This is a genomic window from Rubrivirga sp. SAORIC476, assembly GCF_002283555.1.
GTDB lineage: Bacteria > Bacteroidota > Rhodothermia > Rhodothermales > Rubricoccaceae > Rubrivirga.
Window position 1 is genome coordinate 3931 of record NZ_MVOI01000012.1, and the last position, 57671, is coordinate 61601.

The 57671-nt window shown below is 70.1% G+C and carries 49 protein-coding genes (1 of these 49 running past the window's edge); 16 read left to right on the forward strand and 33 right to left on the reverse strand.

Translation table 11 applies throughout. From position 1 onward, the window contains the following. The 12 genes from B1759_RS20320 to B1759_RS17195 all read right to left on the reverse strand — a co-directional run. A partial coding sequence (locus B1759_RS20320; protein ID WP_233134440.1) for a hypothetical protein occupies positions 1–368 on the reverse strand: 368 nt, incomplete at its 3' end. A gap of 287 nt (positions 369–655) precedes the next feature. Then, a complete protein-coding gene (locus tag B1759_RS17145) occupies positions 656–3469 on the reverse strand; it encodes a GH116 family glycosyl hydrolase (protein ID WP_095516311.1) in 2814 nt (937 codons plus the stop codon). Positions 3470–3674: 205 nt separating this feature from the next. Further along, positions 3675–4289 (reverse strand): superoxide dismutase, encoded by a 615-nt coding sequence (locus B1759_RS17150; RefSeq protein WP_095516312.1) that lies wholly within the window; start codon positions 4287–4289, stop codon positions 3675–3677. Positions 4290–4366: 77 nt separating this feature from the next. Beyond that, the gene (locus B1759_RS17155) at positions 4367–4948 is read right to left on the reverse strand and encodes a hypothetical protein (RefSeq protein ID WP_095516313.1); all 582 of its coding nucleotides are present in this window, start codon (positions 4946–4948) and stop codon (positions 4367–4369) included. 64 nt (positions 4949–5012) lie between these two features. Beyond that, entirely contained in the window at positions 5013–5480 is a 468-nt protein-coding gene (locus tag B1759_RS17160) for a DUF2059 domain-containing protein (RefSeq protein ID WP_095516314.1), read from the reverse strand. Further along, positions 5480–6961 carry an NADH-quinone oxidoreductase subunit N gene (locus B1759_RS17165; RefSeq protein ID WP_095516315.1) on the reverse strand — a complete coding sequence of 494 codons (1482 nt, stop codon included), beginning with the start codon at positions 6959–6961 and terminating at the stop codon, positions 5480–5482. Before B1759_RS17165 ends, B1759_RS17160 begins: the two co-directional genes overlap by 1 nt. 70 nt (positions 6962–7031) lie before the next feature. Continuing rightward, positions 7032–7325, reverse strand: a complete 294-nt coding sequence (locus tag B1759_RS17170; protein WP_095516316.1) for a 4a-hydroxytetrahydrobiopterin dehydratase — start codon at positions 7323–7325, stop codon at positions 7032–7034. Then, positions 7325–9145, reverse strand: a complete 1821-nt coding sequence (locus B1759_RS20070) for a sodium:proton antiporter (RefSeq protein ID WP_198948986.1) — start codon at positions 9143–9145, stop codon at positions 7325–7327. The genes B1759_RS17170 and B1759_RS20070 overlap by 1 nt, the downstream gene beginning before the upstream one ends. 33 nt (positions 9146–9178) lie before the next feature. Further along, entirely contained in the window at positions 9179–10789 is a 1611-nt protein-coding gene (locus B1759_RS17180) for a NuoM family protein (protein ID WP_095516317.1), read from the reverse strand. Positions 10790–10877: 88 nt separating this feature from the next. After that, positions 10878–13037 (reverse strand): NADH-quinone oxidoreductase subunit L, encoded by a 2160-nt coding sequence (locus B1759_RS17185; protein ID WP_095516318.1) that lies wholly within the window; start codon positions 13035–13037, stop codon positions 10878–10880. 83 nt (positions 13038–13120) lie between these two features. Continuing rightward, positions 13121–13420 (reverse strand): NADH-quinone oxidoreductase subunit NuoK, encoded by a 300-nt coding sequence (gene nuoK / locus B1759_RS17190; RefSeq protein ID WP_095516319.1) that lies wholly within the window; start codon positions 13418–13420, stop codon positions 13121–13123. A gap of 71 nt (positions 13421–13491) precedes the next feature. Continuing rightward, positions 13492–13998, reverse strand: a complete 507-nt coding sequence (locus B1759_RS17195; protein WP_198948988.1) for an NADH-quinone oxidoreductase subunit J — start codon at positions 13996–13998, stop codon at positions 13492–13494. 192 nt (positions 13999–14190) lie between these two features. On the opposite strand from B1759_RS17195, the gene B1759_RS17200 reads away from it, so the two are divergent. After that, positions 14191–15288 (forward strand): lysylphosphatidylglycerol synthase transmembrane domain-containing protein, encoded by a 1098-nt coding sequence (locus B1759_RS17200; protein ID WP_158225328.1) that lies wholly within the window; start codon positions 14191–14193, stop codon positions 15286–15288. Next, positions 15285–16340 carry a DUF72 domain-containing protein gene (locus tag B1759_RS17205; protein ID WP_095516321.1) on the forward strand — a complete coding sequence of 352 codons (1056 nt, stop codon included), beginning with the start codon at positions 15285–15287 and terminating at the stop codon, positions 16338–16340. Before B1759_RS17200 ends, B1759_RS17205 begins: the two co-directional genes overlap by 4 nt. Before the next feature lie 60 nt (positions 16341–16400). Here B1759_RS17205 and B1759_RS17210 read toward each other — a convergent pair whose 3' ends face one another. Beyond that, positions 16401–17663, reverse strand: a complete 1263-nt coding sequence (locus tag B1759_RS17210; RefSeq protein ID WP_158225329.1) for a GAF domain-containing sensor histidine kinase — start codon at positions 17661–17663, stop codon at positions 16401–16403. A 387-nt stretch (positions 17664–18050) separates the two neighbouring features. Here B1759_RS17210 and B1759_RS17215 point away from each other — a divergent pair, with 387 nt between their 5' ends. Then, complete coding sequence (locus tag B1759_RS17215; protein WP_198948990.1) at positions 18051–18419, forward strand: DUF1801 domain-containing protein; 369 nt, start codon at positions 18051–18053, stop codon at positions 18417–18419. A gap of 86 nt (positions 18420–18505) precedes the next feature. Continuing rightward, positions 18506–19435 carry an FKBP-type peptidyl-prolyl cis-trans isomerase gene (locus B1759_RS17220; protein ID WP_095516324.1) on the forward strand — a complete coding sequence of 310 codons (930 nt, stop codon included), beginning with the start codon at positions 18506–18508 and terminating at the stop codon, positions 19433–19435. 163 nt (positions 19436–19598) lie between these two features. On the opposite strand, the gene B1759_RS17225 is transcribed toward B1759_RS17220, so the two are convergent. The 3 genes from B1759_RS17225 to B1759_RS17235 form a co-directional block, all read right to left on the reverse strand. Beyond that, entirely contained in the window at positions 19599–21770 is a 2172-nt protein-coding gene (locus B1759_RS17225) for an ATP-dependent DNA helicase RecQ (protein ID WP_095516325.1), read from the reverse strand. Positions 21771–21900: 130 nt separating this feature from the next. Continuing rightward, positions 21901–22479, reverse strand: a complete 579-nt coding sequence (locus B1759_RS17230) for a hypothetical protein (RefSeq protein ID WP_095516326.1) — start codon at positions 22477–22479, stop codon at positions 21901–21903. A gap of 52 nt (positions 22480–22531) precedes the next feature. After that, positions 22532–22993 carry a hypothetical protein gene (locus B1759_RS17235; RefSeq protein ID WP_095516327.1) on the reverse strand — a complete coding sequence of 154 codons (462 nt, stop codon included), beginning with the start codon at positions 22991–22993 and terminating at the stop codon, positions 22532–22534. A 113-nt stretch (positions 22994–23106) separates the two neighbouring features. Between B1759_RS17235 and hisB the strand changes: the two genes are divergently transcribed. Beyond that, entirely contained in the window at positions 23107–23709 is a 603-nt protein-coding gene (gene hisB, locus B1759_RS17240; RefSeq protein WP_095516328.1) for an imidazoleglycerol-phosphate dehydratase HisB, read from the forward strand. A gap of 37 nt (positions 23710–23746) precedes the next feature. Here hisB and B1759_RS17245 read toward each other — a convergent pair whose 3' ends face one another. Together B1759_RS17245 and mazG are read right to left on the reverse strand one after the other, a co-directional pair. Continuing rightward, the gene (locus tag B1759_RS17245) at positions 23747–26455 is read right to left on the reverse strand and encodes a T9SS type A sorting domain-containing protein (protein ID WP_158225330.1); all 2709 of its coding nucleotides are present in this window, start codon (positions 26453–26455) and stop codon (positions 23747–23749) included. 470 nt (positions 26456–26925) lie between these two features. Further along, positions 26926–27762 carry a nucleoside triphosphate pyrophosphohydrolase gene (mazG, locus tag B1759_RS17250; RefSeq protein WP_198948992.1) on the reverse strand — a complete coding sequence of 279 codons (837 nt, stop codon included), beginning with the start codon at positions 27760–27762 and terminating at the stop codon, positions 26926–26928. A 169-nt stretch (positions 27763–27931) separates the two neighbouring features. Here mazG and B1759_RS17255 point away from each other — a divergent pair, with 169 nt between their 5' ends. The 7 genes from B1759_RS17255 to purF all read left to right on the forward strand — a co-directional run bounded on the left by B1759_RS17255 (position 27932) and on the right by purF (position 34972). Beyond that, positions 27932–28426 carry a single-stranded DNA-binding protein gene (locus B1759_RS17255; RefSeq protein WP_095516330.1) on the forward strand — a complete coding sequence of 165 codons (495 nt, stop codon included), beginning with the start codon at positions 27932–27934 and terminating at the stop codon, positions 28424–28426. Between the two features lie 281 nt (positions 28427–28707). Continuing rightward, a complete protein-coding gene (locus B1759_RS17260; RefSeq protein WP_198948994.1) occupies positions 28708–30027 on the forward strand; it encodes a hemolysin family protein in 1320 nt (439 codons plus the stop codon). Further along, entirely contained in the window at positions 30024–30881 is an 858-nt protein-coding gene (locus tag B1759_RS17265) for a penicillin-binding transpeptidase domain-containing protein (protein WP_095516331.1), read from the forward strand. The genes B1759_RS17260 and B1759_RS17265 overlap by 4 nt, the downstream gene beginning before the upstream one ends. Positions 30882–30913: 32 nt before the next feature. After that, positions 30914–32500: a sodium-dependent transporter gene (locus B1759_RS17270; protein ID WP_158225331.1), complete on the forward strand. Its 1587-nt coding sequence runs from the start codon at positions 30914–30916 to the stop codon at positions 32498–32500. Between the two features lie 3 nt (positions 32501–32503). Beyond that, positions 32504–32926, forward strand: coding sequence for a hypothetical protein (locus B1759_RS17275; protein ID WP_095516333.1), 423 nt, complete (start codon positions 32504–32506; stop codon positions 32924–32926). Then, a complete protein-coding gene (locus B1759_RS17280) occupies positions 32923–33336 on the forward strand; it encodes a hypothetical protein (RefSeq protein WP_095516334.1) in 414 nt (137 codons plus the stop codon). Before B1759_RS17275 ends, B1759_RS17280 begins: the two co-directional genes overlap by 4 nt. A 121-nt stretch (positions 33337–33457) precedes the next feature. Continuing rightward, on the forward strand, positions 33458–34972 hold the full coding sequence (gene purF, locus B1759_RS17285) for an amidophosphoribosyltransferase (protein WP_095516335.1): 1515 nt from the start codon (positions 33458–33460) through the stop codon (positions 34970–34972). A gap of 42 nt (positions 34973–35014) precedes the next feature. On the opposite strand, the gene B1759_RS17290 is transcribed toward purF, so the two are convergent. After that, the gene (locus B1759_RS17290) at positions 35015–35434 is read right to left on the reverse strand and encodes a hypothetical protein (protein WP_095516336.1); all 420 of its coding nucleotides are present in this window, start codon (positions 35432–35434) and stop codon (positions 35015–35017) included. A gap of 228 nt (positions 35435–35662) precedes the next feature. Here B1759_RS17290 and B1759_RS17295 point away from each other — a divergent pair, with 228 nt between their 5' ends. Continuing rightward, positions 35663–36214 carry a dihydrofolate reductase family protein gene (locus B1759_RS17295; RefSeq protein ID WP_095516337.1) on the forward strand — a complete coding sequence of 184 codons (552 nt, stop codon included), beginning with the start codon at positions 35663–35665 and terminating at the stop codon, positions 36212–36214. Positions 36215–36332: 118 nt separating this feature from the next. Beyond that, on the forward strand, positions 36333–38546 hold the full coding sequence (locus B1759_RS17300; RefSeq protein ID WP_095516338.1) for a carbohydrate binding family 9 domain-containing protein: 2214 nt from the start codon (positions 36333–36335) through the stop codon (positions 38544–38546). On the opposite strand, the gene B1759_RS17305 is transcribed toward B1759_RS17300, so the two are convergent. After that, a complete protein-coding gene (locus B1759_RS17305) occupies positions 38518–39627 on the reverse strand; it encodes a glycosyltransferase family protein (RefSeq protein ID WP_095516339.1) in 1110 nt (369 codons plus the stop codon). The two genes, B1759_RS17300 and B1759_RS17305, sit on opposite strands and share 29 nt — an antisense overlap. Before the next feature lie 335 nt (positions 39628–39962). Continuing rightward, positions 39963–40748, reverse strand: coding sequence for an HAD family hydrolase (locus B1759_RS17310; RefSeq protein WP_095516340.1), 786 nt, complete (start codon positions 40746–40748; stop codon positions 39963–39965). Between the two features lie 339 nt (positions 40749–41087). Between B1759_RS17310 and B1759_RS19870 the strand changes: the two genes are divergently transcribed. Next, positions 41088–41264, forward strand: a complete 177-nt coding sequence (locus B1759_RS19870; protein WP_158225332.1) for a hypothetical protein — start codon at positions 41088–41090, stop codon at positions 41262–41264. Between the two features lie 76 nt (positions 41265–41340). Here the strand turns inward: B1759_RS19870 and B1759_RS17315 are convergent, their stop codons facing one another. The 9 genes from B1759_RS17315 to B1759_RS17355 all read right to left on the reverse strand — a co-directional run bounded on the left by B1759_RS17315 (position 41341) and on the right by B1759_RS17355 (position 50881). After that, the gene (locus B1759_RS17315) at positions 41341–41928 is read right to left on the reverse strand and encodes an MFS transporter (RefSeq protein WP_095516341.1); all 588 of its coding nucleotides are present in this window, start codon (positions 41926–41928) and stop codon (positions 41341–41343) included. A 50-nt stretch (positions 41929–41978) separates the two neighbouring features. Further along, on the reverse strand, positions 41979–43358 hold the full coding sequence (mgtE, locus tag B1759_RS17320) for a magnesium transporter (protein WP_158225333.1): 1380 nt from the start codon (positions 43356–43358) through the stop codon (positions 41979–41981). Then, positions 43355–44182 (reverse strand): 16S rRNA (adenine(1518)-N(6)/adenine(1519)-N(6))-dimethyltransferase RsmA, encoded by an 828-nt coding sequence (gene rsmA / locus B1759_RS17325; RefSeq protein ID WP_095516343.1) that lies wholly within the window; start codon positions 44180–44182, stop codon positions 43355–43357. Before rsmA ends, mgtE begins: the two co-directional genes overlap by 4 nt. A 92-nt stretch (positions 44183–44274) precedes the next feature. Next, complete coding sequence (locus tag B1759_RS17330; RefSeq protein WP_095516344.1) at positions 44275–46872, reverse strand: hypothetical protein; 2598 nt, start codon at positions 46870–46872, stop codon at positions 44275–44277. A gap of 8 nt (positions 46873–46880) precedes the next feature. Beyond that, on the reverse strand, positions 46881–47426 hold the full coding sequence (locus tag B1759_RS17335; RefSeq protein WP_095516345.1) for a hypothetical protein: 546 nt from the start codon (positions 47424–47426) through the stop codon (positions 46881–46883). A gap of 37 nt (positions 47427–47463) precedes the next feature. Then, the gene (locus tag B1759_RS17340) at positions 47464–48243 is read right to left on the reverse strand and encodes a 1-acyl-sn-glycerol-3-phosphate acyltransferase (RefSeq protein ID WP_095516346.1); all 780 of its coding nucleotides are present in this window, start codon (positions 48241–48243) and stop codon (positions 47464–47466) included. Positions 48244–48252: 9 nt separating this feature from the next. Beyond that, positions 48253–49059, reverse strand: coding sequence for a sugar phosphate isomerase/epimerase (locus tag B1759_RS17345; RefSeq protein ID WP_095516347.1), 807 nt, complete (start codon positions 49057–49059; stop codon positions 48253–48255). Further along, positions 49056–49709 carry a hypothetical protein gene (locus B1759_RS17350; protein WP_095516348.1) on the reverse strand — a complete coding sequence of 218 codons (654 nt, stop codon included), beginning with the start codon at positions 49707–49709 and terminating at the stop codon, positions 49056–49058. The genes B1759_RS17345 and B1759_RS17350 overlap by 4 nt, the downstream gene beginning before the upstream one ends. A 65-nt stretch (positions 49710–49774) precedes the next feature. Continuing rightward, positions 49775–50881, reverse strand: coding sequence for a hypothetical protein (locus B1759_RS17355; RefSeq protein ID WP_095516349.1), 1107 nt, complete (start codon positions 50879–50881; stop codon positions 49775–49777). Positions 50882–51067: 186 nt separating this feature from the next. Here B1759_RS17355 and B1759_RS17360 point away from each other — a divergent pair, with 186 nt between their 5' ends. Beyond that, on the forward strand, positions 51068–52837 hold the full coding sequence (locus B1759_RS17360) for a dynamin family protein (protein WP_095516350.1): 1770 nt from the start codon (positions 51068–51070) through the stop codon (positions 52835–52837). A gap of 50 nt (positions 52838–52887) precedes the next feature. Here the strand turns inward: B1759_RS17360 and B1759_RS17365 are convergent, their stop codons facing one another. The 3 genes from B1759_RS17365 to leuS form a co-directional block, all read right to left on the reverse strand. Next, on the reverse strand, positions 52888–54210 hold the full coding sequence (locus B1759_RS17365; protein WP_095516351.1) for a sodium:proton antiporter: 1323 nt from the start codon (positions 54208–54210) through the stop codon (positions 52888–52890). A gap of 85 nt (positions 54211–54295) precedes the next feature. Next, positions 54296–54946, reverse strand: a complete 651-nt coding sequence (locus B1759_RS17370) for an HD domain-containing protein (RefSeq protein ID WP_198948996.1) — start codon at positions 54944–54946, stop codon at positions 54296–54298. Beyond that, positions 54943–57671 carry the 3' portion of a leucine--tRNA ligase gene (gene leuS / locus B1759_RS17375; protein WP_095516352.1) on the reverse strand. Its footprint extends 88 nt past the window's final position, so only the last 2729 of its 2817 coding nucleotides appear in the window; its start codon lies off the right edge, out of view — the gene reads right to left on this strand; its stop codon occupies positions 54943–54945. Before leuS ends, B1759_RS17370 begins: the two co-directional genes overlap by 4 nt.

Sequence of the window (57671 nt, forward strand, 5' to 3'; positions counted from 1 at the left end):
ATAGAGTGACGTGTACCCGAATGTAGTGACTCCCCAGCCGCTGCGACCTTGACCATCCGGTCACCCAGCCCCAGACGACGCGCATCCCCCGCACGCATGCGCCAGACCTTCACCTGCGCGTCCCACCGTCCGCCTGCCCCCTTCACCCGACGCGCCACCTCCGCCTCCCCCCACGCCACCCGCACCCCGACCACTGTGTCCGCCCGAGGCGACCACGGCCCGGCATCCACCACCAGCTCCACGGTCGTCAGGCGTCGCTGGCGAGCGTCATCGAAGCGATAGCGGACGCACACCAGTTGCTCCCCGTAGCGATCGACATACTGGCGAGTGCCCCGCTGGCCGGGCCGAAGGGTCTGCATCACGTGCATGGCAGCAGAGCGTAGAGCGCACCAACATACGGAGCCGCTCTCCCCATCGGAGACACCGACCACCCACCCCGGCAACCTCCCCGACCGCGCACCAGACTCCGTCGGCGACGAGCGCCGCCGCGCCCCCATCACCTGCGGACCGTCCCTGCCCGCCCCCTACCTCGCCCGCCTCGGCACCGAGGCGGTCCAGCAGCGCCTCAGACCTAACCGGACGCCGACTTCGACCCCGTAGACCTCGACTTCGACCTCGTAGACCTCGGTTTCGACCATCCCTACGGACACCCTCCCTACCCCGCCTCCGCAGGCGCGGCGGCCACGTGAGCCAGCATCCGGTGCAGCAGGTCCGTCCGCGAGCACACCGAGGGGGCCACGACCACGATGCGCGCGCCGGTCTCCTCGTTCTGGAGCAGCGCCGCGCACGGGTACCGCTCCCGCCGCGGGCCCGTCACCAGCTGGTGCTCGCGCTCCGTAAACGCCAGCGGCGTGAAGGTCCACGGCTTCCGCACCGACCAGTCGGTGTAGACGACCTCCACGCGCTGGTCGGGGTCGACGACGCCGCCCTCCACGTCGAACACGCCCACGCAGTCCGTCTCGAAGCCGAACAGCCCGAGGCTGTGCTCCCAGGCCTGGAAGAGCGGCCCGTTGCCCCAGTAGACCGTGCCGTCGTGCTTCGGGTGCTCCATCGTGTGGCCTTCCCGCGGGTCGTAGTCCTGCCAGCGGCCGTCCGCCCAGGCCTTCCACCAGAACATGCCCGCGTGGCCGCCCATCTGCGCGCCCCCGTGGTAGTTGTTCTCGATGTCGATGCGCGGGAAGCGCGGCCCCAGCAGCAGCAGCGATCCGCCGCGCCCCAGGAAGCCGTCCACCATGTCCGTCACCGACGCGCCGCGCTTCGTCTTGAACGGCATCTCGTTGCCGACGATCACGAGCAGGTCGCCCGCGCCCTCCAGCGTGTCGATCTCGCGCGCCGCCACGTGCCGCATCCGCCCGAAGTAGCTCACCGCCGAGCGGATGAATCCCTGCAGGATGTCGGCGAACAGGCGCGGCTCGTCCATGAGGAACGGCCGCTCGACCGGCACCGGCGGCGGCAGCGGCGGCATCGCCAGCTCCCCGCTCCAGACGCGCTGCGGCGCGTACGCCACCTCCAGTACGTGCGACGTGCCCGGCGTCAGCGAGACGAGCAGGTACTCGCTCGCGCCGTCCTCCTCCACCTCGGGGTCGATCTCGACGCCGTCGAGCGTCACCATCTCGACGGCCTCGCGCGGCGGCACGCGCAGCTCCAGCCGCTCGACTGCCGTCGCCTCCAGGGTCACGCGGACGCCGTCGGCGGTCTCCTCGTACGTCAGCCGCCCCGCCACCAGGTCGACCTCGGCCGACCACGTCTCCCACGACCGCGGCACGGCCGGAGCGAGGCGGAGCGTCCGCTCCCCGGGCTCCCGGATGCTGAGGCCGATCAGGCCGTACTGGACCGCGTCCAGCAGCGCGCCGGAGCCCGTGATGAACGCGTGGCCCACCACGTCGTCCTGGGCCCCGTCCTCGGGCTCCATGTACTCCTCGCACAGCCCCGGCAGCGTCGGCCATGCGAACGTGTCGACGATCTTCGACAGCACGTGCAGCCCACCCTCGGCGTCGTAGTTGTTGAAGCGCGCCTTCGCCTCGTGGGCCATCCACCACGGCCAGACGCGCCCGTTGTGGTCGTTGTCCGCCGGGACGTAGCGCATCGGCAGGTCCGTGGTGACCGTGCCGAAGGGACGCCACGAGCGCTCGCGGATCGTGTCGAGCGTGCGGTACCGCTCGTTGCGGCTCGCGATGCGCTCGACCAGCGCGATGGCGTTGTCGGCCAGCATCAGTGCCGTGTCCGGGATGCCCCACTGGACGGCGTTGTTGAAGTAGCCAGCCTCGTTCCAGAACGCGTCGTGGATCGACTGGCGGGAGCGCGCCGCGAGGTCGCGGTAGCGGTCCGCGTCGGCGTCGCGGCCGAGGGCCTCGCAGAGGAACGCCATCCGGCGGAGGCCCGCGAAGTAGAGCGCGTTCGAGTAGAGCGTCCGCTGCCCCTCCACGAGGCGGAGGAAGCGGCTGTGGTCCATCCACTCGGTCACGTCCACGATCAGCCCGTCCTCGTCGGCGTCGCGCGCGATCCAGACCTCCATCCACGGCTCGAAGGCCGCCACCATGCGCTCGGCCCAGGCCGTGTCGCCGGTGTGCTTGTAGACGCGCCAGACGAGCTTGAGGAGCCACCCGATCCCCTCCGCCGAGCCGCCCTGGCTGGTGTCGTCGGACACCTTGAGGTCGGTCGGGTCGTGCGCGGTGTGCCGCGCCGCCTCGTAGTCGAGCGTCGCCAGCACGGCGTCGGTGAGCCCCGCGGCCACGCCGCCCGGCCCGAAGCCCGAACCGAAGTCGCGGCTCCAGACGTCGCGCCAGCGGAAGATGTCGCAGACCATCTTGGAGCCCTCCCCGCCCGGCCGACCGTCGGCGTCGGGGGTCCAGTCGTAGCCCAGGAGCAGGTGCGCCTTGGCGAACTCGACGGCGCGGTCGAGGTCGGCGTAGGGCGTGCGCAGGCGGAGCCCGCGCCGGGCCGTCTGCTCGACCCACGCGTCGGCCGCAGCGAACGGATCGCCGACCGCGTCGGCCGCGGCGGCATCGCCCAGGAGGAATGCCGCGCGCTGCCCCACCTCCAGCCGGAGCCCGAGGCGGTCCGCCTCGGCTTCGTCGGGGCCGGAGTCGTCGGAGACCGCGAGCGGATCGGGCGTCCAGAGCGTCGCCACGTCGGTGCCTTCGCCTCCCTCGGGCGACGCCTCGGCGCCGAACAGCTCCAGGCGCCAGTCGGCGTCCCGGGCGGCCTCGACCAGGATCACCAGCAGCGTCGCGTCCGGCTGCGCCGCGACGGTGATCGCGCCGCGGTCGCCCAGTTCGTAGCGCGTCCGCCCCGGCGTGACCACGGTGCGGACGCCGACCGAGTCGGCGGGCTCGCCGTCCACGAGGAGGCGGTAGCCCGCGGAGGGGCCTGCGAACACGAAGTCGGCGGAGGCCGCGCGGACGCGGGCGATCAGGCGGCCGTTGCCGACGACGGTTTCGACATCGTGGTCGAAGACGAGGGGATCCATACTCGGGCGAAGGGAGACGCCGGAAGCTAAGCGCTTTCACCCTGCGCCCTGGTCAGGATTCGGCCGTTCCCGGCTGGCTCTCGTTCAGAACGCGTGTGCCGCCTGCTGGCGTTGCAGCGTCGCCTCACCGAGCCGTCCAACGCACGACACCCCGCCCGGAGCATCCGGACGGGGCGTCGCGACAGTCAGTGCGGAGGCGTGCAGCCTACTGCGCCTTCGCCTCGCGGTACCGGCGGTCGGCCTCGTCCCAGTTGACGACGTTCCACCACGCCGAGACGTAGTCGGGACGCTTGTTCTGGTACTTCAGGTAGTAGGCGTGCTCCCACACGTCGATGCCGAGGATCGGGTAGGCCCCGTGCATGACCGGGTTGTCCTGGTTGGCGTGGCCGTGGACCTGGAGCTTGCCGTCCGACGAGAGCTCCAGCCACGCCCAGCCGCTGCCGAACTGGCCGCCCGCCGCCGCGGAGAACTGCTCCTTGAATGCGTCGAACGAGCCGAAGGCCTCGTCGATGGCCGCCCCCAGTTCACCGGTCGGCTCGCCGCCGCCGTTGGGGGACATCGTCGTCCAGAAGATGCCGTGGTTGAGGAAGCCGCCCCCGTTGTTGCGGACGGCCGTCTGCTTGTCGGCGGGCAGCGCGTCGAGATCGGCGAGGGTCCGGTCGATGGGCTGGTCGGCCCACTCGGTGCCCTCCAGCGCGGCGTTCAGCTTGGTGGTGTAGCCCGCGTGATGCTTGTCGTGGTGGATCCGCATCGTCTGCTCGTCGATGTGGGGCTCCAGGGCGTCGTAGTCGTACGGAAGAGGGGGAAGGTCGAAAGCCATGGGATCGGGGTTGGGAAGGGTGCGGGTGATACCCGGTCCCGCGGACACCGTTTCCAAGCAGGCGCGGTGGCGCGCAGTCAACCCTGACGCTGCCCGTCTCCGTCTTCGATCGCCCCCAGCATCCTCGCCCGGTCCGCCTCGGTGAGTCGGCCGAGGCGGAGGAGCTGATCGAGGGCCGCCTCCACCGCCCGGCGGTCAGTCCCCTCGGCCGTCGGGTCGGCGGGCGGGGCAGCCGGGGGCCTCCCCCCCAGCGCGAGCACCTGCTGGAGGAACCGCTCGACGAACTCGGCCGCACCCGGCTGGCCCGAGAAGTCGAGCGTCTCCGTGACCGTCGCCCGCCCGCGGTTGAGGTCGATCTGGACCTCGCGCCCGCCCAGAAGCTTGCGCTTGGCCCGCACGCCCACCACGTCCTCGTAGCGGACCGTCCGCGCGGGCTGGAGGTCGTTGTTCTGGAACACGAGCCGGTCGGCGAGGAAGACGGCCCCGTCCTTCGCCGAGCCGAGGCGGGTGGCGTCGTAGAGCGCGATCACGTCGGCCGCGTCCACCTCGGGCGCGTAGTCGGCCAGGGCGGCGCGGAGCTTGGCGGCCGGGAGGTCGGGGGCGACGTAGAGCCCCAGGTCGGGGGCCGTCGGGAGGTAGTCGCGGAGGAGGGCGTCCATGCTGGAACCGGAGAGAGCGGAGGCCTCCCTCCTACCCCGCCCCGCGTCCGCCGTTCTGCCCCGGCTAGTTCTGCGACTCCAGTTCGCGGACCCGCTCCTCGATGCGCCGCTCCAGCTCCGGCTGGCGCTCCAGGACCACCTGCTGGCCGATCTCCATGCCCTGCTGCATCAGCACCGGCATCAGCTGGATCGTCTTCTGGCCGAGGTCGGTCGCGTAGAACACGCCGAGCTCGCGCAGCTCCGCCTCGGTGTACGCCTCGGCATAGACACGGGCGAGGTCGTCTCCCACGGCGTCCCAGCTCATGGCGTCGGCCATGAACTCCCGCATGATGTCCTCGAAGGGGCCCAACTGGGGGTTGGCCTGGAGCTGGGCGTCCATCACCGAGTCGATGCTCCGGGCCATGATGCCCTCCATGTCCATCTGCATCAGGAGGTCCACTGACGCCTGGAGATGGGAGGCCGAGATGTCCTGCGCCCGCGCCGATCCGGCGGCGAGCAGGCAGAGGGCGGCGGCGAGAAAGAGGCGCTTCATTACGGGGCGACCGCGACCACGGCGTCCGCCCCGAAGGCGGCGAGCGTCACGTCGATGATGTGAGACGGCAGGATGCCCAGCAGCAGCAGCGCGATCCCGCAGACCACGATCACGGCTCCGGTGCCGCGGCTGACGGGGAACGCCAGCTTCGCGTTCTCGGGCGCGTCATCGGGGCTCTTCATCCACATCACCACGAGCACGCGGAGGTAGTAGTAGCCCGAGACCACCGAGGCGAGCACGCCCAGCACCGCGAGCCACGTCAGATCGGCGCGGACGGCGGCGGCGAACACGAGGTACTTGCCGATGAAGCCCGCCAGCGGCGGGAAGCCGGTCAGCGCGAACATGAACACGCCCATCGCGACGCCCAGGAACGGCTTCCGGTAGCCGATGCCCGCGAGGCTGTCGAGGTCCTGATCGGCCCCCTGCTCGGCGTCCCACTCCAGCGCGCCCATCACGCCGAAGGCGCCCAGGTTCATGAGCGTGTAGGCGAGCAGGTAGAACAGCGCGCCGCCGTAGCCCTCCGCCGAGCCTGCCGCCAGGCCCGCCAGGATGTAGCCCGCGTGGGCCACCGACGAGTAGGCGAGCATCCGCTTGACGTTGGTCTGCATCAGCGCGACCACGTTGCCGCCCACCATCGTCACGGCAGCCACGATCACCAGCACCAGCTGGACCGTTCCGCCGACCAGCTCCGGCGGCAGCGCCCGCGAGAGCACCACCGCCAGGGCGACGAACGTCGCCGCCTTCGAGGCCGTCGACATGAACGCCGTCAGCGCGGTCGGGGCGCCCTGGTACACGTCCGGCGTCCACATGTGGAAGGGCACCGCCGAGACCTTGAAGAAGAAGCCCACCAGCAGCAGGCCGACGCCCGCCAGGAAGAGGCCATTCCGACCGGTCTCTTCGAGCCCCGCGGCCAGACCGGTCAGGTCCATCGTACCGGTGGCGCCGTAGAGCAGCGCGAGGCCGTAGAGGAAGAAGCCCGTCGAGAAGGCACCCAGCAGGAAGTACTTCAGCGCACTCTCGTTGGCCGTCGACTCCTCGCGCACGAGGCCCGTGAGCACGTACAGACAGACCGACATCGTCTCCAGGCCCACGAACAGGGTCACCAGGCTGCCCGCGCTCGCGAGCGTCATCATGCCCGCGGTGGCGAACAAGATCAGGGCGTGCACCTCGCCATAGTTGCGCCCGATGCGCGACAGGTACGGCACCGTCAGCGCGACGCTGGCGATGGCGCCGATCAGGATGATCACGTTGGCGACGGCCGCGGGGCCGCCGACGAACACCTGCCCGTCGAAGGCGGTCCGCCCCTCACCGATGGCGAGCATCTGGAAGCCGGCGGCGACGGCCATGCCGAGGCCCGCGATCCACGGAATGGCCGCGTCGTCGTTGCGGAACGCGTCGAGGACGACGACGAACACACCGAGGGCCGCCACCAAGAGGATGGGCCCGGTCGAGGCGAGGTCGGCGAGGAAGTGGTGGTACATGGAGCGAGATAGCGGTCAGAGATCAGGAATCAGTTGTCAGCAGGAGCACTGACGCCTGAGAGCTGACGACTTACAGGGCGTTGATGCGGCGAGCGAACTCGAGGTCGGTCTCGGTGACCTGGTTGTCGGCGTCGTGTGTCGAGAGCGCGAGGCCGACCCGGTTGTAGACGTTCGTGATCTCCGGGTGGTGGTCCATCGACTCGGCCTCGAACGCGACGCGCGTCAGGAAGGCGAAGGCCTCGCGGAAGTCTGCGAACTCGAAGTCCCGGGAGATCCAGGCGTCGCCATCCTCCGAGTCGTGAGTCCAGCCGTCGGGACACTGGGCCTCGACCTGGTCGGCCGTCAGGGGGTCGCGTGCAGGCATCAGAACGGGAGGGCGAGGAGCAGGCCGGGCGACTCCACGATGGCCTGTGCGGCGTGCGCGGCGTCCGGCGGGTGCGGGATCACGTAGCCGCTGAAGAAGACGAGCCAGACCAGGATGTAGATCGGGACGAGGACTGGGATGGAGTACTTGACCATGTAGGCCACGAACGACGGCGTGTCGACCCCGCTCGACTCGGCGATGGCCTTGACCATGAAGTTGGGGCCGTTGCCGATGTAGGTCAGCGCGCCCCAGAACACCGACGCCACCGAGATCGCCTGCAGGTAGAAAGTCTCGGCCGGGAGCGTGGTGCCCAGCGCGAAGTCGGTCACCTGGCTGACCACGTTCACGTCACTGCCAAACTTGCCCATCGCCGCGGACAGGAAGCTGACGTAGGTGGGTGCGTTGTCGAGCACCCCCGAGAGCACGCCGGTGCCGAAGTAGAACGACGTGACGCCGAGCGCCTCTGCGTTCTGGGCAGCGAAGGCGCCGATGAGCGTCAGCGCGGGCTGCATCGTCAGGAAAATGCCGATGAACAGGAAGCCGACCTCCTTGATGGGCTCGAAGTTGAAGTCGTTGCCCCGGAGGATGGCCTTGTCGGCGGTCCGGAAGGCGAAGACCGCCACCAGCCCCATGATCACCTCGCGGATGCCGAACGGCACCCCGAAGTGGTGGAGGTCGATGATCGTGCCCTCGATGGCCGGCAGCACCTTCGGGTCGATGAACACCGACACGATGATCACCGCCAGCCAGGCGAAGCCGATCTTGCCCTCGATCTCCAGCTTCTTCGGGTTGACGCCGCCCTGGGTGAGTTGGACCGACGCCTCGTCGGCGTGGATGTCGTCGACGTCCGTGACGCCGGGTGCCTCGGGGACCGCGGCGGCGCCGGGCACGTCACCGGGGTCCACGTCGGAGCCCCCCGCCTCGGCAGAGCCGCGGAGGCTGGTCGCCTTGTTGCGCCCGTCGATCACGTAGAAGACCGCCGCCAGCAGCAGCACCGTCGGCAGCCAGATGTACCAGATGTGGACCACCGTCCAGAAGAACGGCACGCCGCGCAGGAAGCCGAGGAACAGCGGCGGGTCGCCGATGGGCGTCAGCGCGCCGCCGACGTTCGAGACGATGAAGATGAAGAAGATGATGTGGTACGCCTTCAGCCGCCCCGCGTTGAGCCGCATGTAGGGCCGGATCAGCAGCATCGAGGCGCCCGTCGTCCCGATGAAGTTGCTCAGCACCGCCCCGACCAGGAGCAGGATCGTGTTGGCGCGCGGCGTCCCGGCGAAGTCGGTCTTGATAAGGATGCAGCCGCTCGCGACGTAGAGCGAGCCGAGCAGCGCGATGAAGGCGAAGTACTCCTCGGCGGCGTGCAGAATCGGGATGCCGTCGCCCAGCACGGCGAGGTAGTAGGCAGCCACGAGCAGCCCGAGCGCGATGGCGACCTTCGGGTAGTGGTGGTGCCAGAAGTGCGGGTAGAACAACGGCCCGGTGGCGATCATGCCGAGCAGCAGCGCGAACGGGATCACGAGCCAGACCGGCGGCATCGGGCCGTGGTGCCCTCCCTCCTCGCCGTGCTCGCCGTCCGGGCCATGCGCCTCGGCGGCGACGTCCCCGCCCGCCTCGATGGCCGCGGCGTCGTCCTCGATGCCGAGGGCCTCGACGGAAGGCGGCGCGTCCTGCGCCTCGGCCGCCTCCTCGACCGCCTCGACCGGCGCCTCTGAGGCAGGCGTCGGCACGTCGACGGCGTCCTGGGCTCCGGCGGGGAGCGCCAGCAGCAGCAGCGCGAGAAGCGAGAGGAGCCGGAATCGGCAGGTCGACGCAGTCAGCATGGCGCGGAAAGGAGGGAGGGGACGGACGACGGACTAGTGCGCGGGCGCAGGCGGAGCCACCGGCGCGGCGGCCACATCGGCGGGCCAGACGACGTCGACCACGACGGGCTTGGCGTCGAGGTCTTTGGACGCTGCGAGGACGGCTCCGGCCTTGACCTCAGAAGTCGCGATCAGGCTGCGGACGGCGCGCTCGGAGCGGTCGAGGAACGGCGCGGGCCAGAAGCCCATCAGCAGCATCAGCGCCGCCAGCGGCAGCAGCAGGCCGATCTCGCGCCCGTTCAGGTCGGCCATCGTGCGGTTCTCCTCGTTCGTGATCTCGCCGAAGAACGTCCGGTACACCATCCACAGGAGGTAGACTGCCGCGAAGATGACGCCCGTCGTGGCGACCGCGATCAGAACGGGGTTGCCGAGCGTCGGCGAGTTCCAGGACCCGATCAGGATCATGAACTCGCCCACGAAGCCGTTCAGGCCCGGCAGACCCGCCGAGGCGAACACGCTGAAGAGCATGAAGAAGGTCAGCACCGGGACGCTCTTCGCGATGCCGCCGAAGTCCGCCATCGCGCGGGTGTGGCGCCGCTCGTAGAGCATGCCGATGATGAGGAACAGCGCGCCCGTCGAGATGCCGTGGTTGACCATCTGGATCAGCGCCCCCTGCGAGGCGATCACGTCGAAGGCGAACACGCCGAGCACGACGAACCCGAGGTGGGACACCGACGAGTAGGCGACGAGCTTCTTGACGTCGGTCTGCGCGAACGCGACCAGCGCGCCGTACACGATGCCGATGACGGCCAGCACGCCGATCCACGGCGCCGCCGCCGCGCTCGCGTTCGGGAAGAATGGGATGACGAACCGCAGCAGCCCGTAGGTGCCCATCTTCAGCAGCACGCCCGCCAGCACCACCGAGCCACCCGTCGGCGCCTGGGTGTGGGCGTCGGGCAACCACGTGTGGAACGGGAAGAGCGGCACCTTGATCATGAACGCCAGCCCGAAGACGGCGAACAGGCCCCACTGCGCGCCCAGCGGCACGCCGAAGCTGACCAGCTTGTACCAGTCGGTCGTGAACACGCCGCCGTTGACGGCGTCGCCCGCCGCGAATCCGAGCCACAGCACACCGACCAGCATCAGCAGGGAGCCAACCAGCGTGTAGAGCACGAACTTGACCGCCGCGTAGACCCGGTCCTCTCCGCCCCAGATGCCGATGAGGAACACCATCGGGATCAGCGTCAGCTCGAAGAAGATGTAGAACAGGAAGACGTCGAACGCGGCGAACACGCCGAGCACGCCGGTCTCCAGCAGCAGCATGAGCGCGTAGTAGCCCTTGTGCGCCTTGCCGATGTACGTCCACGACGAGAGCACGATGATCGGCCCCAGCAGGGTCGTGAGCAGGATCAGGAGCAGGTTCAGCCCATCGACGCCCACGAAGTAGGTGATGTCGACGCCGCCGAACCACAGCAGGCGCGTCGCCATCTGGGGCGCGGCCGCGGTCGACACCGCCGGGTCGAAGCCGAGCCACAGCCCGATCGAGATCGCGAACGTGACCAGCGTCACGCCGAGCGCGCCCCACCGGATCGCGTTCACCGACGGCAGCGCAAGCAGCGCGAGCGCGCCGAGCGCCGGGAGGAAGATGACGAGCGAGAGGAGCATCGAGTTCAGAGTGCGGAGTTCGGTGTTCGGGGCCGGACCGTGCGGGTGTTCGCTGCCGAACCCCGGACGCTCGACACCGAACCCATCATCAGACGAAGAGGACGAGCGCGACGACGGCCACCACGCCCACCACGATGGCAAGCGCGTAGGTCTGGACGACGCCCGTCTGCGCGCCGCGGAGCCAGCCCGAGAGCCGACGGACGCCGTGGGCGAGGCCCATCACACCCCCATCGACCACGTTCTTGTCGAACGGGGCGAACACCTTGCGGGCGCCCTCCACCGTGGCCTTGACGAACGTGGCGTTGTAGACCCGGTCGAAGAACCAGACCTGGCTCGCGGGGGCGTAGAAGAGCGCGAACACCTTGCGCACGGAGCGGTCCGCCTCGGGGCCGCGGCTAGCGAAGCGGAAGCCCAGCCACGCCGCCGCGATGCCGGCGATGGCGAGGGTGGCGCCCAGACCGAGCAGGATCCACTCGGTCGTGTGGGAGGCGTGGTGCGCGTCGAGCGTTGCGAACAGGGAGCCCGCCGGAGCCGTCGCCGCCTCCAGCGCGTCCGCCACCGGACCGAGGTGGCCGTCGTGGCCCACCAGCCAGCCGTGGATCCACGAGGCGTTCTCACCGAACACGGCGGGCAGGCCGAAGAAGCCCGCGACGGCCGCGAGACCTGCGAGCACCATCAGCGGGATCGTCATCGTGATCGGGCTCTCGTGGGCGCGCGTGTCGAACGCGTCCGGCCAGCGCGACTCGCCCTCGAACGTCAGCAGGTAGGCGCGCGTCATGTAGATCGCCGTCAGCACGGCCGTGATCAGGCCGACGACCCACAGCACGCCGTAGCCGATGTGGACCTGGTTGGCGAACTCGAACGTGCGGAACAGGATCTCGTCCTTCGAGAAGAAGCCCGACAGCGGCGGCAGGCCCGCGATGGCGAGCGTGGAGACCAGGAAGGTCGCCGCCGTCACCTTCATGTCCTTGCGGAGGCCGCCCATCGTCCGCATGTCCTGCGCGTCGAAGCCCCCTTCGTACGGAAGCGTCGCGTAGGCGGGCTTCGGACCGTCGGCATGGTGGCCTTCGCCGTGGTCCGGCGCGTGGTCGTCCCCGTGGCCGCCGTGATGATCCGGCACGAGGCCCTTGTGGGCCAGCTTGTGCTCCACGTCGTGCATGGCGTGGATCACCGAGCCCGAGCCGAGGAAGAGGCACGCCTTGAAGAAGGCGTGGGTCATGACGTGGAAGATGGCCACGTAGAACGCGCCGACGCCGGCCGCGAGGAACATGTAGCCCAGTTGGCTGACTGTCGAGTAGGCCAGCACCTTCTTGATGTCGTTCTGCGTGATCGCGACCGTCGCCGCCATGATCGCCGTCAGCGCGCCGATGCTGGCGATGACCGCCATCGCGGTCGGCTGGAGGAGCACGAGCGACGAGAGGCGGGCCAGCAGGTAGAGGCCCGAGGTCACCATCGTCGCCGCGTGGATCAGCGCCGAGACGGGCGTCGGCCCGGCCATCGCGTCAGGCAGCCAGACGAACAGCGGGATCTGGGCGCTCTTGCCCGTCGCGCCGATGAACAGCAGGATGCAGACCCAGAGGCCGGTGCTCCCCTCGAACAGCGCCAGCGTCTCCGGCGCGAGCAGCGTCGTGAAGTCGAGCCCGAACGGCCCGTCGATGGCGGCGGTGACGGTCTGGAAGATGATGAACATCGCCAGCAGGAAGGCGAAGTCGCCGATCCGGTTGACGATGAACGCCTTGTTGGCCGCCGCCGAGTTCTTGAGGTCGGTGTACCAGAACCCGATCAGCAGGTAGCTGCACAGCCCCACGCCCTCCCAGCCGAGGAACAGCACCGGCAGGTTCTCCGCCAGCACCAGGTTGAGCATCGCGAAGATGAACAGGTTCAGGTAGGCGAAGAAGCGCCAGAACCCGTCGTCGTCGTGCATGTACCCGACCGAGTACAGGTGGATCAGCGCGCCGACGCCGGTGACAATCATCGTCATCAGCAGCGACAACTGGTCGATCCGGTACGCGAAGTCGATCTGCAAGTCGCCCGCGGCCATCCATGAGAAGTAGCGGACGACCTCCGGCTCGGCGAACCCGAAGAACAGCGTCGCGGTCACGGCGAACGGCAGCGCGACGGCCAGCGTCCCCAGCGCGCCGATGAGCGTCTTCTTCTCTCGGTACGCGGGCGAGAACAAGCCCATCATCCCGTTGAACGCCGCCACGAAGAGCGGCGGGAGGAGGATGAGCTGAACGAGGAGTTCCATTCGAGGGAGAGGGAATCGGGATGGGAGAGGGATGAGAGAGGGAGCGGCGGAGGCTTCCCTCCATCCCGCGTCCCCCCAAGCCTCTACCCTCTAAACAGACGCAGTTCGTCGACGTTGACGGTCAGCTTGTTGCGGAACATGGCGATCACGATCGCGAGCCCCACGGCCGCCTCAGCGGCGGCGACGCTCATCACGAAGAAGACCAGGATCTGGCCGTCCACGTCGCCGAAGGCCTGACTGAAGGCCACCAGCGTCAGGTTGACCGCGTTCAGCATCAGCTCGATGCTCAGGAAGACGACGATCACGTTGCGGCGCAGGAGCACGCCGAGAACGCCGATCGTAAAGAGCACCGCGCTCAGCGAGAGGTACCAGGTGAGGTCCATTCAGGTGTCGGTTGTCGGAGACCGGTTTCCGGTGGGCTCTCGGGGTACCGAGAACCGGGTACCGGACACCGCTACACGAATCGCTTCTTGGCGAGGAGGACGGCGCCGATGGTGGCGGCCAGCAGGAGCGCGCCGACGATCTCGAGCGAGAACGCGTGCGTCGTGAGGAGCGCCACGCCAAGGTTCTCGACCGAGGTCGCCGCGACGGCGTCCGCCGGGAGTGGGATCGCCGGGTCGAGGTCCGCGCGGGTGGCGACGGCCGAGAGCAGCAACGCCAGCACGCACACGCCGCCGATGAACGCCAGCGCGCGCGGCCACGAGAGCGTGCTCAGCCGCGGCGACTGCTCCAGGTTCAGAAGCATGATCACGAACAGGAACAGCACCATGATGGCGCCTGCGTAGACCAGGATCTGGACGACCCCGATGAAGGCGGCGTTGAGCGTCAGGTAGAGGCAGGCGATGGCGATCATCGTCTGGACCATCCACAGCGCACTGGCGACGGGGCTGCGCGAGACCAGCATGCCGACGGCACCGGCCACCGCGAAGACGGCGAACACGAAGAAGAGGAACGTCTCCACGGGGTTGGGTGAGGGGGAGGCGGGTCCGGGCCGCGAGCCCAGTGAGGGACGCCAAGATACCGGCCCTCTGCGCACGGCGACAACCGGACGGCGTTCCCGCGGGGATCTCTCCGTGAAGAGCCGCCCCGGCCGTCAGGGATGTCCCGTAGAAGCGGCTCGATGCGCTGGCCGGGCCGTCTATCTTCTGAGCCGATGGACGCCCCCGCCTCCCCTCCCGTCCCGACCGCCACGCCCCGGCGGCGCGTCCGCAAGCGCGACCTCGTGCTCCCGGTGGCCCTTAGCCTCGCGGCGGTAGGCGTGGTCCTGTGGGCGACCTACGAGCCGGGCGCCTTCGCGAAGGTGCGCGGGACGTTCAACCCGTGGTACCTGCTCGGCGCCGTCGGCGCGGTGGCGTTGCAGATCACGGCCGGCGGGCTCCGCCTGCGGTACGTCTCGCGCGGGCTGATCGGGTCCGCCGCGGGCATCCGGGCCCAGCTGACGTGGGACTTCATGTCGGCCGTGACGCCATCGGCTATGGGCGGGGCGCCGTTCGCGGCCTTCTTCATCGCCAAGGAGAACGGGCTCGCCTACGGGCAGGTGACGGCGGTCATGCTGTTCACGATGATCATGGACCAGATCTGGTTCACGCTGCTCATCGTGACGCTGTACGTCTCGGCGATCTGGCTCCCGGTCTTCCCCACCACGCTCGGCGCCGCGGGCATCGGCACGGTGGCGGTGTACCTGGCCGCGATGCTGTGCTACTTCGCCTTCTTCGCCTACGCGACGCTGTTTCGGCCCGAGCTGCTGGAGTGGCTGGCGGGGAAGGTGGTGCGCCTGAAGTGGCTGCGTCGGTTCGAGGAGCCGGTTCGCCGGGAGACCCGCAAGCTGCGGAACCAGGCCAAGATCCTCCGAGCGCAGTCGCTCGGCTTCTACCTCATCGGCGCGGTGTACACGCTCCTGTACTGGGCCGGCCGCTACGGCGTCGTCCTGCTGGTGGCGCTCAGCTTCTGGCGGGACTTCCGCCACGTGCTCTTCGTGATGCGGACCGCCGGCCTGTGGCTCGCGGGCCTCGCCATGCCGACGCCCGGCGGCTCGGGTGGCATCGAGGCGCTCTACGTGCTCTACCTCTCCCCGCTCCTGCCCGCGGGCTACGGCGGACCGGCCCTGCTCGTCTGGCGCGCGCTCGCCTACTACGGCGTCCTCGCGATGGGCCTCTACGTGGCCGGCGGCGCGGTCCGCGCCCTGCTCGCCGGGGAGACGCCCCCGCCCGACCCGACGAGCCTCCCCGACGAGCCCGAGCCCACACCATGACCCCGCGCCCCGTCGCCGACCGACGCGCCGAGGCGGACCGCTTCGACGTCCGCCGCATCCACCCGGCCGTGCGCTTCGGGTCGGCGAGTGACCGCTATGCCGCGTGGATCGACCAGATCTACCCGCGCGACGTGTGGGCGGGCGAGGTCACGAGTCGCAAGAAGGCCGTCGGCGGGCAGTCGTACGAGGAGCGGCTGCTGCCCACCGCGTCGGTGGAGGACTACTTCCTTCACTTCGGCGTGCTGGAGATCGACTTCACCTACTACCGGCCGCTGCTGGAAGCGACCGGGAAGCCGTCGCCGGGCCTGTTCACGCTGCAGCACTACGCCGATGCGTCGCCTGCGAACGCGCGCTACGTCCTCAAGGCGCCGCAGCAGGTGTTGTCGCGCCGTCTGCGCCGCAAGGTCGACGGCCGCTGGGCCTACGTCGACAACCCCGACTACCTCGACGCCGACCTGTTCACGAACCGGTTCCTGATCCCGGCCCAGAAGACGCTCGGCGTCAAGCTGGCGGGGATCATCCTCGAACAGCCGTACGAGCGTGCCTCGGAGAGCCCGCCACCCGACGCGTTCGTCGCCGAGTGGGACCGCTTCATCGGCGACGTGCCGAACGATGCCGCGTACCACCTCGAAGTCCGCTCCTCGCACCTGCTCTCCCCAACCTACCTGGAGTGGCTGGCGAACCGCGAGCTCGGGTTCTGCTTCTCGCACTGGCAGTGGCTGCCGCCGATCATCGACCAGTGGATGCTCGTCGGCGAGCAGTTCACGTCCGCCTCGAGCGAGGCGGTGCTCCGCCTCATCCAGCCGCGCGACATGGCGTTCGACGCGTCCTGGAAGCTGGCGTATCCGTTCGAGGGCCCCGCCCCCGGCCTGAGCGACACCCGCGACGCGGCGCAGATGGTAGACGAGACGACGGCGCTGATCTACAAGGCCGTCGAGGCGGGCGTGACGCTCAACGTGATCGGCAACAACCGCGCGTGGGGCAACACGCCGGATCTCGCGCGCACGATCGCGCACCGGTTCCTGGACTTCGCGGACCGGAAGGGCGCGTAGCACAGGCGTCCGCAACCGCGCGGGCGGGACGGCGACAGGAGGAGGACCGGTCCTGCCGCGTCAGGCCGACCGGTGGCCGCCGAGCAGGGGCAGGGTCAAGTGGAACGTGGAGCCCGCGCCGAGACCGGGGCTCTCCGCCCACAGTCGCCCTCCGTGCTGGACCGCGATGGCCCGCGCGACCGTCAGCCCGACACCCAGCCCCTCGTGCTCTCGCTGGTCGCCCTGGGAGACTTGCTCGTAGGCTTCGAAGATGCGCTCCAGGTCCTCGGCCTGGAGTCCGCGGCCCTCATCGCGGATCCGAATGTGGACGCCTCCATCTCCCACCAGCGCGTCCACGGAGACCGGCGACGCCGGAGATGAGAACTGGACCGCGTTGCGGAGCAGGTTGGTAAACGCGAGCCGGATCCGGGGCCCGTGCCCCTCCACCTCCACTCCCTCCGGAAACCGGACCCGGATGTCGCCCTGGACTGACTGTGCGGCCTCGACCATCAGGCACCTCAGCGACACGACCCGTCCCGGATGCATCCCGAGGTCGGCATGGAGGCTCGCCATCACGTCGAGGGTCTCCACCACGTTCGTCATCCGGTACCCTGCCCGGACGACCGCGTCGGCGTACGGCGTCAGGTCGGCACGGACCTCCTCGGCGAGGATCTGCCCGAACCCACGGACCGAGGTCAGCGGCGTTCGCATCTCGTGCGAGGTGATGGCCAGGAAGTTGTTCTTCAGCCGGTCGAGGTCGGCCAGCTTCTGGTTCAGCCGGAGCAGCGCGTCCTCGTAGCGCGCGTTGCGAATCGCGACGGCCGCCTGAGCGGCCACGACGAGGAGCGCTTCGGCATCGTCGCGCGTAAAGCCGCCCCGGTGCGGGTTGAGGACCTCCAGCACCCCGACCGGCCGCCCGTCGATGCGCATGGGAGCACCCAGCAGCGAGCGCGTGTCGAACCCCGTGTCGCCGTCGATTTCCGTGTAGTGCCGTCCATCGGTCTTCGCGTTCGAGGCGTATACCACCCGGTCCTCGGTGTAGATGGTCCCCGCGAGGCTCCCATGGATCGGGACCAGCATGCCGACCAGGTCGTCGCCGACCTGTCCGCTGGCGGCCTCGAACCGCAGGGCGTCCGCGTGCTCGTCGTAGAGCAGGATCGACGCCGCCTCACAGTTCGCGACCGCCGCGGCGGTCTGCGTGATCACGCGCAGCAGCCGGTTCGTATCGCCGTACGTGTTCAGGGCGATGTTGATGTCGAGGAGCCGCCGCAACCGGTCGAGCGGAGTCGCGGTCGCGGACGGCGCGGCGGGCGCGAAGCGGCGAGGAGCTAGGGCGGTGTGCATCGGCGAGCCTGGGGGACAGGCCTCCAAGATGCGGGTCGAATCCTCCCTCCCGAGGGCCTGGCCCTTCGCGGCCGGGCTTTGGCTCTGCCCGATTCCACTAGCAAAAAGTAAACGCATCGCCTCGTGCATCCGGACCATTCGGAACGGCCGTTCCGCGCCCCGGTAGCGACGACCGATGAGGGGTAGATACGGAACCTTATGGGGGTCGGACTCGGCCGGTGTCCTGCCTATGAGAAGCCCCTCCCCGCCTTCGCAGGGCGCTCGGACTGATGCAGGCCGCCGCTGTCGCGTGCGTGGCAGATCTTGTCGGGGCTGCCCACACGGTCCGCCTGCTCCTCCCCGCGAGCGGGCGACGCTCGCCTCCCCGTCTCATCTATGACCGAACCGATGCAACCCGCCCCCCCATCGAGCGACTGGCGCGCCGAGCGGCTGGCCCGGCTCCGCACGCTGATCCTCCTCGCTGACCCCGCGGTGGTCGAGGAGGTAAAGTGGCGGAAGCCCACGAACCCGGACGGCGTCCTGGCGTGGTCCCACGACGGGCTGATCTGCACCGGCGAGACGTACAAAGACAAGGTCAAGCTCACGTTCGCTCGCGGGGCCGCGCTCGACGACCCGACCGGGCTGTTCAACGCCAGCCTGACCGGCACAACGCGCCGGGCCATCGACCTCCACGAGAAGACCGAGGTGGACGAGACCGCATTTCTCGCGTTGATCCGAGAGGCCGTCCGGTCGAACCAGGCGCGGGCCGCAGGCTAGGCGCCGCATGGGCGCATTCCCGGAAGCGTCACAGCCCGGCGCCGGGAGTCCCGGTAGCTTCCCCGCTTCCTCACGGACTCTCCCCCATGACCTTCCGCCTCCTCCTCCCCGCCGTCGCCCTGCTGGCGTTCGCCGGCTGCAACGGCTCCAGCTCCGCCGGGACCGCCAACCTCGACGGCATCGCCGACGCCGATGCCTTCCAGCAGGTCTCGTACAACGTCGGCTATCAGTCCGCGCAGCAGTTCCTGCAGCAGGACTCGTCGTTCAGCTTCGCGCGCTTCGTCGACGGCTTCAACGCCGGCCTGGCGGGCGACTCGGTCGAGATCGCGTATGCGCTTGGCCTCCAGTACGGTCTGCAGGTGGGCCAGGACACGCTGGGCACCATCGACCGCGAGCTGTTCCTGTCGGGCGTCCGTTCGGGCCTCAACGGCGACTCGCTGCGCCTCTCGCCGGAGCAGTTCCAGGCCGCTCAGGCCATCGTCGAGGACTCCGTCTCGATCCGCCAGATCCGGGCGCGCGCCAAGACCGACGACGCCGCAGCGCGGACGCTGACGCAGATCCAGGCCAACGCCGTCTCGGCCGACTCGTTCATGACGGCGGTCCGGGCCCGGCAGGGCGTCCGGGAGCTGGGCGACGGCGTGCTCTACACCGTCCAGACGGAGGGCGAGGGCGCCAGCCCGACTGAGAACGATCGCGTCGCGATCCGCTACCGCGGCACGTTCATCAACGGCCAGGAGTTCGACGCCTCTGGTGAGGAGCCGGCCGTGCTCTCCGTCAACCAGGTGGTGCCGGGCTTCGCGGCGGCGCTCAAGGACATGAAGCCGGGCGAGACGCGCACGGTGTTCATCCCGCCGTCGCAGGCCTACGGCCTGATGGGCCAGCCCGGCCCCGGCGGTGAGGGCGGCGTGCCGCCGAACTCGGTGCTCCAGTTCGAGCTGACGCTCGTCGAGATCCTCGACATGACGCCTCCGGCCGGCACCTTCGGCCCAGGCCAGATGCGCTCGCCGGGTCGCTAGCGCCCCCGAGCTTCCGCTCTGCGGGCCGCTCCGATGCGTCGGGGCGGCCCGCTCTGCGTCAGGGGGGGCTTGGCCGCCGTCGCGGCCAAGCGGGCGGCATGATCTCGACACCCCCAGGAGCGGCGGTGCCACGCCCTGCAGCGGCAGGCCGACCCCGAGCCGCCTACGCCGCCTCGGCGACCAGTTCGAGCACCTCGGCGCCGTACTGCTCCCACTTGGCCGGGCCGACGCCCGAGACGGCCAGCATCTCGTCCTCAGAGGCGGGCCGAGACTGCGCGATGCCACGGAGCGTCCGGTCGTTGAAGACGACGTAGGACGGCACCCCCCGCTCCGTGGCGACCCCGGTGCGCCACTGGCGGAGGGCCTCGAAGAGCGCACCGTCGGCGCCGTCCAGCGGCTCCTCGGTGGAGCCGGAGCCCCGACTGGGCGAGCGGCTCCCGAAAGCGGGCACCTCGATGTCGATCGTCTCGCGGTAGTCGATGGCCTGGTCGCCGAGCGGCGTGAGTTCCACGACCGGGTACTCGTCCCCGCCGATGCGGAGGTAGCCCTTCAGCAGGAGGTCCTTGTAGATGCCGTCCACGGTGCCCTGCCCGAGGTGCTGCAGGCGCCCGAAGTAGGCGTGGCCCTCGTACTTGTCCATGCCCTTCGCCTTCGAGCCCGCCAGGATCTTGGCGAGCGTCAGGCGGCCCACCGGCCACCGCATCCGGCGCACGGCGTCGAGCAGGCCGATGGCGACGCGCGAGGCCATCGGCACGTCGTCCCACTCGGGGATTTCCCCTGGCACGCGAGCCTCCAGCCGCACCCGCTGGCGGCAGGCGTCACAGCAGACCTCCGGCTCTACGGCCGTCTCGGCGGCGTCGCCAAAGTGGTCGAGGATGGTCCGGCGGCGGCAGTCCGAGGTCTGGGCGTAGCGGACGATGCCCATCAGCGACTCCATCTGGTCGCCCCGGTGCTTGTCGACCGACGAGAGCGCGCGGTCGATGTCTCGCTGGACCCACTCGCGCGGGATCCAGCGCGCCGGGCCTGCGCGGTCGTCGCGCTCGGCGAGGGCGCCCGCGGTCACGAGGCGCCGGAGCACGTTGGGCAGCTTGGACGCATGGACCCCCGAGTCCTCGCTCATGGCGAGCAGGAAATCGGCGTCCGATGCCCCGGCGGTCGGGTCGTATGCCTCGCCCATCGCGGCGATCTCTTCGTCGAGACGGACCGAGGCGCGCTTGACGTGATTCCACACGCGGCGGAGGTCGTCGACGGTCGGAGCCCCCTGCTCGATGAACCACTCCTTGAGCTGGCGGTCCTGAGGAGCGTAGAGCAGGAGCGCGACCGCGGGTCGTCCGTCGCGGCCCGCGCGCCCGGCCTCCTGGTAGTAGCTCTCCAGGGTCGACGGGATCGACCAGTGGGCCACGAACCGCACGTCGCCGCGGTCGACGCCCATCCCGAACGCGTTGGTGGCAACCACCGTGTGGAGGCGCCCGCTCACGAACTGCTCTTGCACGTGCGCCCGTTCGGCGTCGGGCAGCCCGGCGTGGTAGGCCTCACACGGCCGCCCGACCTGCTCGCGGACGAACCGCGCCAGCGCCTCGCAGTCCTTCCGCGTGGCGACGTAGATCAGCCCAGCCTCGTCGGGCCGTGCGTTGAGAAACCGGTGCAGCACCTGCCGCTTCTGGTCGGCGGTGGCGGTGGCCTTGACCTCGAAGACCAGGTTGGGACGGTTGAAGCCGGTGACGAGGCGGGCGGGGTCGCGGAGGTCGAGCTGCGCGGCGATGTCGTCCTGCACGCGCGGCGTGGCCGTCGCCGTCAGCGCGACACAGGGCGGGTCGCCCATCCCCCGGCGAGCGGACGCCAGCGCGAGGTAGTCCGGCCGGAAGTCGTGGCCCCACTGGCTCACGCAGTGCGCTTCGTCGACGGCCAGCAGTGCCACGCCGACCTCCCGGAGCGTCTTCTGAAACGACGGCAGGCGCAGGCGCTCGGGCGCGGCGTAGACCAGCCGGAGACGCCCGCCTCGGAGGTCCGCCAGCACCTCGCGGCGCTCGGTCTGGCTCTGCGACGAGTTGACGTACGCCGCCGCGATGCCGCGCGCCCGGAGGGCGTCCACCTGATCCTTCATCAGCGCGATGAGCGGCGACACGACGACGGTGACGCCCTCGGGCTTGAGGAGCGCGCCGAGCTGGTAGACGAGGCTCTTGCCTGCGCCGGTCGGCATCACCACGAGCGCGTCCCGGCCTTCCAGCACCGGCCGGATGGCGTCCTCCTGACCCGGCCGGAGGCTCTCGAACCCGAAGTGCTCGCGGAGCGCGCCCCGCAGGGCGGCGGAGACGGCGGGGGGCGAGGCGGTCACGGTCGAGGCGGGAAGACGAGGGGATACAGAACGGGCCTGCGTGCCGGGACCCCAGCACCGCAGACGCCTCCACAGTCGGACGACTCGCTGACAGGTTTGTTGTCAGCGGCGCCGGGTCCGTCGGCTCGGATCAGTCGAAGAACTGGACCGTGATGCGCACGTCGAAGTCCGCGATGGCGTCTCCGTTGCGGTCGAAGCCCTCCAGCGAAAAGGTCTGCGCGCGTCCGGTCTCGATGTCCGGCGCGTAGTCACGGAGCCTGAACGTGTACGACTCCGCCATCGCGTCGTCCGGGTTGGGGTCGTAGTCGAACAGCGCGAGGTAAAGCGGATCGTCGAGGTCGCGGACGACATAGCCAGGGTCGACCTCCCACACGAGCGGAAAATCCACGACGCGCACGTCCTCAAACCAGGCCTGCCCCGTCCCGCCGATGGGGAACACGATGTCGTCGTCGTCGCGGGCATTCAGCCGGTCGCCGCCCGGGTCGGACTGGTAGTCCACGTCGTCGTCGAAGAGCCGGAAGTAGATCTCCGGACCGTCGCTGAGCGGGTTGTTGCCGTCCCAGCCCTCCCCGGCCGGGTCGGAGAGCGGCGCGTCGTCGACGGTGATCTTGAGAATCTCAGCCGTGACCGGTGGGCCGGGCGTGTTCGGGCCGGAGTCGCAGCCCGCAGCGACCAGGAGGAGAACGACGAGAGAGCAGAGGACGCGCATCGGAAGGCAGGGGGACCGTCTGCAAGCTACGGAGCCGCCACCTTCGCTCGCCTCACTCCCAGCGGACGAAGATCCGGACCCGCCCCTGCTCGTTCTCGAACGCGAGCGCGGTCGTCTCGCCGATCTCCTGGCCGGCGTACCGCTCGCCGAAGGTGAACGGACCCGCCGCGAACATCTGGTCATCTCCGGCGAAGTCGCGGTCCGCCACGGAGAGCAGGACCGTCGCATCGAGCGGGACCGCGTACTCGCCCGAGGCGGGGAACGTGAGCGGCAGCGCCTCGACGTTCTCCCGGACATCGCTCCGGAATTCAGGCGCGAAGAGGGCGCCCGTCTCGTCGTTGATGTTGACGTAGATGTCGGGCAGGTCGTCCGTGAGCGGGTTGTCCCAGGGCTGATCGAGGTCGAGGTCTTCTACCACCACCCGCTGGATGGCGGCGGACTGGACGCCCTGCGGACCCAGGATGTCGCACGCCGGGAGCGCCAGGAGCAAGGCCAGGAGGAGCAGGGCACGCATAGGGGTGTCGGTGTGTGGGGCACCAACATCCCTCCCTGTCCGATGTCCGCCCTGCCCCATTCTCTCCACGGCATCTGGTCCGTCTGCACCAGTCTGCCGAGGTAGCTTCTCGCATGGCCGACCTCTCCCCCCGCTCCGCAACCGTCGAGCGCCGGACCGCCGAGACCGCGATCCGCCTGACGCTCGACCTCGACGCCGCCGCGCCGACCTACGCCAACGCCACCGGCGTCGGCTTTCTGGACCACATGCTGGACCTGTTCGCGCGCCACGGCCGCTTCGGCCTCACCGTCGAGGCGGAGGGCGACCTCCACGTGGACGACCACCATACCGTCGAGGACGTGGGCATCTGCCTCGGGCAGGCGCTGGGCGAGGCGCTCGGCGACAAGGCCTTCATCACGCGCTACGGCGCGGCGACGGTCCCGATGGACGAGGCGCTGGCCCGCGCTGTCTTCGACCTCTCCGGCCGGGCCTACCTGGTGTTCGAGGCGCACTTCGACCGCGAGCGCGTCGGCGACCTGTCGACGGAGCTGGTGGAGCACTTCTGGTGGAGCGTCGCCGAGCACGCCCGGCTGACCCTCCACCTGGACGTGCTCCGGGGGATGAACGACCACCACCGCATCGAGGCGCTCTTCAAAGCCGCCGCGCGGGCACTGCGGCAGGCCGTCGACCGCGACCCCGCGGGCGACCGGTTGCCGAGCACCAAAGAGGCGCTCTGACGCGACGCGTGCCGCGCACTCAGCAAGAGCCGACCGATCACCGGACGACGACGACCGGCCGCGTGACGAGTGTGCCGGCCGCCTCCAGCCGGACGACGTAGATCCCACCCGCCAGCGCCTCACTGCGGAGGAGGACCTCATGGCGTCCCGCGCTCATCGCTCCGGACGCCAGCACGGACACCTCTCGCCCTCGGACATCGACCACGGTGAGTTCGACCGGGCCCGCCTCGGGGATCGTGAACGCGACGCGAGAGACTCCCGTGGACGGGTTGGGCGCGATGCCCGTCAGCGCCACAGGACGTGCCCCCGCCTCCGTGGCCGCCACACGGTCCCCGATCTGGAGCACGAACCGGTCGGTCGCCTGCGTGCCGTCAGCGACATCGTCCATCGGGACCTCTGCGTGCGCGGGCCGCGGAACCAGCGCGAACGGGTACGCCGACCGCGTACGGAGGTCCACCTCGGTGCCGGTCGCGAGGTCGACCAAGACCGCCGGGAGCCCTGCCGGAAGTGCCGACGCATCCCACGACAGGGTGAACGACGTGCCCGTCCCACGCGCCTCGACGGCCAGCGGGATCGACGCGGACTCGAACGGCCGCACGTCGTACCCGACGAACGCCCCGTCGACGCGTGCACCGACGAGGGCGTAGGCCTCGGAGGGCGGCTGGAACTTGCGAACGTCCTCTGTCTCCTCGAAGCCGACCGTGGCATTCGGGACGAACCGAACGGTCAGGGCGCCGTCGCGGACCGTCCGCCCCGCTCGGTCCGTGCCCGTGAGCGCGAAGGCCAGCGCAGGAGACCGGGGGGCCGAGGACGGCGGCGACGCATCCAGTGCAGCAGCCTCCACAGGAATCCGCAACGTCCGGGCCCCGCCATTCACGCGAGGCCCTTTCGACCGGACCCGGAACGCCTCCCAGGGTCCGATCGTGGCGGGCGCATCGTCCCAGGACCGCGCCGCGGCATCCCACACCCAGACGGGCGCAAGCGGACTGAGGTTGGCGCCTCCAGGCCACCCGGCGATCCCCGTCAGGTCGAGCGGGGTGGCATACGGATTGGCGAGGTAGTTGAACCGGGTCCCCATCGTGTCGAGTTCGATGATGGGGACCTCCTCGTTCGGGGCACGCGGGGTAGCGAGCACGAACGGAAGCTCCACCCCGGCGCTCACGGTCGGGTTGCCGATGACGCGGTCGACAATCCGCCAGCGGAAGGCATGGCCCGGGCGGACCACCTCCCCCGTCCCGGACGACACTCCCCAGTCGTTGGCCACAGGATCGTACTCGGTCCACAGGTTCGCCGGGGTCGCCGCGGGGTAGAAGCCGGGGACGCCGCGGACGAGCGACTGCGCGGCGAGGTCGTCCACGGTCAGCCCGGCCGACGGTGCCCCGAGGTAGCGGATGCCCGCACTGCCCGTGATCTCGATCAGCCCGATCGCATCGACGCCCGAGGGCGCGAGGCGGCCGTGCAGCGCCCAGTCCACGGGCGACCGGTCGAACACGTACGCGGCGCCGTCCACGACAGGGTCGGTGCTCTCCCCGATCGCCCCGACCAGCGCAGTCTCCCCGAGGAGTGCGACCGAGTACCCCAGTTCATCGCTCGCGCCGTGGCTGGCATCACCGGTCCCCGTCATTTTGCTCTCCAGACTCCATGTGCTCCCGCTCCGTGCGAAGGCGTAGACCGACCCGCTCTCCATCCCCCGGTCGTCGTCCCACGGGGCGCCAACGAGCGCGAGGTCGCCGGAGAGCGCGACCGAGTGCCCGAACTGGTCGAGGTCGGCCCCGTCGGGCGCGACCAGCTGCGCCTCTTCGGCCCAGTCTGCCCCCGTCCACCGGAACACGTACGCCGACCCGGTGCGGACGCCGTTCTCGGAATCCCGCATGGCTCCGATCAGCGCGCGGTCACCATCGAGCGAGACGGCATACCCGAACCACCCGGTCCCGTTGGCATCGGAGGCGGTCACCTGATCGACCTCCGCCCATCCGGAGCTGCCACGCTCGAAGAAATAGGCGGCCCCACTCCCCTGCCCTGCGTCGCCGTTCAGGAACGCGCCCACCAGCGCGCGGTCGCCGTCGAGCGACACCGCGATTCCGAACCAGTCCTGGCTGGACGGATTCAGCGGGAGCAACGTGGTCTCCAGCGACCACGTCGAGCCCGAACGAACGAACCCGTACGCGCGTCCCCCGAGAGGCCCCACTGTCGTTTCGAGAGGGGCACCGATCAGGGCGCGGTCCCCCGAGAGCGACACCGAGGAGCCGAAGGCGCCGCTGCTCTCGGGATTGCCAGACGCCAGCTTGGCCTCCTGGCTCCAGGTGGTCCCGGAGCGGACGAAGACATAGGCGGCTCCGTTTCCGGTTCTGCCGAACGAGTCTTCGCTCGATGCCCCCACCAGGGCGCGATCTCCCGAGAGCGACACAGAGGAGCCGAACGCGTCGGTGGCCTCCCCATCCTCGGCGGCAAGAACGGCTTCCAGCGCCCACCCGAGGCCGTCGCGGACGAACACGTAGGCCGAGCCCGTGTTCGGGCCGACGCCTGCCCCTCGGAGCACGCCCACGAGCGCCCGGTCGCCGTCGAGAGAGACCGACCAGCCGAAGTCGTCCCGCGTGGCCAGCCCCCCCTCGGTCGCACCGAGGACGCGGTGCATTGCGTCGTCGAGGCTGCCGGGCACGGCGACGCTGGGCGATGGCCCCATGGCCGCGGCTCCGGAGCCAATCGTGAGGAGAGCGATCAGCGCAGGGAGGCGGGCGAGGGCCATGGTCATCCGGGTCTACGGCGGAGAACCGCCGGTCACAGGTCATACTGACGAGAGACAGGGTAGCCCAAAGCGGCAGAACGTCACTCGATCTCGCCCGGAAACGCATGCCCTCGCGATTCCTCGACGCGGGCGCCGACGTGTCTCCGTGCTTCAGTCTCCCATGGGTCGCTCTGCACGAACGGAGAGCCTGGCGGGCGACGATGGTTTCCGCTGTGGACGGCAACAGGACGTACGCGCCCCGTCGCGTGTGCCTCGCTGTGGACCATGGAGAGCCGGTCGGCCGAATGCATCGTCGGCAGTTGCTCAGCCTGCAGCGTCGCCACCCGCACCAGACCCGGAGACGCCCTCGTCCCAGACGGCCTCAGGCTGAGCCCGCGCCGACGGAGAGGCCTCGGGAAAGAGACCCTCACGCGGGGATCGGCGGCGCCACGGCAGGCACAACCCGGTCTCTTCGGCTCCCGTCTGCCACGTCAGCCGACCTCCCGTTTGGACGCCTCCCAGAGCGCGTCCATCTCCTCCAGTCCCGCCTCGGCCATGCGGTCGCCGAGGTGGGCCTCCACGGTCTGGAAGCGCCGGGAGAACTTGTCGACCGTCCGACGCAGTGCCGTCTCCGGCACCACACCCTGCAGGCGCGCATAGTTGACGACGGCAAACAGCAGGTCGCCGATCTCGTCCTCCAGCGCATCCGCCGAGTCGGCGGCGCGGACTTCGTCGGCCTCCTCGCGGACCTTCTCCCACGCGTCGTCGGCCGAGGGAAAGTCGAAGCCGGTCGCGGCGGCTTTCTCCTGGACGCGCTCGGCACGGAGGAGGGCGGGCAGCGTCCCCGGCACACCGTCGAGCGCGGAGGGCGGGGCCTCCGTCTCCCCCGCCTCGGCCCGCTCGGCGCGCTTGATGGCCTCCCAGTTTCGGAGCACCTCGCCGGTCCCGGACACCACCTCGTCCCCGAACACGTGCGGGTGGCGGCGGACCAGCTTGGTCATCTCCGACCGCATCACGTCGGACAGGTCGAACGTGCCGTCGGTCTCGGCGATGTGGGCGTGGAAGAGGACGTGCAGGAACAGGTCGCCCAGTTCCTTCTGGACGTCGACCGGGTCGCCCGCGTCGATGGCATCGACCAGCTCGTAGGCCTCCTCGATGGTGAGGTGCTTGGTCGAATCGTGCGTCTGCTGGACGTCCCACGGGCACTCGCGGCGCAGGCGGCGCACGATCGCGACGAAGTCTTCGAAGAGCGGCGCGTGGGCCGCGGCCCGGTCGTCGTCGGAGAGCCCGAGGTCGGCGATGTCGTAGGGGAATGGGGTATGACGCACGGTTGACAGGGGGCTCGCGATATTTTTTGACGAGGAGAGGTTACGTCTCGGCCCCCGCCGGGGTCTATCCTCTCCCGCCCGCTTCGTCGGGCCCGATACGGCCAGCCACTTCCCGGACTGGCGGATTCATGTACCAGGAGGCGCCCTCGCCTCCGCAGCCCCACGCCCCATGGCACGCGGCATCAACAAAGTCATTCTCGTCGGCAACCTCGGCGGCGATCCCGAGCTTCGCTACACCGGCAGCGGCACCGCCGTCTGCAACTTCTCCGTCGCCACGACGGAGTCCTACAAGGATCGCGACGGCAACCAGGTCGAGAACACCGAGTGGCACCGGGTCGTGGCCTGGGCCCGCCTCGCCGAGATCTGCGGCGAGTACCTCTCGAAGGGCCGCCAGGTCTACATCGAAGGCCAGCTCCAGACCCGGCAGTGGGAGGACAAGGACGGCAACACCCGCTACACGACCGAGATCAAGGCACGTGAGATGCAGATGCTCGGCGGCCGCGACGGCGGCGGCTCCTCGGACGACGGCGGCAGCTACGACCAGTCGCCGCGTCCGCAGCGGCAGGCCTCCAGCAACGGCGGCGGACGCCCGCAGCAGCAGGCCAAGCCGTCCGGGCCGTCGGACGACTACTCGTTCGAGCCGGATGACGACCTGCCCTTCTGATCCTCCCCGGATCGGTCGAGCACCTCGCACGCCGGGCGGTTCTCTTCGGAGGGCCGCCCGGCTTTGTTTGGCCCGCCTCGGCCGCTCACCCCCCGAGGCGAGGCGGCGCGCGCGCGGCAGCATGCTGGGATCGTCCGCCCTTGCCCTTTCGACGAAGGAGTGGCGCCGAAACCCCCATCCTGTATCTTCGTCGGATCGGCCTCGGCCGCGTCCCCTCTGGGCTCCGGCCCACCGTCTCGCCTGGTCCGCCGACCTTGGACCCCGCCTCTAGTCTGGCCCTCGTGGCCCTCCCCCTCGCTGACGTGCTCCCTGGCCTCACGGGCCTGGCGATTCAGACCGGCACGTTCGTACTTCTGCTGGCCCTGTCGGCCCTGTTTTCGGGGTCCGAGGTGGCCCTGTTCTCGGTCACCACGGGCGACCGAGAGGACCTCGCCGACGATGGCGGCCCAGACGCAGCGCGGGTGCTGCGCCTCCTCGACAAGCCCCGCAGGCTGCTGGCCGCCGTGCTGCTGCTCAACACCGTCGTGAACGTGGGCGCGGCCATCCTTTCGACGCGCCTCATGCTGCAGGCCGCCGAGGCGTTCGGCTGGACTCCGCTGGCGGCGCTCGCCGCCAACGCGGTCGGCCTGACGTTCGTCCTGCTGGTCACCAGCGAGATCGCCCCCAAGCTGATCGCGAGCCGACAGCCCGTCACCTTCGCGCGGACCGTGTCGGGAATGCTCTCGCCGCTGGTCCGGATGGTGACGCCAATGGCGGACCTCCTGGCAGGGCTCGCCACAGCCGTCCAGGCTCGCTTCCGCACCGAGGCCGAGCCCCTCTCCTCGGCCGACATCAAGTCGATGGCCGATGTGGGCGAAGCCGAGGGCACCATCGGCGAGGAGGAGCGCGCCCTGATCCACTCGATCGTCGAGTTCGGCGAAACGACGGTCCGCGAGGTGATGGTCAGCCGCGTCGACATGAAGGCGCTCAGCGCCGAGGCCGACCTGGAGGACGCGCTCGACCTGATCCGCACGAGCGGCCACAGCCGGTTCCCCCTCTTCCGGGAGCACCTCGACAACGTCCTCGGCGTGGTCTACGCCAAGGATCTGCTCCCGTCGCTCGACGGCTCGGGGCGGACGCCCGACTGGGCGGCCATCGCACGAAGCCCTCTCTTCGTCCCTCCGGCCAAGCCGCTGGACGACATGCTGGCCGACTTCCAGGGCTCCAACACCCACATGGCCATCGTCGTGGACGAGTACGGCGGCACGGCCGGGCTCGTGACGCTGGAGGACCTGCTGGAAGAAGTCGTCGGCGAGATCCGAGACGAGTTCGACGCCGAGCACGAGCGGCTGGTCGAGGCGCTAGAGCCGGGCGTCTTCCGCGCCGAGGCACGCATCGACCTGGACGACCTATCGGAGGCCATCGGCATCGAGTTGGAAACCGACGAGTACGACTTCGAGACGCTGGGCGGCCTGATCCTCCACCTCGCCGGTGACATCCCCTCCCCTGGCGACGAGGTCGAGCACGAGGGCCTGCTGTTCCGCGTCGAGGGCGTCGAGGACAACCGCATCCTGGGAGTCCGCGTGGAGCGGTTGCCGGAACCCGAGACACCGGAGGCATGAGCCCGACTGCCCTGACCGCCCTGCTCCTCGTCGCCCTCGCCGCGTGTGCCCCGCCCGCCTCGGTCCCCGCCACGACCGAGGCGGACGTGGACGCGGACGCGGTGGCCGACTGGTCGGCGGCGTTCGAGGCCGAGGGTGCCGTCGGGACGATGGTGCTGCTGGACACGCAGACGGGACGGACCACCCGGCACGACCCGGACCGGGCGGCTGAGCGGTTCTCGCCCGCGTCCACGTCCAAGATCTACAACAGCCTCGTCTTCCTCGACCGGGGCGTGATCTCCGACGTGGACTCCCTGTTCGCCTGGGACGGTGTGGAGCGGTGGGCGGAGGTCTGGAACCGTGACCACTCCCTGCGCTCAGGGCTGGAGGTCTCAGCGGTCTGGCTGTTTCAGCGCGCAGCCCTCCAGGTCGGCCGCGGTGGGTACGACGACGTCTTCGCAAGGGAGCCCTTCGGCAACAGCACGATGAGCGACGCGCTGGAGACGTCGTGGCTGGACGGCACGTGGCGCGTCTCGGCCGACGAGCAGGTCGCCTTCCTCGACCGACTCCGCCGCGGAGCCCTGGCGTTCTCGGCCGAGGACCAGGCGACGGTCCGCGACATCCTCCCCGTGCTCGCCGAGGCGGGCGAGGTGCGGGTCAAGGGCAAGACCGGCTGGTACGTCCGCGAGCCCGACCCGGAGCTCGGCTGGCTCGTCGGCTGGGTGGAGCGGCCCGATGGGGACCTGGTGTTCGCGATGAACGCGGAGCAGGCTTCCGGCGCATCGTTCGACATCATGCGAGGTCGGCTGCGGATCGTGCGGGCGATTCTGGAAGGCGAGGGTCTGTGGCCGGTCGATCCGGACGAGGCGCCGTAGCTTCGGGCCTTCACACCCGCGCCATCAACGCTTTGCCCGACGTCTCCCCCAACGACACCGCCGACGCCGTCGATCGCGGCGTATGGTCCTCGAAACTCGGCTTCGTGCTGGCCGCGAGTGGCTCCGCCATCGGGCTGGGCAACATCGTGTTCTTCGCCTCGAACGCCTACCAGTTCGGCGGTGGCGCGTTCTACGTGCCGTACTTCATCGCGCTGTTCGTGCTCGGCATCCCGGTGATGATCACCGAGTTCAGCCTCGGCACGATGACCGGGCGGAGTTTCCCGATGGCGCTGTCGAAGGTCGTCGGGGCGAAGGGCGAGTTCGTGGGCTGGTGGTCGCTCGGGAGCGCCCTGTTTATCACGATGTACTACATCACGATCCTCGGCTGGGCCTTCTGCATGATGGTGGGCGCGCTGTTCGGGCTGATGGAGGGCGGAGCGACGGCCCCGTTCGCACCGTTCCTCGAACCGAGCACTGGCCCCAACGCGACCGCGTACTTCTTCGGCATCCTCTCCTCCTGGTGGCCGATGATTGCGGTGATCGCGATCTGGGGCATGACGCTAATGGCGCTGCTGAAGGGCACCGAGACCATCGAGAAGACGGTCCGCGTGGCCGTGCCGTTGATGTGGCTGTTCATGATCGTGCTGATCATCCGCGGCGTGACGCTGCCCGGCGGCACCGACGGCGTGATGTACCTCTTCACGCCGGACCTCGCGGGCATCGCCCAGCCGGACGTCTGGAAGGGCGCCTTCAGCCAGATGTTCTTCTCGCTGTCGCTCGGCCTCGGCACCATGACGGCCTACGCGAGCTACCTCCCGAAGGACTCGGACCAGGTCAACAACTCGTTCATGGTGAGCCTGCTCAACTGCGGGTTCGAGTACATCGCGGGCATCGCCATCTTCTCGATGCTGTTCGCCTTCGCCCTCAACCCGGCCGGGTCGACGCTGTCGCTCTCGTTCTTCGCCATCCCCCAGGGCATCGCGGCGTTCCCGTTCGGCGTCAAGCTGTTCGGCTTCGCGTTCTTCTTCCTGATCGTGATGGCGGGCGTCACAAGCGCGATCTCGCTCGTGGAGGGCATGGCAAGCGCGCTGATCGACAAGCTGGGCATCGACCGCAAGAAGGCGCTGCTGATGGTGGCCGTCCCCGGCCTGATCGGGTCCATGATCACGGCGCTCCCGTTCATCGTGGACCCCGGGCTGGCGGGCAACGGGACGGTGGGCCTCAACTTCCTCGACATCCTCGACCACTGGGCGTTCGGCTACAGCCTGCTGACGGTCGGCCTGATCGAGTGCGTGCTGCTCGGCTGGGTGTTCGGCGCGGGCAACCTGCGCGCGTTCGTCAATCAGCACTCGAAGCTCAAGCTCGGCGCGTGGTTCGACGTGCTGCTCCGGTTCATCATCCCGGCCATTCTGCTGACCGTCATCGTCTGGAACCTGGTGATCGACCTGACGGGCGAGCAGCTCTACGGCGCCGCCAACCCGCTCGGCTTCGTGGACTGGTTCCCGGTCGTGATTCCGATCCTGTGGATCGTCGGCACCCTCTCTCTCGCGACGTACCTGACCCGGCAGCCGTCGGCCCCTGACCCGACGGAGTCCCCCATCGCCACCTTCGAGGCCTGATCCATGCGTCCGCTCCTTCTCTGCGCCCTTCTCGTGGTCGCCGCTGGCGCCGCCGCCCAGGACATCGTGTCCGTCACCCCCGATTCCCCGACCCGCGGCGAGGTCGTCACGGTCACGTTCAGCGAACCCGTGGACTCGGTGACGGTCGTCTACCGCCCGGGCGCGGTCACGGCCGTGACCGAAGTGATGACCCCGGAGTCCGCCACGTTCCGGTTCACGCCGGAGCGGGCAGGCGTCGTGTCGGTGTCGTCGGGCGGCGCGAGCCAGAGCCTGTCGGTGCGCTACCTCGGCGTGCCCGTCGCGGGCCTCGTGGTGATGATCCTCGCTGGCCTGATCCTCTTCGGCGGCGCCGCGATCTCCATGCGCGCCCTGCTGGCGGACGGTGATCGCATCGAGATCGACCCGACGCTATTCCCGGACACGTGATCCGGGCCGCGGTCCTCGCGCTGCTGCTGGCGGCGGGCCTCCCCGCCGCCTCCCAGCCCGTCGCCGACGCACTCCCTCGCGTCGAGTCGGTCCGCCTCGGTGACGGCCTGGACCCGCTGCCCGAGGCGGAGCGCCCCGACCCGCTGCCCGACGAGTGGATCGCCCGCGACAAGGCCATGCACCTCGGCGCGTCGTTCCTGCTGACGCTCGCCGGCCAGTACGTGCTGACGGACAAGGGGACGCTGACGAACGGCGAAGCGCTGCCTGTCGCCGCCGGATCGGCGTTCGCCCTCGGGCTGGCGAAGGAGGTGATGGACAGCCAGCGCGAGAGAGACCCCCACTTCTGCTGGCGCGACCTGGCGGTCGACGCGGTCGGCGTGGCGCTGGGCGCGGCGGTGATCTCCCTCTGACGCGGCTGACGCCCGACCCGAAGCGGGCGGGTGGACAGTCTGTGGAGACTAAGATTCCAGGCGGGCCGAACATGGGCCGCGAACGCTGGTAACCTCCGAGACCGGCTTCCCCCCAGACCCTGTGGACAAAGCGCGCGACCACTGCGGCATCTTCGGCGTGTTCAACCACCCCGACGCTGCCCGGCTGAGCTACTTCGGCCTGCACGCCCTGCAACACCGCGGGCAGGAGTCGGCGGGCATCGTGACGAGCGTCTACGACGAGACGAAGGGCCGCCGCGTCATGCCGGTGCTGAAGGACTTCGGGCTCGTCTTGGACGTGTTCACCGACAAGGCCCGCTTCGACGACACGCTGGTCGGCGACGCGGCCATCGGGCACACGCGCTACTCCACCTCGGGGAGCGCCACCAACCCGGCCAACATCCAGCCGTTCGTGGCGCACGACCGGGAGGGCCACTTTGCGCTCGCCCACAATGGCAACCTGTCCAACGCTCGGGCGCTTCGCGAGCGGCTCGTCGAGCGCGGGACGCTGTTCAGTTCGTCGTCGGACACGGAGTTGATCCTGCACCTCGCCGCGCAGAGCCAGCAGGAAGGCCCGGTCGCCCGCATCGTGGACGCGCTGCACGAGTGCCAGGGCGCCTTCTCCCTCGTCATCCTGACGGACGACGCGCTGATCGCGGCCCGCGACCCGAACGGCTTCCGCCCGCTCGCGCTCGGCACGCTGCCCGCCACCGATGGCCGCGAGCACCCGGCCTGGGTGGTCGCCTCGGAGTCGTGCGCGTTCGACATCATCGGGGCCGAGTACGTCCGCGACATCGAGCCGGGCGAGATCCTGGTGATCGACCGCGAGGGCGTCCAGCGCGTGGCCGAGGGCGGCGACTTCAACGGCGTCTGCATGCCGCGGCCGCACGGCGTCAGCCAGTGCGTGTTCGAGTACGTCTACTTCTCCCGCCCGGACTCGAAGGTGTTCGGGACGACCGTCGACAAAGTGCGCCGCAAGATGGGCAAGCGCCTCGCGCACGACGCGCCGGTGCCGTTCGTGGCCAAGGGCGAGGGCAAGCGGCCCATCGTGATGTCCGTGCCGGACTCGTCCAACACGGCAGCCATCGGCTACGTCTCGGAGTCCAACAAGATGGGCAACCGGTGCAAGCTGGACATCGGCCTGATCCGCAACCACTACGTCGGGCGGACCTTCATCTCGCCGGGGCAGTCGAGCCGCGAGCAACGCGTGCGGACCAAGTTCAACCCGGTCGCGGGCGTCTTGAAGGACCGGATTGTGGTGATGGTAGACGACTCGATCGTGCGCGGCACGACGGCGCAGGCGCTCGTCAAAATGGTGCGCGAGGCGGGCGCGGCTGAGGTCCACTTCCGCTCTGCCAGCCCGCCGGTCCGCTGGCCGTGCTTCTACGGCATGGACTTCCCGTCGCGCGAGGAGCTCGCCGCCAATAAGCACGGCGCCGTCGACAAGATCGCCGAGTGGCTGGGGGTAGACTCGCTGGGCTACCTCTCCGTGGAGGGGATGCTGGCGGCCGTCGAGGAGGCGCACGAGACGCGCGAGCGCTACTGCCACGCGTGCTTCTCGGGCGAGTACCCGGTGCCGATCGAGACGGGCGTGGTCAAGGAAGAGAACGACTGGTAGCCGCTCCGCCTCGGTGCGGAGTCGGAGCGGCCCCGGCCTCGCTCAGCTCCCCTGGCGGAGGTAGAAGCTGATGGCCGTCCAGCTCGGCTTGAGCCGGATGCTGTCGCTTTCCTGCTCCACCTCGATGGTGGTGCTGGCATCCCCCTTTTTCTTGAAGGTGATGGTGCTGCCCGCGCCCGAACAGCTGGCCTCGAACGTGTTGTGGCTCGCCTGGCTCCCCGTCACCTTCACGTCGACGGACCAGTCGTCCGACGCCTTGTCGAGCGTGACCGTCCAGTCCCCCGAGCCCGCGTGATAGTCGTACGATCCGCTCCCCGCGAAGTGATCGGAGGTGTAGTCGGTGACGTGTCCCGACCCGACTTTGATGTCGTCGTCGGAGATCCGAACCTCGCATTTCGCGTCGATCGAGCTCCCGGTCGGGAAGGCGTTGTCGGGTGGGTTGACGTGCTTGAGATCACACATGGTCGCTTGGCGGTTGGTGAGGTGTGCACCCGGGACGGAGCGTGGCACGCTGGACGCCGCCGGATCAGAGAACGGGTGACCCGAGTCGGTGGAGCAGGCCACGCCGCGACGATGCGAGACGCACGGGGCCGAGGCCCAAAGCTGCCGATCGAGCTGATGCCAACGTATCGACCCGCCCGCTCGCCTCAACCCTATGATTACACGACTTAACTCACCAGTCCCGATCTCATGAGAACACCCGAGTCCGCGCCCCTCCCCGATGCAGTCGTCTTCATCGCCGCCAGCGTCGACGGCTACATCGCCCGCCTCGACGGCTCCCTCGACTGGCTCCCCGAGGCAGACCCGCAAGAGGATTACGGGTACGCCACGTTCATGGCGACCGTAGACGCCCTCGTGATGGGCCGCAAGACCTACGAGGTCGTCCGCGGGTTCGGGGGCGACTGGCCGTATGCCGGGACGCCGGTGGTCGTGCTGAGCCATGGCCAGCCGATCCTCCCCGAGGGCGCCGAGGTCGAGGTACTGGCGCTCTCCCCTGCCGACGTGCTGGCCGTTCTCGGCGCCCGCGGCGCCCGCCGCGTCTATGTGGACGGCGGGCAGACCCTCCAGGCGTTTCTTCGCGCCGGGCTCGTCCGCGAGCTCACTGTGACCCGGATTCCGGTCCTGCTCGGCGATGGCATTCCGCTCTTCGGCTCCCTCCCGGCCGATGTGGCGCTGACGCACGTCGAGACACAGTCCTTCTCGTCGGGACTCGTCCAGAGTCGCTACCGGATCGATGGCTGACAGGAGGCAGGCCTCCGCATGAGCAGCCCGGCGTGGCCGATGGGGCGGGAATCAGGACGCGGCCGGTCGGCGGTCGAGGCTCCGCCGGTAGCTTGCTCCACCCCACCCCCGGCCGTCCATGTTCAGGCTCCTGCTGGCGCTCGCCCTCGCCGCCCCGCTCGCCGCCCAGCCGAGCGCTCCGACGGACCCCGCCTCGGTCCCCCCGCCGACCGACCGAGAGGTCGCGGCCGTCTTCACCGACGAGCCTCCCCGCGTCGACGGCCACCTCGACGAACTGCTCTGGGACCGCATCGAGCCCGTCCGCACGTTCACGCAGGTCTGGCCCGACACCGGCGAGCCGTCCACTGAGGCCACCGAAGTCCGGATCGCCTACGACCGCGACAACCTCTACTTCGCGTTCACCAACCTCGACGCCAACCCGGAGCTGATCCGCGCGAAGAACCTGGAGCGCGGCGGGCGCAACGACCGCGACGACCACGTCTACATCGGCCTCGACACGTACCGCGACGGCCGCAACGCGTACCTCTTCGAGATGAACGCGCTCGGCACCCAGGACGACGCGACGGTCACGGACGAGGGCCTAACCATCGACAGCTTCTCGTGGGACGCGGTCTACCGCTCGGAGACCGTCATCGACGACCGGGGCTGGACGATGGAAGTCGCCATCCCCTTCCGTCAGCTCCGCTTCCCCGAGGGGGACGACCTGTCGTTCGGGCTCATGCTCTCACGCATGATCAACCGCAAGAACGAGCGCGTGATGTGGCCGGAGATCGGCCTGGACCGCGGCAGCAGCTTCGCCGCCCTCGCCACGGTCTCCCAGTACGGCGTGCTGACCGGCCTCCGCGGCATCGCCCGCGGGCGCAACATCGAGATCAAGCCGTACGGCATCACTGGCGGCCAGCAGTCGCGCCCGGACCTGGCCACCACCACCCCGACGCCCGACGTCTCGGCCGACGCGGGGGTCGACATCAAGTACGGCATCACCTCCAACCTGACCCTGGACCTGACCGTCAACACCGACTTTGCGCAGGTCGAGGCGGACAACGTGCAGGTCAACCTGAGCCGCTTCAGCCTCTTCTTCCCCGAGAAGCGGGAGTTCTTCCTCGAACGGTCGGGGCTCTTCGAGCACGGCGCTCCGCGGCAGGCACAGACCTTCTTCTCGCGGCGGATCGGGCTGAACGAAGACATCCTGGCGGGCGTCCGCGTGACCGGACAGCTCGGACCGGTGTCGGTCGGTGCACTCAACATCGAGACCGGCCCCGGCATGGGCGACCTCTTCGGCGGGCAGTCGACCAACAACACGGTCGTCCGCGCGCGCGCCGATGTGCTGCCGCGAGCGACGGTCGGCGGCATCGTGACGAACCTGGAGGCACCGGGCCGCAGCAACCAGGCGGCGGGCGTCGACGGGCAAGTCAGGTTCGGCGCCAACAGCCTCGTCGAGGGCTGGGTGACCCAGGTCTGGGACTCCGACGACGCCCTCTCGAGTGCAGCGGGGCAGTTCACGACCCAGCTCGGCACCGACAAGGCCGCTGTCGCGGCGAGCTACACGAGCATTGGCTCGACCTACGCACCGGCCCTCGGGTTCGTCCGCCGGCAGGACCAGCGGGCCGTGACCGTCAACAGCGTGTACCGGCCGCTCGTCACGTGGTCGGCGCTCCCCATTCTGCGGCGCGTGGTGGCGGAGGCCGCCGGGTCCACGATCTCCGGGCAGGACGGCGACCTCCAGTCCAACTCGCTCGCCGCCGCCCTCACCGCCGACCTCTACCGCCGAGACCGCGTGTCGCTCGGCATCGAGCGCCAGTTCGAGCGGCTCGAGGACCCGTTCACGCTCCGCGACGGTGAGACGGTTGTCCCTGGCGACTACACGTTTGTGCAGGCGTCCCTCAGCGGCGAGACCGATTCGAGCCGCCCGATCTTCGCCTCCGCCTCGGCGTCGACCGGCGGCTTCTTCAGCGGCGACCGCACCGACCTCGGGGTCAACGTGGGCTGGCGCCAGTCGCAGCACCTCGTGCTGGAGGGCGGGCTCGACCACACCATCATCGACCTCGGCAACGGCAACTTCACGACGACCATCGGCTCGCTCTCGGCGCTCACGGCCTTCTCGCGCGAGCTGTTCGGGCGCACGCTCGTCCAGTACGACAACGTCTCGCGCCAGCTCCGCGTCAACGTCCGCCTCAACTGGATCCACACGCCGGGCAGCGACCTGTTCGTGGTGTTCAACACCGCGTACGGCTTCATCGACGAGGGCGAGGACCCGTTCGACCCACGCCGGACCGTCGTCCTCCGCGACCGCGTCGCCGTGGTCAAGATGACGTATCTGGTACTGATCTAGGCGGACGCGCGCCCGATGTGGTCGGGACCGGCGGGGACAGCACTCTCTCGATGGCGCCGAGCGCGTCCCCGAGCCCGTCTGCACCGCCCAGCTGCCCTGAGAGTGCACCCGCCTCGGCGAGGAAGTCGGCGATGTGGGTGGCGCGCAGCGTGCGGTACACGGCACGGCCCCGGCCCATCCGCTCCAGGTAGGCCGCGTTCAGCCCCTGCTCGTAGATGCCCCGGTTCGGGACCGCGAGGATCGGCTTGCCGAGGTGGAGCGCTTCACTGAGCAGCGTGAAGCCTGCCGTGCAGACCAGCGCGCGGCACGACCCGAGGTCGGCGAGAAACGCGTCGCCGGAGGGCGGTCGGAAGGTGACGTTCGGCGGCCCGTCCACCACGCCGACGCCGTAGACCACGAATCGGGCATCGACCTTCGCCAGCGTGCGGGCCAGTCCTGCGGCCCCGGTCGACCCGTTGACGTAGACGAGGACGTGCTCGCCGTCGGTCGGCGTCAGCGCGCGGACCTCGGGGCGCAGGATCGGCGCCAGGTAGGTCGCCCGGCTCGGGTCGCGCAGCGGCGGGCGGAAGAACGTGGTGATGAGCCGTCGCGCGGGGTCGGGCGCCACGATCGACTGCACGGCCCGACTGGCGACGAACGCACTGAACGTGTTGAAGGGGCTCCCCTCCGGCGCCTCGGTCACCGCCTCGGTCACGACCTGCTGGTGATCGAGGCTGACCACCGGGATGCCGAGGCGGGATGCTGCGCGGTGAGCGTAGCGGTCGAAATCGGACACGACGAGGTCGGGCGCGAGACGTTCGATGTCCGTGGCGAGGCGACGGACGATGAGCGGGGACCCGAACACGGCGGCGGCATTGCGGAAGCCGGTCGTAAGCAGCAGCAGCCGGTTTCGCCACATGACCTGTCGGAGCGTCGGCGCGGGGAGCACGGGCTCGCCGAGAGACTCCAGCACTGCACGCGCCGTCCCTCCTCCACAGAACGTGACCTCGTGGCCTCGCGCCCGCAGGCCGTGCGCGACCGCCAGCCCACGCGACGTGTGCCCCCGGCCCTGGCCGCTCAGCGCGTACAGGATGCGAGCCATGGGCTAGGCCTGCACCGGAGACATGCCCACGAGCACCGCCCTCACGGAGTCCAGATCCTGGTGACGAGGGGGGGCGGGCATGACGAGAGCAGCTCTGGAAACGGACGCGGGGACATCGAAGCAGGTGCCCGTCCATCGGACGACTCGGCACGTGAACCTCGCGAGGCCGACGGAAAGCTACGCGACCAGGCCGCGCGAGCGAGCAGACCCCACCGAGCCGCTAACCCACCATGACGGCCCGGAGACGGGCGGGGGCATCGTGGTCCACCCGATGTACACCGTCGGCCACCCGTACCTGAACACCTTCGACAGCGGGGCGCTTCTGCACGTCGTAGTCAGGCCCCGGCCGCCGCGTCCTCGTCGGGCTGGGCGGCCGGGTCGGCACTGCCTCTGCCCCCGTCCGGCGAGAGAACGCCGACGATGTCGGAGGTCGTGGCCAGGATGAGGCAAGCGCCCTCACGCCGAAGCTCGTCCTCGGTTCCGAATCCGCACAGCACCCCGACGGCCTGCGCCCCCCCCGCGCGGGCCGCCTGCATGTCGACCGTCGTGTCCCCGATGACGAGGCAGCGCTCTGGCTCGACCCCCATCGCCTCGGCGGCGAAGTAGAGCGGGTCCGGGAAGGGCTTCATCTGGGGCGTCGTCTGCGCGCCCGCGACGGCGGTAAAACAGTCCTGCACGCCGTGGTGCTCCAGGAACGCCCGGATGCGCCCTTCCTCACCCGTCGAGATTGCGCTGATCGGGTACCGGTCGCAGAGCTGGTGCAGCATCTCGGCGACGCCCGGTACCATGTCGTGGAAGTCCTCGTCTGCCGCATCCACCGGGTGCAGTTCCGAGCGGTCGCGCTGCCCGCGCACTCGTCCCAGGAGCCCCCCGATGACGCGCTTGGCTGCCGAGAGCTCGTCGTCGAGGCCGAGGCGGTCGAGCGCTCCGTACGCCGTGTTGACCGGTGTCTCGGCCCCCATCACGAGCCGTCGGGCCAGTTCTGTGGCACGCCGGCCGCTGATCAGCGGAACGGCGTCCAACACGGCAGCGATCTGAGCGACGAGATGGTCGTCGGTGTCGGAGAGCGTACCGTCGACATCGAACACGAGAGCGTCGACGCGGGAGAGGTCGAGGGACATCAGGAAGCGGGAATCGGAGGGAAAGGACTCGTGGAAGCCCGAACCCCGCGTCCTGTTTCCGAACTCAACGGTCGCGCGCTCCCACCAGAGCTCCCGCGCGACCTTCCGGTGCAGACACCCCGAGCGGACCACAGACTCGAGAATTCAAGCGCCGGGATTCACCCTGGGTGCCTCGCAATAGGCAAATCCACGGGAATGGTCCAGACACGTGTCGACACGTGGCGATGGGGTCGCCTCCGTGGGGTGACGGCAGTCGGTCGCAGTGGGAAACTTCTGCTTGACGAGGTTTCTTTGGACCACGCAGACTTTTCGGGCACAACAGATTGCACCACCGGCTTCATGTCCGCTACATTCTGCCAGGGTCAAGTTCCCGCTGTTGATAACTTTCTGCGGCTCGGGCGACACCCTCCGTCCCCCCTCACCACCACCCCCGCTCGGATGAACCGCCTCATCCCGACGATGTCCATCGCCGCCGCCCTGGTCGGCATCGGCGTCTACGTCGTGTTCCTGTTCTAGACGGCCTGCCGTCTGGTGTGCGAGCGCCGCCCGGGATTCGTCCCCGGCGGCGCTCGCGTCTTTTCGGGGGTCTCGGCTAGCCCGCCGCTGCCGCCACCTCGTAGACGGTGACGGGCCCGCCCGAGGCCGGGTCGAACCGGCAGCCCGCCTCGACGCCCACGGCAGCTAGCGCCCCCGCATCGAGGTCACCTCCGTCCACCTCGGCCCAGCGCGCGTGCATGGCACCGAGCGCGAACGGTGCGCCGGAGCCCATCGCCCAGAAGCGCGAGAACTCGTGGACCTCGCGCATGTCATACACGCCGAAGATGCCCGTCGGCGCGGCGATCAGAAGCGACACCTGCGTGCTCTCGTACGGGTCCCCCTCCTGCTCGGTGTCTGGGTTGAGGTAATACTCCTCCTTGAGGACCGGGTGCAGCGCGCGGAACGTCTCGAAGATGCCACGGCGCGAGCTGAGGTCGGCCTCCTCGAACCGCTCCAACGCGTCCTGGATCACCAGGTGGTGCGCCGTGTAGCCGACGACGCCGACGAACGCGTCGCCCACCGCGATGACCTTCTCCCCGGCCGCGTCGAGGTCGGGCGGCAGGCGGAGGTCGTTGAACGTGGTCAGCGCGTCCGAGGCAATGGCGATGCCGGACGGCGTGCGGGTGACAGTGAGGGTGGACATGGGATGGGGCAGGTACGAGAGGAGGCGAAGTCGCACCTCGTACTCTCGACCTACAGGTACAGGATCGTCGCCGTGACGAAGAAGACGGTCAGGCCGAGGATGTCGTTGGAGACCGTGATGAAGGGCCCCATGGCGAGGGCCGGGTCGATGCCGACGCGTTCGAGCAGCAGCGGCACCGTCGCGCCGACCAGCGTGGAGAGGACGATCACGATCTGGAGCGCGAGCGCGGCCGTGAGCGCCAGCCGCGACGTGTCGTTGCCGAAGCCGGACACCAGCACGATGCCCGCCAGCGCGACCGCCAGCACGGCGCCGTTGAGCAGCGCGACCGCCAGTTCCTTGCCGATCCGCTTGGCGAGGTCGCCCCGCCACAGGTCGCCCGAGGCGAGGCCCTGGACCGCGATGGCCGACGACTGGATGCCCGCGTTGCCTGCCATCGCCATCACGATGGGGATGAACAGCGCCAGCACCGGCGCCACCTGCAGCGCCTCCTCGAAGCCGACAATCACGAGCCCCGACACATACGCTCCCACGAGTCCCAGCAGCAGCCACACCAGCCGTCCCCGGCTGACGGCGAACACGCTCGACGACAGCTCCTCCTCGCCCGTGATGCCCACCGCGCGCTGGAGGTCCTCTTCGGCCTCCTCGCGGATGACGTTCATCACATCGTCGAAGGTGATGCGGCCCAACAGGCGGCCTCCCGCGGAGACGACCGCCAGCGCGACGAGGTCGTTGCGCTCCATGATGCGTGCCACCTCCTCCTGGTCGAGGTCCGGCTCGACGGAAACCACGTCCATCTCGGCGATCTCGTATACTGGGCGGTCCGCGGGCGAGAGCAGGAGACGCTTGAGCGGAATCACGCCCGCCAGCCGGTCCTCCGCGTCGACGGCGAACACGGCGAACACCGGGTCCACGGCGTCCGCGTTGGCCCGGACCGCCTCGGTGGCCTCCGCGACCGAAGCGGTGAGCGGGACGGAGACCACCTCGGTGGCCATGAGGCCGCCCGCGGTGTCGTCGCCGTAGCTGAGCAGCGCCTCGATGTCGATGCTGTCCTCCAACTGGACGAGCACGTCGTCCGCCTGGGTGACGTCCACATCGGCCAGCACGTCGGCCTGGTCGTCCGAGGCGAGCGGGTCGATCAGGGTGACCAGTTCGGAGGTCGAGAGGCCATCCAGCAGGTCGACGCGCTCGGCGCTCTCCAGCTCCGGCAGGATGCGGCTCGTGAGATCGTCCGGCAGCCAGCGGAAGGCGACTCGCGCGAGGTCGGCGGGGAGGTGCTGGAGCAGGTCCGCGATGTCGGCCGGCCGGAGGTCCCCGATGAGCGCGACCACGTGGCTCCGGTGCCCCGCCTCGACCAGCGCGGCGACGGCGGCGACGAGGTCGTCGTCGAGCAGCGGAGGGGCGTCGGAGGGGGGGACGACGGGGTCGCTCACGGGCCGGGGGGAGCGGCATCGAGGCCGCCCAGGTAGCGTGCGAGGCGGACGAAGGCGGTCGGCGACACGGCCTCGGGGCGGAGCGTCGCTGCCCAGTCGGGAAGGTCGACGCCAGCCTCGCGGGCGAGCGGGCCGAGGCTGTTGCGGAGCATCTTCCGACGCTGCCCGAACGCCGCCCGGACCGTCTTCTGAAGCACCCCGAAAGGTACGTCCGGCGCCTCGGCGGACGCGAAGTCCAGCACCACCACGGCGCTCTCGACGGCGGGTGGCGGGCGGAAGCAGAGCCGCGACACGTCGAGGATCTTCTCGGCGCGGGCGTAGAGCGAGAAGTACACCGAGAGGGTCCCGTACGTCTTCGAACCCGGCGGCGCCACCAGCCGGTCGGCCACCTCGCGCTGCACCATCACGACCGCTCGCGCGACGTGCTGGCGGGCGTCCAGCAGCCCGAACAGGATCGGTGAGGTGATGTAGTACGGCAGGTTGCCGACGACGGTGAGGCCAGCCCTCTCCTCGGTAGCCGCCGGCCGGCCGTCATTCCCCGCCTCTCCCGCCAGCGCGGCCCAGTGGACCTCCAGCACGTCGCCCTTGCGCACATCGAGAGCGGGGAAGCGACGGCGGAGGTGGGCGATGGCCTCGTCGTCCACTTCGAGGGCGACGAGGCCCGGGTAGCGCTGCAACAGGTCGCCCGTCAGCGCCCCCTCCCCCGGCCCGATCTCGACCACGCGGCCGTCCGGAGGCGCCGCGACCGCCTCGACGATCCGGTGGATCGTGGCCTCATCGGTGAGGAAGTGCTGGCCGAGACCTTTCTTGGGACGAACCGACACAGGTGCGAGAGCGAGGAACCACAGAGTAGTCCCATGCGACGGCGGCACGAGCCCGTAGCGGATCCTCCTCTCTGTCTTCGCGAAGGGCTCAGCTACGAGGCATGGTCGCCGCGGCGGTACCACAGCAGGCTCCCCAGCCCGATCGCGCCGAGGTAGGCGATCAGGGCTGCCATCCAGGAGATCAGCCGCCCCTGGCTTCGGGTCTCGGGCTCGAAGCGCAGGGTGACGATGTGGTTGCCTGCTGGGACGGGGATGCCTCGGAGCAGGTAGTCGGTCCGCAGGATCGGCGCGGCCTCGGTGCCCACACGGGCCGTCCACCCGGCCGGGTAGTACACCTCGCTCGCCACCAGCAGGCGCGGACGGTCGGTGGTGACGCGGTAGACGATCTCGTCGGGCTCGAAGCGCTCCATGAGCACCTTCGCCACCGTCGAGTCGGGTGCCGGGCCGGTCAGATCGGCCACGTCCACCCCGTCGGGCGCCTCCGAGAGGAAGGCCACGCGCCGGAGGTCGGTCGCCGGATCCCGGATGGTCTCGATCAGCTCGGCCTCATCGGGTACGACGGCGACAGAGTCGACCAGGAAGGCACGGGGCAGCGTCGACGAGTCCACGGCGACGACGAGGCCGGTCTGGGAATCCTGGAGCACGGGCTCGTAGCCCTCCACGAGGCCCGGCAGTACGGTGTATCGGGCCGACATCAGCGACATCGCGTTGCGGTTCAGACCCGTCGAGTCGTCCGGCAGCAGCTTGTCAAAGTAGTCCTGGATGAGCGCCAACTTGGCGCCGTGGTAGCCGCCGACGGACTCGTAGAAGTAGGACGGGACGGCGTTCTGCGACCAGTTCTCGGGAAGCACCCGGAAGTGACCGGGTCCGCCTGCCTCGCGGACCTGCTCGATGAGGTAGCGATCCGCTTCAGTCGGCTGGATCTGCGCTTCGATGCGCGAGGTGCGGCGCAGCGACGGGTCGTCCTCGTTGAAGTAGCGCCGCCCGACACCCCATAGGTCTATTGTGGCGAGGAGCGCGAGACCGGCCAGCGCCACCCAGGCGGGGATGCGACGCCACAGCAGCGCCGCGGCGAGGCCCACCGCGAGGAGCAAGAAGAAGAGCGAGCGCCCCGCGTCCGCGGAGAACAGATCGAAGCGCTCCGCCTCGGCATTCTGGAGGTACTGCGCGGCGGCCTGGCGGACCTGCGGGTCGGCGGGCGAGAGCCCGTTCTGCTGCGCGATGGCCGCGGCGACCTGGGCTCCCTCGTCCGGACGATCGAACGTGAGCGGCCCCCCGCCGGTGGCCCAGAGCCCCCCGATCAGGACGGCCATCACCGCGCCCGCCCCGAGCACCACGCGCCGCTTCCGGGCGTCCGCCTCGGGCGTCACCTCGCGGCGCTGGAGGTAGTACGCCCCCCACCCTGCCAGGAGGGCCACGAGCAGGGCGACGATGATGAGCCACGTCTCGGGGACGCGGAACGCGCTGAACAGCGGCAACACCTCGAAGGCGAGCCGGTTCAGCATCGGCAGGTTCTCACCGAGCGAGAACAGCACCATCAGAACGGCGGCGATGGTGAAGGCGAACACCGACCGCCGGGCGACGCCGACCGCGCCCACGATCGCCAGGAAGGCGATGACCGGCCCCACGTAGTGCGGCCCCGCAGTGAACGGCTTGAGGCCCCAGTAGGTCGCCCCCCCGCCCCCGTACGCGTTCGGAATCACGAGCGTCAGCAGTTCGCTGAACCCCTGGCTCCATGCCATCGCGTACTCCCAGGCCAGTCCGCCGCCAGGACCCGCCGAGCGGATCGTGAAGGTCTTGTACTCGGCCTGGAGCAGGTACGGGTCGGCCACCATGGCCAGGGCCAGCACGGCGCCGACACCGAGCAAGCCGGTCGAGACGAGCCACGTCTTCGCACGGCCGTCGCGGACGGCCGATATGCCCTCAGCCACCCACCACACCAGCGCCGCGATCACGACGTAGTACGTGATCTGGACGTGTCCGGCGCGCAGGTTGATGGACGCCGCGATGGCGAACCACAGCATCAGCAGCACACTCATCATCTTGCCCGTCTCGGGCGAGCGGCGGACGAGGCCTGCGAAGGCCCACAGTAGCCACGGCGTGTAGGCCAGAGCGACGAACTTGGTGCTGTGGCCGGCCGTCAGGATCAGCGGCAGGTACGTCGTCAGTCCGTAGCCGACCGCCGCGATCACTCCTGCCAGCGACGATCGCGTCAGGTAGCGGACCAGGAAGTAGGTCCCCAGGAGGAGCACCAGCAGGTGCGCCAGCGGCCACAGTCCGGCTCTCCGGAACGCATTGACCACGCTGTCGACGCCCGGCACCGACGAGCCGCCGAGGATCATCGTGCCCGGCATCCCGCCGAACACGTTGGGCGCCCACTCCGGGCGCACGCCTGTCTCGGCCTCGTACGCGCGCATCGCCTCGGCGGTGGCCGCCCACTGCACTGTGTCGCCGCCGACGAGCGTCCGCCCGCCGAAGACCGTCGGGGCACAGAAGCCGACGGCCACCAGCACGAGGAAGCCGATGCAGATCGCCTGCTGCACCCAGTTCGGCTGGCGCTCCCAGAGAGAGGTTTCGCGCGTGACGGGGCCAGCGCGCCGGACGCGGCTGCGCTGCTTCCAGACTTCGTTGCCTTCGAGAGGCGCGGGGCCTCCCGCCGCTCCCGGGCGGCTCTTCCTCGACTTCGCCATGGACGGAGCTAGATGTGGATCGGGCGCGCGAGGCGCCGGGCCTCGTCGGTCGCGCGCAGGGCAGCCGCCGTCGAAGGCGACACGTCGTTGATGGAGAGGCTCGTCACGCGCGCGGCGACCGTGCCCTCAGGCACCAGGATCGCTCGCACGTCGACGGAGATTCCGGCCTGGGGCGGCGAGCACGTGAGCGAAAAGATGGACGCGTCGAGCGAGCCGTCGGCGTACACGAACAGGGTGTCGTTGCGCGGCGTCGCGGCGAGCGGGCGCGGCAGACGGTCGCCGCTGAGGCCTACCGAGACGGCGTCGTAGAGCACCTCGATGGCCCCATCGGGGGTCGGCGGGGGGTTGATGCCCACGCCCGCACCGACGGTGAGTTGAATGAACGGGTCGGCATCGGTGATGAAAGCGACCGTCAGCGTGTCGCCTGCCCCTGCCCCGTCGGCGACGATCAGCCCCCCATTGGTAGTCGTGCGCGAGGTCTCGAAGGAGCAGTCGCCCAGCGAGCAGCCGCCGAGGGCGACGCAGACGCAGAGCAGGGCGAGGAGGGGTCGCATGCTCGCTAAGATAGCCGACGCGGCAGGATGGCTCGGTTCACTCGACGGGTCCAAAAGCGGCCAGTTCCGCCTCGATGAGGACGCGCACCCGTTCCATGAGGTCGGAGGCGTCTGCCCGCGTGAGGCCGTCAGTGGGAATCGGCTCGCCAAGGATGAAGCGCGTCTCGCCCGGCCGTGCCAGACGCATGTCGCGCGAGATCAGCCCTGCGTGGCCGACGAGCGTCACGGGCACGATGGGCACGCCCGCCTCGATGGCGGTCACGAACGGCCCGCGCATGAACGGCGCCAGCCGATGCCCGTGGCTCCGGCCCCCTTCGGGGTAGAGCAGTATCGAGTCGCCGCCTCGAAGCCGGTCCACGACCCGCCGCAGGTCCACGACCGACTGACGGGGGTTGTCGCGATGGATGAAGAGGCACGCGGACTTTTCCAGCACCCACCCGACCACCGGCCAGTCCCGGATCTCGCGCCGGGCGACGTAGAGGAACGGCCGCGGGAAGCCCAGCATCGCGACCGGGATGTCGAGCGAGTTGACGTGGTTGGACACGAACACGACCGCACTGTCGGGGAGAGGAGCGCGCTGCTCGACCCGGACCCGGATCCCCCACATGCCGAGAACGAAGCGTCCCCAGGGACGCATCCACGACCGGAGCGTCGACGCCGTCGGCTTCAGCGCCGAGTGGGCCACCAGCAGCGGGCTCATGGTGACCGTGAAGAACGCGGACCAGAACACGCACCACGCCGCCCACAGCCGTCGCCCCAGCGAGGGGGTCGGCGGGGAGAGATGGAGATGGAGATGGGGCGAGGCGGGAGTCGGCATGGTCAGAAGCTATCCTCGCGCAGCGGCCGAACGCCGGGCCTGCCTGAGGGCACGCACGAGCGCCGTCGCCGAGGCGAGGCCGGACGACCGCGGCGGCACCGGAAGCACGTCGATCACGAGGGGTGCCTCTACGCCCGCCTCGACCAGTGCGCCGAGGTGGGCGTCCCAGCCCAGCGTCCCCGCGCCGACCTCGGCCTCGCCCCACCCGTCGGCCTCCTGCCACCCGTCGCGCACCCCGACGCACCGCACCGGCACGTTCGCGGCTCCGAGCGCGGCGAGCCCCTCCCTCGGCGCTTCTCCGCTCATCAGGGCGTCCGCCGGTCGCCAGTCGGCTCCCACCGCGGGGTGGTCCACAGCAGCCAGCAGCCCGGCCAGCGCCGCGCCTGTCGCGATCGCCGTCCCGGCCTCGTTGCGGACGGCGAGCGTGAGGCCCAGCCGCTCGGCCCGCTCCCCGACCTGCCGGAGCGCCTGGGTCGCCGCCTCGGCATCGAAGCCGTCGGGGTCCGAGAGCGCGCCGACGCGAATCAACTGGCACCCGAACCGCGCCCCGAACGCGGCGACCTCGTCGAGTTGGTCGATCTCGTTGAGCCAGGACGCGCGCGACGCGACGCTCCCCTCGAACAAGCCGGGGTCGAGCGCGACGACCGGCAGGTCGGCCTCGTCAAGGCGCCGTCGCAGCGGCCCCTCCGTGACCGTCGGCACCCGGCCGCCCGCGATCGTGCGCAGGCAGACGCCCTCCAGGCCCCAGAACAGGGTCAGGCGGACGGCTCGAGCGGGGTCGTCCGTTGCGGCGTCGGTGGTCCAGGCAGGCGTCATGGGGTCGCGAGGGTGTCGGGGAGAGGGGCGTACGTGGCCTCGGCAAGGACGCGGGCAACCAGGGCCTCGGCGAGCGCGAGGGGGTCGGCGTCGGGCGCGAGGCGGACGACCGGGATGCCGTCGACCTGCGCGGGTCCGTCGGGCCCGATCATCACGACCGCGCGGATCGCGTCGCGGGGCCAGAGAGAACTGCGAAGCGCCTGCCGGACACCGTCCCCTGCAGGCCAGAACGAGACCTGCAGGCTCCGCTCGGGCTGGGACGTCCACCGCGACCGCTCGGCGAGAACCGCCACGGCTTCCAGCAGCGCCGCCACACCTGCTCCGTCGAGGCGCGTGCCGACCACCACCAAGTCCGTCCGCCCCACCGGGTGATGGCCGGGGATGAAGCCGCCCACGATGGGCACGCCGAGGTCGACCTGGTAGCGACTCCTCCCGACGCCATCGCGGAGGGGCGTCACCCCGTAGCGACGCAACGACCGCTCGAGAAAGGCCCGGCGTGGCGTGGTGGACGCCGCCTCGGCGAGGGAGTCGGCGAGGGCGGCGACATGACGAGCCGAAGGCCGCGCCGATGGACCCGCAGGCGTCAGGTCCCTCGGGCCCGAGCAAGCAGCCAGGGCGGCGAGGGTGAGAATGAGAGCGGCGATGCGCATAGACGAAAAAGGGGCCGCCCGACGATATACGCCGGACGGCCCCAGGAGCGTAAGCCCGGTTCGATTTACTCGAAGCCGACCGAGAGGCCGACCGTGAACCCGAGGCCCGGCTGCACCGAGTTGGCACCTCCGATGCCGAGGCCGTACTCGAGGTACTCGTCAGGCGTGGCGCCCTTGATGTAGATCGAGGCCGGGAGGCTCGGCGGCGAGATGTTGAGGTACGGGACGACGGTGCCGATGTGGCTGCCGATGCCGCCGACGGTGCCGACGGACTCGAGCGTGGGCTCGTCCATCCGGGCCTGCAGCTGGAGCGCCGCGCCGAGCTCGAAGACCGAGAACCGGAGACCCCCACCGAAGAGGAAGTTCAGGTAGTCGCCGCCTTCGGTGACCTCGGTGCCCGCGACGTCGTTGCCTGCCAGGTCGACGTTCGCGCCGCCGGACTGCAGGAAGAAGTAGTCGATGCCGCCCATGAGGCGGAACCGCTCGCTCGGGTAGTCGAAGTCGGCGCCGACGAAGATGGCGTCACGACCGTCCGAGTTGGACAGGTCCTGCGGGATGCGGTTGCCGCCCAGCGCCGCGACCGGGTCACCCAGCGTCTGCGGGTCGCCGAGGTCGAAGGCGTAGCCGGCGTGGACACCGAGGACGTTGCCGCGAGCCGTGCCGTAGACCTTGATCTGCTGCGGGCCGAAGCCGCTCTCCAGATCGCCGATGCCGAGGGTACCGACGGCACCTTCCGCCTGGAAGCTGTTCTTGGCGAGGCCGAGCTGTGCGCCCGCACCGACCGTGAAGCTCGGGAGCGTCAGGAAGTTGACCTGCGCACCGACGGCGACGCGCTGGGACTCGACCTGCCCGGCCGTGCCGACGGCGAGACCGGGGACCTCACCGACCGCGATCGGGCGGACGTCGCCCTTCGTGTCGTAGATGTCCTGAGCGGTGCCGTAGGCGTACTGGACCCAGAACTTGATGGGAGCGGCGGCCGTCGGGCGGCCCTGGGCGTACGTGTCCAGGGTGATGGACTCCGGATCGTCCGAGGCGGTCTCGAAGACGCCCTGGGTGGCGTTCGCCTCGGTCCGAGGGGAGTCAGGGGTGGTCTTCTTCTTGTCGTCGTCGCCGTGGTTGGGGCCAAGGGCGAGCGAGCTGGCCAGGAGGCCGGCAAGTGCCAGTTGCAGCATAGGGGATCCTCTGAAGGGGTGTGGGGGACGGGGTAGGCAGCAGGCAGTCTCAGCCTGTGCGGTATCGCTTCCAAAGCCCCGACCTCCTCGTGGTTCCGAGTCGTCAGCGTTCGATGACCCGAATGCGGCCGCAGAGGCGGAGCGTAGCGCCCCCCCGTACCTTCTTCGCACACCCTCCCCACGCCGATGGACTCCCCTGCCCGCGTCGCCCAGGCCCTGCTCGACCGGGAGCGCGCGCTCCTCGGCGGCCTCGGCGCGTTGCTGGACCGGGCCGACGCCCCGCCGGAGACCCGCCGACGCCTCGCCGACCTCGCGACCTCGCTCGACGAACTGTTCCTGCTCGTGGTCGCGGGCGAGTTCAACGCGGGCAAGTCGACCGTCGTGAACGCCCTCTTCGGGCGGCGCGTCATGGAGGAAGGCCCGGTGCCGACGACCGACAAGATCACCGTCCTCCGCCACGGCGACGCCGACGCGACGCACCGTCGGGGCGAGTTCATCACCGAGCGCTCGCTCGACCACCCGCTCCTCGAACACCTCGCGCTGGTCGACACCCCGGGCACCAACTCGATCGTCAAGGAGCACCAGGCGCTCACGGAGGACTACATCCCACGCGCCGACCTGGTCCTGTTCGTCACCAGCTACGACCGGCCGCTCTCCGACTCGGAGCGGACCTTCCTCGAGTATATCCGAGGCGCCTGGGGCAAGCGACTCGTGGTGGCCGTCAACAAGGCGGACCTCGCCGAGACCGAGGCGGCACTCGACCAGGTGCTCAGCCACGTCCGCGACGGGCTGGCCCGCATCTTCGCCGAGGCGGGCATCAAGGACGCCCGGCCGCCGCTGCTCTTCCCGGTGGCCGCGCGGCTCGCGCTCCAGGCCAAGGAGGCCGACCCCGACGGCTACCGCGCGGACGAGCGCTGGGAACGCTCCCGCTTCGCGCCGTTCGAGCGCTTCCTCACGGAGACGCTCACCGAGGGCGCCCGGCTGGCGCTCAAGCTGGCCGCCCCCCTCGACGCCGCCCAGACGCTCCTCGCCGAGGTCCGGCGGGGCATCGACGCGCAGCGGGAGGTGCTGGCCGAGGACGAGGTCCAGCTGGCCGCCCTCAACGGCCGCTTCGACGAGGTCCGCGCCCAACTCGACGAGATCGCCGGGCGGGCCGTGGCCGAAGTCGACCGCGAGCTGCTCGAGATGGAGAAGCGCGGCGTCCGCTTCCTGGACGACACGATCCGCGTGTCGCGCCTCAACCTGATCCGCGACCGCAACGCATTCCGGGAGGAGTTCGACCGGCAGGTCATCCGCGACGCCGAGCAGCGCATCGAGACCCGCCTCGGCGACGCCGCCGATGCCCTCCTCCGGCGCGTGTTCGAGCTCTGGAATGAGACCTACACACGCCTCGCCGACCTCCGGCGCGACGACGCGCGGGCGGAGAGCGGATTCCTCTACGACCGCGAGGAGGTCCTCCGCGATGTCCTCCGCGAGGCCCGCCGCACCATCGAGCAGTACGACATGGGCGAGGAAGCACGGCGGCTGCTGGAAAACGCCCGTTCGGCGCTCACCGTCGGCGGCGCTACGGCGGTCGGGATCGGCGCGCTGGCGGTCGTGCTGATCGCGACGACGGCGTTCGACCTGACGGGCGGCATCCTCGCGACCGGCGCCCTGGCCGCGCTGGGCTTCGTCGTGCTCCCCGCCCAGCGCCGCCGCGCCGTCCGCGAGTTCTCGGCCCGCGTGGACACGCTGCGTTCCGAACTCCGCGGAGGACTCGAACGCGAGCTGACCGACGAGGTGGACCAGGCCATCGGGAAGGTCCGCGCCCTCGTGCTGCCGGTGGCCCGGCTGGCCCTGGACGCCCGCGCCTCGCTCGACGACCGCGCCGCCGAAGCCGACCGGCTCTCGGTCGAGGCGGACGCGCTTCGGTCGGCCGTGCGCTCCGACTTCGGGGTCGGGAACGTGGAGGGGTAGCGCGCAAGGCCACACGGGTGACGGCTCCCAGGCCGGCCCTTCCGCTGCCCTTAGCCGTTGGCTTTCCGCTCCTCCACCTCCGACCGCCGCGCGTACCACCGCATGATGGGCGTCACCGAGAGGCCGTGGACGACCACGCTCGCCGCGATGGTCGTCAGGACGAGGCCGAGCAGCAGGTCCGAAAACCCGTCGTTGAGGCCGTGCGTTTCGGCGAACATGAGGTAATAGACCGAGCCGATGCCGCGGACCCCGAACCACGCCAGGAGGTGCCGTTGCACGCCGGAGGTGGAGGACCCGAACATGCCGACCCAGACGGCCAATGGGCGGACCACCAGGAGCACGGCCGGGACGAACCACAAGGCGTCCACGCTCCATTCGGCCCGGTGCAGCAGGGCGCCGACCAGCACGACCAGCGCGACGGCGCCGATCCGCTCCAGCTGTTCCGAGAAGCCGAGCACGGCGGACGCCATGTAGGCGGGCGCGACGTGGTCGTCGACGGCCACCTCTTCGGCCGCGCCTTCGTGGGCCATCGTTTCCACATCCTCGGCGGGCTCGTCGCCGGACTCCCTCCGCTCCTCAGCGCGGAGCGCCAGCCCTGCCGCGAAGGCCGCCAGGAAGGCGTAGGTGCCGATGAGCAACGCGACTCCGTAGCTGAGGGCTACGAGGCCGAGCGCCAGGAAGTCGTCCGTCCCGACCGCTTCCTTGTGAACCCTCCTCAGGTGGACCACCAGCCGCCCGACGCCCATCCCGAGCGCTGCGCCGACCGCCAGACCACCGAGAACGGCCCACGCCACGTCCACTGCCAGCCACCGACCGAGGCCGGTCCCGAGGTCGTGCAGGCCGAGCAGGCCGAGCCCCAGCATCACGAAGGGGAACGCCGCACCGTCGTTGAACCCCGCCTCACCGGTCAGCGAGAAGCGAAGCCGGTCGGTGTCGTCCGGCGACTCGACCTGGACGTCCGAGGCGAGCACGGGGTCGGTGGGCGCGAGCACGGCTCCCAGCAAGATGGCTGCGCCCAGCGGAAGCCCGAGACCGACTACCCCGAGCGCCGCGATGCCGAACACGGTGAGCGTCATCGAGATGGTCGCCAGCCGGACGGGCAGCTTCCAGCGCCCATCGGAGAGCGGCGTCCGGAGCTTCAGGCCCGCCGCGAACAGCGACAGGATGACGACGATCTCGGTGAGCACCTCCAGCACGCCTGCCTCATCCACCGGATCGATCACCAGCAGCCCGATCCCGAGCGGCCCGATCCCGAGCCCGACCAGCAGGTAGAGCTGAGCGGTCGAGAGCGGGAGTCGGCTGAGCGTCGTCTTCCCGAGCGCCATCAGCGTCAGAAGCAGGCCGGCGACGACGAACCAGAGGGCGAAGGGCACGGGTATCGATGAGGGGAGGCCTCGCCCAACGCCCGGCGTCGCCCGGCGGTCCCAGCGGCATCGCACTCAGGGGCTCCCCCCTACGTCAGGTCGTCTCCAGGCGGAGGTCGTTTGCGAAGCGGCGCAGGACATGGGCCCGGCGTTCGGCCTCGGCTCGCCCGGCGGCGGTCTGCATGGTCGCCGGGAGGCGGAGGAGCTTGACATACAGGTGGTCGGTCGCCCAGCGACGGTCGTCCAGCGCCCGGGCCGACGGCTCGGCCGGGACCGGGTCGTCGGGGTGGACGAGCGCCGAGCCCATCGCGCCCGCGGTCGCGTAGAGCCGCGCGATGCCGATGGCGCCGAGCGCGTCCAACCGGTCGGCGTCCTGGACCACCTTCGCCTCGACGGTCTCGGGCGGGATGCCCGCCGAGAAGCTGTGCGCCGCGATGGCGTGGCCGACCGCGTCCAACCGCTCGGCCGGATACCCTTCCCCTGCCAGCCATACTACCGCTGCCTCCGCCGCCAGCGACGACGCCCGTGCGCGGTCCGGCGAGTCCTTCGGGACCGTCACGCCGTCGTGGAGCCACGCGGCCGGGACCACCACGCCGAGGTCGGCCCCCTCCGCCTCGGCCAAGCGGCGGGCCCACGCGACGACCCGGCGGACGTGCGCGAGGTCGTGCGCCGCATCCCCGACCATCACCTCGCCGAGGCGGGCTTCGCAGCGGGCGGCCCAGTCGCCGATCTCGGCCTCGGTCACGCGACGACGAAGTTGACGAGGCGCCCCGGCACGGCGATCTCCTTGCGGAGCGTGCCCTCCTCCAGGTACCGCGCCACGTTGGGCTCGGCGCGCGCGGCGGCCAGCATGGCGTCCTTCGACGCGTCGGCATCCACGATGACCGTGCCGCGGAGCTTGCCGTTGACCTGGACGGCGATCTCGACCGAGTCCTCCTTGAGCAGGTCGGGGTCGAACGTCGGCCACGGCTCGTAGGCGAGCGTGTCGTCGTGGCCGAGCTGGTGCCAGAGCTCCTCGGCGAGGTGCGGCGCGAACGGCGCCAGGAGGAGCGTGAACGCCTCGGCGGTCTGCTGCGGGATGTGCCCCCACTTCGTCCCCGCGTTGACGAACTCCATGAGCGACGCGATGGCCGTGTTGAAGCGCAGGCCCTCGATGTCGTCGGTGACCTTCTGGATGGTCGCGTGGAGCACGCGCTGCTGCTCGCGCGTCGGCTCCGCGTCCAGCACCGTCGCCGACTTCGTTCCCGTGTCGGGGTCGAGGATGAGCCGGTAGGCGCGGGCCAGGAAGCGGTGGACGCCGTCGACGGAGCGCGTATTCCAGGGTTTGGCCTGCTCCAGCGGCCCCATGAACATCTCGTACAGCCGCAGCGAGTCGGCGCCGTACTCCGCCACGATGTCGTCCGGGTTGACCACGTTGCCGCGGCTCTTCGACATCTTGTGGGCCCGGCTGGTCACGCGGGCCTCCGGGTGGGCCGTCAGCACGAAGCCGTCGCCCTTCTTCTGCACATCCGACTCGGGCACGGAGACGGCCACGAGGAGCGCGCCGTCGCGGGCGTCCTGGTGGGTCGCCTCCCCGTCGTCGTCGTCGCGGCCGTAGAGGTCGATGGCGTGCTCGGCCGAGACCCAGCCGAACACCTCCCCGTCCTCGCCGAGACGGCGGAAGGCGGTGTACTCGACCTCGCCCAGGATCATGCCCTGGTTGACGAGCTTCTGGAACGGCTCGTCGGTGGACACGATGCCCGCGTCGAACAGCACCTTGTGCCAGAACCGGGCATAGAGCAGGTGGAGCACCGCGTGCTCGGCACCGCCCACGTAGAGGTCGACCGGCATCCAGTACTGCTCCTTCTCGGGGTCGACGAGCGCGTCCGGGTTGGTGGGGTCGAGGTAGCGGAGGTAGTACCAGCACGAGCCCGCCCACTGGGGCATCGTGTTGGTCTCGCGCCGCGCGGGCATGCCGGTCTCCGGGTCCTCGGTCGCCAGCCAGTCCGTCGCCGCGGCGAGCGGGCTCTCGCCGGTGGCCGCAGGCCGGTACTCCTCCACCTCGGGCAGCGTGAGGGGCAGCGCGTCCTTGGAGAGCGGCTGCGGCGTCGTGCCGCCCGTCTCGTCCTGGACGTGGATGATGGGCATCGGCTCGCCCCAGTAGCGCTGGCGGCTGAAGAGCCAGTCGCGCAGCTTGTAGTTGACCTGAGGACGCCCGACGCCGTTCTGCTCCAGCCACGTCGTCACGTCGGCCTTGGCGGCCGGCACCATGAGCCCGTCGAGGCGGACGCCCTGGTCGGCGATGTCGGAGACGGGTCCGTCGGAGGCGTCCGAGTTCATCAGCACGCCGTCGGCGCCGGTGAAGACCTCCGTCCACCCGCGCGGATCGTCGCTGTACTGGCCGAAGAGGAGGTCCGCCTCGGTGTCGGTGGGGATGTCCGGCCCGGCGTGCGCGGCCAGCCACGCGTCGGACGGGCGGACGACCGGCCGGATGGGCAGCCCGTGGGCGACGGCGAACTCGAAGTCGCGGGCGTCGTGCGCCGGGACGGCCATGATGGCGCCCGTGCCGTAGCCCGCGAGGACGTAGTCGGCGATCCAGATCGGCACCTTCTCCCCGTTGACCGGGTTGACGGCGTGCGCGCCGGTGAACACGCCCGTCTTGGCCTTCTGCTCCATCCGGTCGCGCTCGGTCTTGCGCGCCGCCGCCTCGACGTACTCGCGGACCGCCTCGGCCTGGTCGGAACTCGTCACCTGATCGACGAGCGGGTGCTCGGGGGCAAGCACCATGTAGGTCGCCCCGAAGAGCGTGTCCGGCCGCGTCGTGAACACGCGGACCTGGAGCGCCGGGTAGCCGAAGACGGCGAAGTCGACCTCGGCGCCCTCGCTCTTGCCGATCCAGTTGCGCTGCATCGCCTTGACCGACTCGGGCCAGTCGAGGTCGTCCAGTCCGTCGAGCAGGCGGTCGGCGTACTCGGTGATGCGCAGCATCCACTGCCGCATGGGCATCTGGACGACCGGGTGGCCGCCGATCTCGCTCTTGCCGTCCACCACCTCTTCGTTGGACAGCACCGCGCCCAGCTCCGGGCACCAGTTGACGGGCGCGAAGGCCTCGTAGGCGAGCCCGCGCTCATAGAGCGTCAGGAAGATCCACTGGGTCCACTTGACGTAGGCCGGATCGGTGGTGTCCACCTCGCGGCTCCAGTCGTAGCTGAAGCCGAGCCGCTGGAGCTGGCGCCGGAACGTCGCGATGTTGCGCTCGGTGGTCACGCGCGGGTGGATGCCCTCGCGGATGGCCGCCTGCTCGGCGGGCAGGCCGAACGCGTCCCAGCCCATCGGGTGGAGCACGTTGTAGCCCTGCATCCGCCTGGCCCGCGCGATGATGTCGGTCGCCGTGTAGCCCTCGGGGTGGCCCACGTGGAGGCCCGCGCCAGACGGGTAGGGGAACATGTCGAGCGCGTAGAAGCCCGGCTTGCTGGCGTCGAAGCCGGGGT

Bases quoted from the DNA above. Each gene is read 5' to 3' on its own strand.
- B1759_RS17335 (WP_095516345.1), bottom strand. From the start codon at position 47,426: ATGCGACCCCTCCTCGCCCTGCTCTGCGTCTGCGTCGCCCTCGGCGGC.
- B1759_RS17235 (WP_095516327.1), bottom strand. From the start codon at position 22,993: ATGCGTGCCCTGCTCCTCCTGGCCTTGCTCCTGGCGCTCCCGGCGTGC.
- B1759_RS17265 (WP_095516331.1), top strand. From the start codon at position 30,024: ATGAGCCCGACTGCCCTGACCGCCCTGCTCCTCGTCGCCCTCGCCGCG.
- B1759_RS20070 (WP_198948986.1), bottom strand. From the start codon at position 9,145: ATGCTGACTGCGTCGACCTGCCGATTCCGGCTCCTCTCGCTTCTCGCG.
- B1759_RS17215 (WP_198948990.1), top strand. From the start codon at position 18,051: ATGCAACCCGCCCCCCCATCGAGCGACTGGCGCGCCGAGCGGCTGGCC.
- B1759_RS17150 (WP_095516312.1), bottom strand. From the start codon at position 4,289: ATGGCTTTCGACCTTCCCCCTCTTCCGTACGACTACGACGCCCTGGAG.
- B1759_RS17330 (WP_095516344.1), bottom strand. From the start codon at position 46,872: ATGGCGAAGTCGAGGAAGAGCCGCCCGGGAGCGGCGGGAGGCCCCGCG.
- B1759_RS17340 (WP_095516346.1), bottom strand. From the start codon at position 48,243: ATGCCGACTCCCGCCTCGCCCCATCTCCATCTCCATCTCTCCCCGCCG.
- B1759_RS17170 (WP_095516316.1), bottom strand. From the start codon at position 7,325: ATGCCTGCACGCGACCCCCTGACGGCCGACCAGGTCGAGGCCCAGTGT.
- B1759_RS17255 (WP_095516330.1), top strand. From the start codon at position 27,932: ATGGCACGCGGCATCAACAAAGTCATTCTCGTCGGCAACCTCGGCGGC.
- B1759_RS17145 (WP_095516311.1), bottom strand. From the start codon at position 3,469: ATGGATCCCCTCGTCTTCGACCACGATGTCGAAACCGTCGTCGGCAAC.
- B1759_RS17220 (WP_095516324.1), top strand. From the start codon at position 18,506: ATGACCTTCCGCCTCCTCCTCCCCGCCGTCGCCCTGCTGGCGTTCGCC.
- B1759_RS17185 (WP_095516318.1), bottom strand. From the start codon at position 13,037: ATGGAACTCCTCGTTCAGCTCATCCTCCTCCCGCCGCTCTTCGTGGCG.
- B1759_RS17315 (WP_095516341.1), bottom strand. From the start codon at position 41,928: ATGTCCACCCTCACTGTCACCCGCACGCCGTCCGGCATCGCCATTGCC.
- B1759_RS17205 (WP_095516321.1), top strand. From the start codon at position 15,285: ATGACCCCGCGCCCCGTCGCCGACCGACGCGCCGAGGCGGACCGCTTC.
- B1759_RS17275 (WP_095516333.1), top strand. From the start codon at position 32,504: ATGCGTCCGCTCCTTCTCTGCGCCCTTCTCGTGGTCGCCGCTGGCGCC.
- B1759_RS17180 (WP_095516317.1), bottom strand. From the start codon at position 10,789: ATGCTCCTCTCGCTCGTCATCTTCCTCCCGGCGCTCGGCGCGCTCGCG.
- B1759_RS17165 (WP_095516315.1), bottom strand. From the start codon at position 6,961: ATGTACCACCACTTCCTCGCCGACCTCGCCTCGACCGGGCCCATCCTC.
- B1759_RS17345 (WP_095516347.1), bottom strand. From the start codon at position 49,059: ATGACGCCTGCCTGGACCACCGACGCCGCAACGGACGACCCCGCTCGA.
- B1759_RS17230 (WP_095516326.1), bottom strand. From the start codon at position 22,479: ATGCGCGTCCTCTGCTCTCTCGTCGTTCTCCTCCTGGTCGCTGCGGGC.
- nuoK (WP_095516319.1), bottom strand. From the start codon at position 13,420: ATGGACCTCACCTGGTACCTCTCGCTGAGCGCGGTGCTCTTTACGATC.
- B1759_RS17360 (WP_095516350.1), top strand. From the start codon at position 51,068: ATGGACTCCCCTGCCCGCGTCGCCCAGGCCCTGCTCGACCGGGAGCGC.
- B1759_RS17210 (WP_158225329.1), bottom strand. From the start codon at position 17,663: ATGCACACCGCCCTAGCTCCTCGCCGCTTCGCGCCCGCCGCGCCGTCC.
- B1759_RS17355 (WP_095516349.1), bottom strand. From the start codon at position 50,881: ATGCTGCAACTGGCACTTGCCGGCCTCCTGGCCAGCTCGCTCGCCCTT.
- B1759_RS17290 (WP_095516336.1), bottom strand. From the start codon at position 35,434: ATGTGTGATCTCAAGCACGTCAACCCACCCGACAACGCCTTCCCGACC.
- B1759_RS17305 (WP_095516339.1), bottom strand. From the start codon at position 39,627: ATGGCTCGCATCCTGTACGCGCTGAGCGGCCAGGGCCGGGGGCACACG.
- B1759_RS17300 (WP_095516338.1), top strand. From the start codon at position 36,333: ATGTTCAGGCTCCTGCTGGCGCTCGCCCTCGCCGCCCCGCTCGCCGCC.
- B1759_RS19870 (WP_158225332.1), top strand. From the start codon at position 41,088: ATGTCCGCTACATTCTGCCAGGGTCAAGTTCCCGCTGTTGATAACTTT.
- B1759_RS17200 (WP_158225328.1), top strand. From the start codon at position 14,191: ATGGACGCCCCCGCCTCCCCTCCCGTCCCGACCGCCACGCCCCGGCGG.
- B1759_RS17350 (WP_095516348.1), bottom strand. From the start codon at position 49,709: ATGCGCATCGCCGCTCTCATTCTCACCCTCGCCGCCCTGGCTGCTTGC.
- hisB (WP_095516328.1), top strand. From the start codon at position 23,107: ATGGCCGACCTCTCCCCCCGCTCCGCAACCGTCGAGCGCCGGACCGCC.
- B1759_RS17245 (WP_158225330.1), bottom strand. From the start codon at position 26,455: ATGGCCCTCGCCCGCCTCCCTGCGCTGATCGCTCTCCTCACGATTGGC.
- B1759_RS17310 (WP_095516340.1), bottom strand. From the start codon at position 40,748: ATGTCCCTCGACCTCTCCCGCGTCGACGCTCTCGTGTTCGATGTCGAC.
- B1759_RS17155 (WP_095516313.1), bottom strand. From the start codon at position 4,948: ATGGACGCCCTCCTCCGCGACTACCTCCCGACGGCCCCCGACCTGGGG.
- B1759_RS17295 (WP_095516337.1), top strand. From the start codon at position 35,663: ATGAGAACACCCGAGTCCGCGCCCCTCCCCGATGCAGTCGTCTTCATC.
- B1759_RS17160 (WP_095516314.1), bottom strand. From the start codon at position 5,480: ATGAAGCGCCTCTTTCTCGCCGCCGCCCTCTGCCTGCTCGCCGCCGGA.